Origin of the sequence: Pseudomonas sp. GW456-L13 (genome assembly GCF_017350115.1) — a bacterium.
In the GTDB taxonomy this organism is placed as follows: Bacteria; Pseudomonadota; Gammaproteobacteria; order Pseudomonadales; family Pseudomonadaceae; genus Aquipseudomonas; species Aquipseudomonas jessenii.
In genome coordinates, this window is sequence record NZ_JACNAS010000001.1 from 1,031,055 (window position 1) to 1,085,183 (window position 54,129).

Annotated in this window: 63 protein-coding genes (2 of these 63 running past the window's edge); 22 read left to right on the forward strand and 41 right to left on the reverse strand. The window is 60.7% G+C overall.

Annotated features, from left to right (window positions below; all coding sequences use genetic code 11):
- Positions 1-283, forward strand: the end of a protein-coding gene (gene pcsA, locus J4D25_RS04525; RefSeq protein ID WP_057715439.1) for a phosphatidylcholine synthase. 440 nt of this gene lie to the left of the window's left edge; 283 of the gene's 723 nt are visible here — the last part of the coding sequence; its start codon lies beyond the left edge, outside the window; it ends in the stop codon at positions 281-283.
- Positions 284-285: 2 nt separating this feature from the next.
- Positions 286-672 carry a DUF488 domain-containing protein gene (locus J4D25_RS04530; protein ID WP_057715440.1) on the forward strand — a complete coding sequence of 129 codons (387 nt, stop codon included), beginning with the start codon at positions 286-288 and terminating at the stop codon, positions 670-672.
- A gap of 133 nt (positions 673-805) precedes the next feature.
- On the opposite strand, the gene J4D25_RS04535 is transcribed toward J4D25_RS04530, so the two are convergent.
- Positions 806-1,618 (reverse strand): class I SAM-dependent methyltransferase, encoded by an 813-nt coding sequence (locus tag J4D25_RS04535; protein ID WP_057715441.1) that lies wholly within the window; start codon positions 1,616-1,618, stop codon positions 806-808.
- A gap of 45 nt (positions 1,619-1,663) precedes the next feature.
- Positions 1,664-1,933 carry a DUF4242 domain-containing protein gene (locus J4D25_RS04540; RefSeq protein WP_057715442.1) on the reverse strand — a complete coding sequence of 90 codons (270 nt, stop codon included), beginning with the start codon at positions 1,931-1,933 and terminating at the stop codon, positions 1,664-1,666.
- A gap of 177 nt (positions 1,934-2,110) precedes the next feature.
- On the opposite strand from J4D25_RS04540, the gene J4D25_RS04545 reads away from it, so the two are divergent.
- Entirely contained in the window at positions 2,111-3,103 is a 993-nt protein-coding gene (locus J4D25_RS04545) for an AraC family transcriptional regulator (RefSeq protein WP_057715443.1), read from the forward strand.
- Positions 3,104-3,112: 9 nt separating this feature from the next.
- Here J4D25_RS04545 and J4D25_RS04550 read toward each other — a convergent pair whose 3' ends face one another.
- The 3 genes from J4D25_RS04550 to J4D25_RS04560 form a co-directional block, all read right to left on the reverse strand.
- A complete protein-coding gene (locus J4D25_RS04550; protein ID WP_057715444.1) occupies positions 3,113-4,330 on the reverse strand; it encodes a cytochrome c biogenesis protein DipZ in 1,218 nt (405 codons plus the stop codon).
- 145 nt (positions 4,331-4,475) lie between these two features.
- A complete protein-coding gene (locus tag J4D25_RS04555) occupies positions 4,476-4,730 on the reverse strand; it encodes a hypothetical protein (protein WP_057715445.1) in 255 nt (84 codons plus the stop codon).
- A gap of 48 nt (positions 4,731-4,778) precedes the next feature.
- A complete protein-coding gene (locus J4D25_RS04560; RefSeq protein WP_057715446.1) occupies positions 4,779-5,042 on the reverse strand; it encodes a DUF2790 domain-containing protein in 264 nt (87 codons plus the stop codon).
- A gap of 306 nt (positions 5,043-5,348) precedes the next feature.
- Here J4D25_RS04560 and J4D25_RS04565 point away from each other — a divergent pair, with 306 nt between their 5' ends.
- Together J4D25_RS04565 and J4D25_RS04570 are read left to right on the forward strand one after the other, a co-directional pair.
- Complete coding sequence (locus tag J4D25_RS04565) at positions 5,349-6,089, forward strand: response regulator (RefSeq protein WP_008023822.1); 741 nt, start codon at positions 5,349-5,351, stop codon at positions 6,087-6,089.
- On the forward strand, positions 6,086-7,417 hold the full coding sequence (locus J4D25_RS04570; protein ID WP_057715447.1) for an ATP-binding protein: 1,332 nt from the start codon (positions 6,086-6,088) through the stop codon (positions 7,415-7,417). Before J4D25_RS04565 ends, J4D25_RS04570 begins: the two co-directional genes overlap by 4 nt.
- Positions 7,418-7,498: 81 nt before the next feature.
- Here J4D25_RS04570 and J4D25_RS04575 read toward each other — a convergent pair whose 3' ends face one another.
- Positions 7,499-8,824, reverse strand: a complete 1,326-nt coding sequence (locus J4D25_RS04575; RefSeq protein WP_057715448.1) for an OprD family porin — start codon at positions 8,822-8,824, stop codon at positions 7,499-7,501.
- Between the two features lie 328 nt (positions 8,825-9,152).
- On the opposite strand from J4D25_RS04575, the gene J4D25_RS04580 reads away from it, so the two are divergent.
- The gene (locus tag J4D25_RS04580) at positions 9,153-9,773 is read left to right on the forward strand and encodes a glutathione S-transferase family protein (RefSeq protein WP_057715449.1); all 621 of its coding nucleotides are present in this window, start codon (positions 9,153-9,155) and stop codon (positions 9,771-9,773) included.
- Between the two features lie 71 nt (positions 9,774-9,844).
- Here the strand turns inward: J4D25_RS04580 and J4D25_RS04585 are convergent, their stop codons facing one another.
- Complete coding sequence (locus tag J4D25_RS04585; protein ID WP_057715450.1) at positions 9,845-11,251, reverse strand: cytosine permease; 1,407 nt, start codon at positions 11,249-11,251, stop codon at positions 9,845-9,847.
- 323 nt (positions 11,252-11,574) lie between these two features.
- On the opposite strand from J4D25_RS04585, the gene J4D25_RS04590 reads away from it, so the two are divergent.
- The 5 genes from J4D25_RS04590 to J4D25_RS04610 all read left to right on the forward strand — a co-directional run bounded on the left by J4D25_RS04590 (position 11,575) and on the right by J4D25_RS04610 (position 15,768).
- Positions 11,575-12,060, forward strand: a complete 486-nt coding sequence (locus tag J4D25_RS04590) for a flavin reductase family protein (protein ID WP_057715451.1) — start codon at positions 11,575-11,577, stop codon at positions 12,058-12,060.
- A gap of 210 nt (positions 12,061-12,270) precedes the next feature.
- Positions 12,271-13,314, forward strand: coding sequence for an LLM class flavin-dependent oxidoreductase (locus tag J4D25_RS04595; protein WP_057715452.1), 1,044 nt, complete (start codon positions 12,271-12,273; stop codon positions 13,312-13,314).
- A gap of 166 nt (positions 13,315-13,480) precedes the next feature.
- Entirely contained in the window at positions 13,481-13,630 is a 150-nt protein-coding gene (locus tag J4D25_RS04600; RefSeq protein WP_162130443.1) for a hypothetical protein, read from the forward strand.
- Between the two features lie 90 nt (positions 13,631-13,720).
- Positions 13,721-14,398, forward strand: a complete 678-nt coding sequence (locus J4D25_RS04605; RefSeq protein ID WP_057715453.1) for an isochorismatase family cysteine hydrolase — start codon at positions 13,721-13,723, stop codon at positions 14,396-14,398.
- 5 nt (positions 14,399-14,403) lie between these two features.
- Positions 14,404-15,768, forward strand: a complete 1,365-nt coding sequence (locus J4D25_RS04610; protein ID WP_057715454.1) for a cytosine permease — start codon at positions 14,404-14,406, stop codon at positions 15,766-15,768.
- A 183-nt stretch (positions 15,769-15,951) separates the two neighbouring features.
- Here the strand turns inward: J4D25_RS04610 and J4D25_RS04615 are convergent, their stop codons facing one another.
- The 4 genes from J4D25_RS04615 to J4D25_RS04630 form a co-directional block, all read right to left on the reverse strand.
- Positions 15,952-17,298 (reverse strand): glutamine synthetase family protein, encoded by a 1,347-nt coding sequence (locus tag J4D25_RS04615; protein ID WP_057715455.1) that lies wholly within the window; start codon positions 17,296-17,298, stop codon positions 15,952-15,954.
- A gap of 20 nt (positions 17,299-17,318) precedes the next feature.
- Entirely contained in the window at positions 17,319-17,873 is a 555-nt protein-coding gene (locus J4D25_RS04620; RefSeq protein ID WP_008000492.1) for a helix-turn-helix domain-containing protein, read from the reverse strand.
- A 25-nt stretch (positions 17,874-17,898) separates the two neighbouring features.
- On the reverse strand, positions 17,899-19,188 hold the full coding sequence (locus J4D25_RS04625; RefSeq protein WP_057715456.1) for an FAD-binding oxidoreductase: 1,290 nt from the start codon (positions 19,186-19,188) through the stop codon (positions 17,899-17,901).
- A 138-nt stretch (positions 19,189-19,326) separates the two neighbouring features.
- Entirely contained in the window at positions 19,327-20,529 is a 1,203-nt protein-coding gene (locus J4D25_RS04630; RefSeq protein WP_057715457.1) for an NAD(P)/FAD-dependent oxidoreductase, read from the reverse strand.
- Between the two features lie 314 nt (positions 20,530-20,843).
- Here J4D25_RS04630 and J4D25_RS04635 point away from each other — a divergent pair, with 314 nt between their 5' ends.
- On the forward strand, positions 20,844-21,404 hold the full coding sequence (locus J4D25_RS04635) for an Rrf2 family transcriptional regulator (protein WP_057715458.1): 561 nt from the start codon (positions 20,844-20,846) through the stop codon (positions 21,402-21,404).
- 95 nt (positions 21,405-21,499) lie between these two features.
- Here J4D25_RS04635 and J4D25_RS04640 read toward each other — a convergent pair whose 3' ends face one another.
- Together J4D25_RS04640 and J4D25_RS04645 are read right to left on the reverse strand one after the other, a co-directional pair.
- On the reverse strand, positions 21,500-21,835 hold the full coding sequence (locus tag J4D25_RS04640) for a hypothetical protein (RefSeq protein WP_057715459.1): 336 nt from the start codon (positions 21,833-21,835) through the stop codon (positions 21,500-21,502).
- A 99-nt stretch (positions 21,836-21,934) separates the two neighbouring features.
- Entirely contained in the window at positions 21,935-22,120 is a 186-nt protein-coding gene (locus tag J4D25_RS04645) for a hypothetical protein (RefSeq protein ID WP_057715460.1), read from the reverse strand.
- 165 nt (positions 22,121-22,285) lie between these two features.
- On the opposite strand from J4D25_RS04645, the gene J4D25_RS04650 reads away from it, so the two are divergent.
- Both J4D25_RS04650 and osmE read left to right on the forward strand, forming a co-directional pair.
- Entirely contained in the window at positions 22,286-22,525 is a 240-nt protein-coding gene (locus J4D25_RS04650) for a hypothetical protein (protein ID WP_057715461.1), read from the forward strand.
- 13 nt (positions 22,526-22,538) lie between these two features.
- Complete coding sequence (osmE, locus tag J4D25_RS04655; RefSeq protein ID WP_057715462.1) at positions 22,539-22,889, forward strand: osmotically-inducible lipoprotein OsmE; 351 nt, start codon at positions 22,539-22,541, stop codon at positions 22,887-22,889.
- A 130-nt stretch (positions 22,890-23,019) separates the two neighbouring features.
- Here the strand turns inward: osmE and J4D25_RS04660 are convergent, their stop codons facing one another.
- Entirely contained in the window at positions 23,020-23,208 is a 189-nt protein-coding gene (locus J4D25_RS04660; protein ID WP_057715463.1) for an SPOR domain-containing protein, read from the reverse strand.
- Positions 23,209-23,425: 217 nt separating this feature from the next.
- Here J4D25_RS04660 and J4D25_RS04665 point away from each other — a divergent pair, with 217 nt between their 5' ends.
- Positions 23,426-23,788, forward strand: a complete 363-nt coding sequence (locus tag J4D25_RS04665) for an NUDIX hydrolase (protein WP_057715464.1) — start codon at positions 23,426-23,428, stop codon at positions 23,786-23,788.
- Between the two features lie 3 nt (positions 23,789-23,791).
- On the opposite strand, the gene J4D25_RS04670 is transcribed toward J4D25_RS04665, so the two are convergent.
- The 9 genes from J4D25_RS04670 to J4D25_RS04710 form a co-directional block, all read right to left on the reverse strand.
- Positions 23,792-24,490: an alpha/beta hydrolase gene (locus J4D25_RS04670; protein WP_057715465.1), complete on the reverse strand. Its 699-nt coding sequence runs from the start codon at positions 24,488-24,490 to the stop codon at positions 23,792-23,794.
- 42 nt (positions 24,491-24,532) lie between these two features.
- Entirely contained in the window at positions 24,533-25,306 is a 774-nt protein-coding gene (locus J4D25_RS04675) for a 1,6-dihydroxycyclohexa-2,4-diene-1-carboxylate dehydrogenase (protein ID WP_057715466.1), read from the reverse strand.
- A gap of 157 nt (positions 25,307-25,463) precedes the next feature.
- Positions 25,464-26,477 carry a benzoate 1,2-dioxygenase electron transfer component BenC gene (gene benC, locus J4D25_RS04680; protein WP_057715467.1) on the reverse strand — a complete coding sequence of 338 codons (1,014 nt, stop codon included), beginning with the start codon at positions 26,475-26,477 and terminating at the stop codon, positions 25,464-25,466.
- 10 nt (positions 26,478-26,487) lie between these two features.
- A complete protein-coding gene (gene benB / locus J4D25_RS04685) occupies positions 26,488-26,976 on the reverse strand; it encodes a benzoate 1,2-dioxygenase small subunit (protein ID WP_057715468.1) in 489 nt (162 codons plus the stop codon).
- The gene (benA, locus tag J4D25_RS04690; protein ID WP_057715469.1) at positions 26,973-28,337 is read right to left on the reverse strand and encodes a benzoate 1,2-dioxygenase large subunit; all 1,365 of its coding nucleotides are present in this window, start codon (positions 28,335-28,337) and stop codon (positions 26,973-26,975) included. Before benA ends, benB begins: the two co-directional genes overlap by 4 nt.
- Positions 28,338-28,605: 268 nt before the next feature.
- A complete protein-coding gene (locus J4D25_RS04695) occupies positions 28,606-29,565 on the reverse strand; it encodes an AraC family transcriptional regulator (protein WP_057715470.1) in 960 nt (319 codons plus the stop codon).
- Between the two features lie 211 nt (positions 29,566-29,776).
- A complete protein-coding gene (catA, locus tag J4D25_RS04700; protein ID WP_057715471.1) occupies positions 29,777-30,706 on the reverse strand; it encodes a catechol 1,2-dioxygenase in 930 nt (309 codons plus the stop codon).
- Positions 30,707-30,761: 55 nt separating this feature from the next.
- Entirely contained in the window at positions 30,762-31,052 is a 291-nt protein-coding gene (gene catC, locus J4D25_RS04705; RefSeq protein WP_057715472.1) for a muconolactone Delta-isomerase, read from the reverse strand.
- A gap of 10 nt (positions 31,053-31,062) precedes the next feature.
- The gene (locus J4D25_RS04710) at positions 31,063-32,211 is read right to left on the reverse strand and encodes a muconate cycloisomerase family protein (protein WP_191629309.1); all 1,149 of its coding nucleotides are present in this window, start codon (positions 32,209-32,211) and stop codon (positions 31,063-31,065) included.
- A gap of 124 nt (positions 32,212-32,335) precedes the next feature.
- Here J4D25_RS04710 and J4D25_RS04715 point away from each other — a divergent pair, with 124 nt between their 5' ends.
- Entirely contained in the window at positions 32,336-33,223 is an 888-nt protein-coding gene (locus J4D25_RS04715) for a LysR family transcriptional regulator (RefSeq protein WP_057715474.1), read from the forward strand.
- 232 nt (positions 33,224-33,455) lie between these two features.
- Here the strand turns inward: J4D25_RS04715 and J4D25_RS04720 are convergent, their stop codons facing one another.
- Positions 33,456-34,355, reverse strand: a complete 900-nt coding sequence (locus J4D25_RS04720) for a polysaccharide deacetylase family protein (protein WP_057715475.1) — start codon at positions 34,353-34,355, stop codon at positions 33,456-33,458.
- A gap of 207 nt (positions 34,356-34,562) precedes the next feature.
- Here J4D25_RS04720 and J4D25_RS04725 point away from each other — a divergent pair, with 207 nt between their 5' ends.
- Positions 34,563-35,243 (forward strand): SOS response-associated peptidase family protein, encoded by a 681-nt coding sequence (locus J4D25_RS04725; protein ID WP_057715476.1) that lies wholly within the window; start codon positions 34,563-34,565, stop codon positions 35,241-35,243.
- 159 nt (positions 35,244-35,402) lie between these two features.
- On the opposite strand, the gene J4D25_RS04730 is transcribed toward J4D25_RS04725, so the two are convergent.
- The 3 genes from J4D25_RS04730 to J4D25_RS04740 all read right to left on the reverse strand — a co-directional run bounded on the left by J4D25_RS04730 (position 35,403) and on the right by J4D25_RS04740 (position 36,623).
- Entirely contained in the window at positions 35,403-35,549 is a 147-nt protein-coding gene (locus J4D25_RS04730) for a hypothetical protein (RefSeq protein ID WP_167362858.1), read from the reverse strand.
- Positions 35,550-35,613: 64 nt separating this feature from the next.
- Positions 35,614-35,925 carry an AzlD domain-containing protein gene (locus J4D25_RS04735; RefSeq protein ID WP_167362889.1) on the reverse strand — a complete coding sequence of 104 codons (312 nt, stop codon included), beginning with the start codon at positions 35,923-35,925 and terminating at the stop codon, positions 35,614-35,616.
- Positions 35,925-36,623: an AzlC family ABC transporter permease gene (locus J4D25_RS04740; protein WP_007978998.1), complete on the reverse strand. Its 699-nt coding sequence runs from the start codon at positions 36,621-36,623 to the stop codon at positions 35,925-35,927. Before J4D25_RS04740 ends, J4D25_RS04735 begins: the two co-directional genes overlap by 1 nt.
- A gap of 167 nt (positions 36,624-36,790) precedes the next feature.
- Here J4D25_RS04740 and J4D25_RS04745 point away from each other — a divergent pair, with 167 nt between their 5' ends.
- The 3 genes from J4D25_RS04745 to J4D25_RS04755 all read left to right on the forward strand — a co-directional run bounded on the left by J4D25_RS04745 (position 36,791) and on the right by J4D25_RS04755 (position 39,310).
- Entirely contained in the window at positions 36,791-37,726 is a 936-nt protein-coding gene (locus J4D25_RS04745) for a sensor domain-containing diguanylate cyclase (protein WP_057715478.1), read from the forward strand.
- A gap of 285 nt (positions 37,727-38,011) precedes the next feature.
- On the forward strand, positions 38,012-38,887 hold the full coding sequence (dapA, locus tag J4D25_RS04750; protein ID WP_057715479.1) for a 4-hydroxy-tetrahydrodipicolinate synthase: 876 nt from the start codon (positions 38,012-38,014) through the stop codon (positions 38,885-38,887).
- A 60-nt stretch (positions 38,888-38,947) separates the two neighbouring features.
- Entirely contained in the window at positions 38,948-39,310 is a 363-nt protein-coding gene (locus tag J4D25_RS04755) for a DUF2784 domain-containing protein (RefSeq protein ID WP_057715480.1), read from the forward strand.
- Positions 39,311-39,329: 19 nt separating this feature from the next.
- Here the strand turns inward: J4D25_RS04755 and J4D25_RS04760 are convergent, their stop codons facing one another.
- Positions 39,330-40,874 carry a sensor domain-containing diguanylate cyclase gene (locus J4D25_RS04760; protein WP_057715481.1) on the reverse strand — a complete coding sequence of 515 codons (1,545 nt, stop codon included), beginning with the start codon at positions 40,872-40,874 and terminating at the stop codon, positions 39,330-39,332.
- A gap of 84 nt (positions 40,875-40,958) precedes the next feature.
- Positions 40,959-41,486, reverse strand: coding sequence for a DUF3087 family protein (locus J4D25_RS04765; RefSeq protein WP_241781143.1), 528 nt, complete (start codon positions 41,484-41,486; stop codon positions 40,959-40,961).
- Between the two features lie 233 nt (positions 41,487-41,719).
- Between J4D25_RS04765 and ppnN the strand changes: the two genes are divergently transcribed.
- Both ppnN and J4D25_RS04775 read left to right on the forward strand, forming a co-directional pair.
- Complete coding sequence (ppnN, locus tag J4D25_RS04770) at positions 41,720-43,093, forward strand: nucleotide 5'-monophosphate nucleosidase PpnN (RefSeq protein ID WP_057715483.1); 1,374 nt, start codon at positions 41,720-41,722, stop codon at positions 43,091-43,093.
- An 89-nt stretch (positions 43,094-43,182) separates the two neighbouring features.
- Positions 43,183-43,623 carry an NUDIX hydrolase gene (locus J4D25_RS04775; RefSeq protein WP_057715484.1) on the forward strand — a complete coding sequence of 147 codons (441 nt, stop codon included), beginning with the start codon at positions 43,183-43,185 and terminating at the stop codon, positions 43,621-43,623.
- 168 nt (positions 43,624-43,791) lie between these two features.
- Here J4D25_RS04775 and J4D25_RS04780 read toward each other — a convergent pair whose 3' ends face one another.
- The 12 genes from J4D25_RS04780 to J4D25_RS04835 all read right to left on the reverse strand — a co-directional run.
- Positions 43,792-44,115, reverse strand: a complete 324-nt coding sequence (locus tag J4D25_RS04780) for a DUF6124 family protein (protein ID WP_057715485.1) — start codon at positions 44,113-44,115, stop codon at positions 43,792-43,794.
- 857 nt (positions 44,116-44,972) lie between these two features.
- Positions 44,973-45,512, reverse strand: coding sequence for a hypothetical protein (locus J4D25_RS04785; protein WP_057715486.1), 540 nt, complete (start codon positions 45,510-45,512; stop codon positions 44,973-44,975).
- Positions 45,487-45,861, reverse strand: a complete 375-nt coding sequence (locus J4D25_RS04790) for a type II secretion system protein (RefSeq protein ID WP_057715487.1) — start codon at positions 45,859-45,861, stop codon at positions 45,487-45,489. Before J4D25_RS04790 ends, J4D25_RS04785 begins: the two co-directional genes overlap by 26 nt.
- Before the next feature lie 4 nt (positions 45,862-45,865).
- A complete protein-coding gene (locus tag J4D25_RS04795; protein WP_057715488.1) occupies positions 45,866-46,339 on the reverse strand; it encodes a type II secretion system protein in 474 nt (157 codons plus the stop codon).
- Positions 46,340-46,341: 2 nt separating this feature from the next.
- Positions 46,342-48,168 (reverse strand): secretin N-terminal domain-containing protein, encoded by a 1,827-nt coding sequence (locus tag J4D25_RS04800; RefSeq protein WP_057715489.1) that lies wholly within the window; start codon positions 48,166-48,168, stop codon positions 46,342-46,344.
- Entirely contained in the window at positions 48,165-48,683 is a 519-nt protein-coding gene (locus J4D25_RS04805; RefSeq protein ID WP_057715490.1) for a hypothetical protein, read from the reverse strand. Before J4D25_RS04805 ends, J4D25_RS04800 begins: the two co-directional genes overlap by 4 nt.
- Positions 48,683-49,231, reverse strand: coding sequence for a GspMb/PilO family protein (locus tag J4D25_RS04810; protein ID WP_057715491.1), 549 nt, complete (start codon positions 49,229-49,231; stop codon positions 48,683-48,685). The genes J4D25_RS04805 and J4D25_RS04810 overlap by 1 nt, the downstream gene beginning before the upstream one ends.
- Positions 49,218-49,763 carry a PilN domain-containing protein gene (locus J4D25_RS04815; protein ID WP_057715492.1) on the reverse strand — a complete coding sequence of 182 codons (546 nt, stop codon included), beginning with the start codon at positions 49,761-49,763 and terminating at the stop codon, positions 49,218-49,220. The genes J4D25_RS04810 and J4D25_RS04815 overlap by 14 nt, the downstream gene beginning before the upstream one ends.
- Before the next feature lies 1 nt (position 49,764).
- The gene (locus J4D25_RS04820) at positions 49,765-50,568 is read right to left on the reverse strand and encodes a hypothetical protein (protein ID WP_057715493.1); all 804 of its coding nucleotides are present in this window, start codon (positions 50,566-50,568) and stop codon (positions 49,765-49,767) included.
- On the reverse strand, positions 50,549-52,255 hold the full coding sequence (locus J4D25_RS04825; protein ID WP_057715494.1) for a GspE/PulE family protein: 1,707 nt from the start codon (positions 52,253-52,255) through the stop codon (positions 50,549-50,551). The genes J4D25_RS04820 and J4D25_RS04825 overlap by 20 nt, the downstream gene beginning before the upstream one ends.
- Before the next feature lie 83 nt (positions 52,256-52,338).
- Positions 52,339-52,872, reverse strand: a complete 534-nt coding sequence (locus tag J4D25_RS04830; RefSeq protein WP_057715495.1) for a response regulator — start codon at positions 52,870-52,872, stop codon at positions 52,339-52,341.
- 364 nt (positions 52,873-53,236) lie between these two features.
- On the reverse strand, positions 53,237-54,129 hold the 3' portion of the coding sequence (locus tag J4D25_RS04835; RefSeq protein ID WP_057715496.1) for an ABC transporter substrate-binding protein. Its footprint extends 658 nt past the window's final position; 893 of the gene's 1,551 nt are visible here — the last part of the coding sequence; its start codon lies off the right edge, out of view; it ends in the stop codon at positions 53,237-53,239.

A 54,129-nucleotide genomic window follows, 5' to 3' on the forward strand; every position in this document is an offset into this window, starting at 1 on the left:
CATTGCCCCGTCGCCGTGGATCACCTTCATTACAGTCATTGGCCTGGCCCTGCTGACCGTGACCCGAATGAAATTCCTGCACCCGTTTCGCGTGCGCCGGTTCATGCCGATCAACATTGCGGTGACGGCCATCTGGTTGCTGTGCAGCCTGTCACTGGTGCTCAACCATCCGCTGATCAACCCGTGGGTGATGGGGCTGTGGCTGCTGATGTCGGCGTACTTCCTGGGCATCTGCCTGTGGCGCACGGCGCTGGAGTGGTTCGACGAATCGAGGCTCAAGTAGCCATGGCGGTCCATATCGTTCAACTCGGCTCACCCCGTCGACCCGATGAAGGATTGCGCCTGGGCACGGTACGCCGCCCTCCCCGTGGCGTACCGAAAGCCGAATTCGCCCGTCGGGACTTTTATGATGTCTGGCAGCCGCTGCTGTCGCCCAGTGCGCAGTTGGTGGCCGAGGCCAAGGCTGCGCAAGATGCCAATGCCTGGGAGGTGTTCCGGCGCAAGTTCAAGACCGAGATGAGCCAGCCCGCTGCCAGTCAGTTACTGGATCTGCTGGCCGCGTTGTCCCATCAGACGTCCCTGGCCGTGGGCTGTTATTGCGAGGATGAAGCGCATTGCCATCGGTCGGTGTTGCGCGAGTTGCTGGAGGCGCGTGGGGCCGTAGTGATTTAGATGCCATGACCACCACACAACCCCTGTGGGAGCGGGCTTGCTCGCGAAGGCGGTGGGTCAGCCACAGCATCTGTGACTGGAAGACCGCTATCGCGAGCAAGCTCGCTCCCACAGTTTTTTACAGGGTTGTCATTCAACGCCGCGTGATCACCACCTCCAGGTATTCACTCGGCACTACCAGCGACTTGTTGCCCGCCCGGTTCAACCGGTTGATCAGCTCGGTCAAGTCGGTCTCCAGGGCCTTGGCGCCATCCTCGGGCAGCGCGGCGAAGGCCTTGTGCACCGGCCCGTACCACTGGCGGAAGGTGTCGATGAAATGCGCCGCCGAGCGATAGCGGAAATTGAACGTGCGACGCGTCACCTGGAGCAGGAATTCACGTTCGTCGAAATGCTCGTGCAGCCAGGCTTCGGTGCCCCAGCGTGAGGGTGGATTGGCACCCGGAGGGGGTGGCAGGTGCTGGCCAAGGGTCTTGAACATCTGGCCGACGAAACCTTCCGGCGTCCAGTTGGCCAAGCCAATCCGCCCGCCCGGGCGACAAACCCGTGCCAGTTCCGCGGCGGCTTTGGGCTGGTCCGGCGTGAACATCACACCGAAGGTCGACAGCACGGCATCAAAGCTGCCGTCGGCAAAGGGCAAGGCTTCGGCATCGGCGACCTGGAAGGAGACATTCAGCCGTTCTGCCCGGGCCCGTTCTTCGCCGCGTTCGAGCAAGGCGGCGACATAGTCGGTGGACGTCACCTGGCAGCCACGGCGCGCAGCCGCGAGGGTTGCGTTGCCGTTACCGGCGGCAACGTCGAGCACGCGCTCATCGCACAACAGGTCACAGGCTTCGGCCAGTTGCTCGCCGACGATCTGCAGGGTGGTGCCGATCACGGCGTAGTCGCCGCTGGCCCAGGAGGCCATCTGGCGGTTTTTCAAGGCAGTCAGATCAATAGGTGTACTCATGGAGAAGGTCTCTGGGTTGAAACACGAGTCGGGCCTGGCGGGCATTCACTCCGCCGTTGTCGGATCGATGATGTTCATGACCTGGGAAATGCGATTGGCGGGAAACCCGCTCACCCGAGCGTGCTCCCTGATCTGCTCTTCGTTCGGCGAGATGTACACGCAGTAGAGCTTGTCACCGGTGACATAGCTCTGCAGCCACTGCACCTCAGGCAACTCACGCAACGCCCGGCAGGACTTTTGCGAAGCGGCTTTCAAATCCCTATCCGATAATGCTCCGGCGCCCTGGATCTCACGTTCAATGACGAACTTAGGCATGGCAACCTCTCTTTATTGTTCTTGATGGCAGGGCGGCACTCACCCTGTGATCAAACTATCGCCCTGACGGGCGCTGGCGTCCTGTCCGATCGTCGCCCAACCCTGCCCGATCGTCCGGAGATTCCACGTTGCGCGCCGAGGCGCTCACAATCAGGAATCCTTCCACGGGAAACCCCAATGGACGCTCTGTCGCAGACCCTGCGCGTCGTGCATCTGGTCGGCGCGATCTTTATCAACGCCCGGTTCACCGCGCCCTGGTGCTACCAGTCGCCCAGCGCCGACACCGCCGCGCCGTTTCTGGAGCCCGATGCGGAACGGGTAGTGATCTTTCACCTGATAACCGAAGGTGAGTGCTACGTTGAACTGGGCGATGACCCGCCGCTGCAGCTGAGTGCGGGCGACGTGGTGATCTTCCCCCAGGGCGACGCCCATCGCATGTGCTCACGTCCCGGATTGCCCCCGGCCACGGGTGCGCGACTGGATGCCGTGCTGGCGCGCCGGCCCCGGCAGTTGAGTTATGGCGGGGGTGGCGCGGTCACCCGGTTGGTGTGCGGTTATCTGGCGTGCGACACGCGCCTGGCGGGCATGTTGCTCAAGGGCTTGCCAGCGGTGGTGCGGGTCAATGTGCGCGGTTCGGATGCCGGTATCTGGCTGGAATCCTCCGTGCGCTATGCCCTCGCCGAAGCCCGCTCGCCCCGCCCTGGCGGCGAAGGGGTATTGGCCAAACTGGCCGAAGTGCTGTTCATCGAAGTGTTGCGCCTGTACATGAACGAACAAGGCGAAGGCCGCACCGGCTGGCTGGCCGGTGTGCGCGACCGCATCGTCGGCGCCGCCCTCAACGCCTTGCACAAAAAACCTTGCCACGCCTGGACGCTGGACGAACTGGCGCGCACTGCCAGCACCTCAAGATCGGTGTTGGCCGAACGCTTCCAGCAACTGGTGGGGGTGTCGCCGATGCAGTACCTGACGCAATGGCGCATGTTGCTCGCCGCCAACCTGTTACGCAGCAGCAACAGCTCATTGACGCGCATCGCCGAAGAAGTCGGTTACCAGACCGATACCGCCTTCAGCCGGGCCTTCCGTCGCGAGTTCGGTGCACCGCCGGCAGCGTGGCGGCGCGGACAGGAGAAAAAAACCATGGCCCACGGGGCAAGACCCATGAGCCATTGATCGAGCAAGTTACGCCGCTGGCGCGCCGGCCTTGGCCTCCTCCAGCAACTGCTGAATCATTTTTTCCTGAGTGTCGTAACTACCTTCGCCGAAGTGGGTGTAACGCACCTGCCCCTTGGCATCGATCAGGTAGTGCGCCGGCCAGTACTGGTTGTCGAAGTTGCGCCAGATCGCGTAGTTGTTGTCGATCGCCACCGGGTAGGTGATGCCGTATTCCTTCACCTTGGCCCTGACGTTGTCGATGATGCGCTCAAAGCCGTATTCAGGCGTGTGCACGCCGATCACCACCAGCCCGTCCTTTTCGTATTTCTTCGCCCACTGCTTCACGTATGGCAGGGTGTGCTTGCAGTTGATGCAGTCGAAGGTCCAGAAGTCCACCAGCACAACCTTGCCTTTCAGGGCCTCGTTGCTCAGGGCCGGCGAGTTGAGCCATTCCACCGCGCCGGACAGCGAGGGCATGGCGCCTTGGGCATCGCCCATGGTGCTGTCTGCCTTGACCTTGCTGACCAGGTAATCGACGACTTTCGGCACGGCTTCCAGCACGCCTTTCTCCACACTGTTGACACCTTCCGATGAGGTGTTGGCCAGCAACAGGTCATTGGCCCCCGTTGCAATCACCGCCGCACCGGCGAGCACCGCAACCCCGGCGCCACGGCGCAACCAGCCGGTGACCGGAATCGACGGTTTCAAGCGATTGACCAGGCCGCGCCCGGCAAAGATCAAGGTGCCCAGGGACAGCGCACTGCCCGCGCCATAGGCCACCAGCAACAGACTGGTGCCGGCGTTCGCACCTTGCAACATGGCGCTGGTGAGAATCACCCCGAGGATCGGCCCCGCGCAGGGTGCCCAGAGCAGCCCGGTGGCGACACCGATCATGATCGAAGCCAGCGGCCCGGACATCTTGCGCGAGTCTGGGTCGATGCGATTGCCCAGCAGCACGAAGGGACGGGCCAGCCAGTCACCGACCCGGGCGGAGATCAGCGACAGGGCGAACAGCACCATCACCGCCAGCGCTACGTGGCGGCCGGTGTTGCTGGCCTGTATCACCCACTCGCTGCTGACCACGGCCAGGCTGGAGACCAGGGCAAAGGTCAGGACCATGCCACCGAGGGTCAGCAGGATCGAGGAGCGTGTACGGTCGGCCCCGGCAAACAGGAATGGCACGACCGGCAGGATGCACGGGCTGAGGACGGTCAATATGCCGCCTAGGAAAGCGATGAGTAACATGGGATCACCTAATGCAAATTAGAGGGCAACACATCACCACTGTAGGAGCGAGCCTGCTCGCGATGGCGTCCGGTCAGGCGACACATCGTTGACTGAACCATCGCTATCGCGAGCAAGCTCGCTCCCACAGTGGATCGGGGTGTTCTCAAGCCGTCTGCTCATCCAGCAACTGCCCCTGAGGCGTGCGGCTGGAACCGTTCTCGGCGAGCATCTGCCCCTGCGGCGTGCGGCTGGAACCGTCTTGCGCCAGGAAGCCCTGGGTGCCCTTCTCTGCCACAGGCGTGAGCTGGAAGCAGGTGTTGCTGGCGCAGGCGCTTTGCTCGACAGCGGCGTTGGCATGGGCCGCCGCACCGGCGACGGAAAAGACGATGGCGGTCAGGTAGCGGGAAACGTTGTTCATGATGTCCTTCCTGTTGCAAATGGATTTGGCGGGGGTTGATCGCGACACTCAGTTTTCCGAGTTGCAGTTGTCGGCGAATTTGCTGTAATCCAGCACCTGGGTTTTTGACTGGGAGTCGAGGTACGTCAGCCGCGCATTCACCACGCCACAGGAAGGCGTAGTGTCCTCGGTCAGCGACACCACTTTCCTGATATCCAGTTGGGTGCCATAGGTGTAGGTTCTGGGAGCGACATCGGCTTCGGCACGGGCCGACAAGGTGCAGATGTTCAGTGCGGCAAACAGGCAGGCTGCGTAGATGGCTTTGGTGTTCATGGCGGACTCCTCAAGGTTTCAACAGGTCAACTGTTCGTTGGGCCGAGGCGCTCTGGTTTGCCTCGATGGAACCTATTAAAAGCCTGCGAGGTATCTCGTCTGTGTCGGGAATCGGCGAGAATCAATCGCTGCGTATCAGAACGGTGCCTGGATACAAAGCAATACAAAACCGCTGGAAATCGGCTTTTTTGCCTTCGTGTGTATCCGCAGGCAAGCCGGATACACTGCAATACAAAGGGCGGCAGGCGAGCCCGCCCAGGCTCGATAGACTGTGTGGCATTCCCCATTCACCAGAGGTTTGGCCCAATGGATCACGTTGATCACATCCTCATCGTTGACGATGACCGCGAAATCCGCGAACTGGTTGGCAACTACCTGAAGAAGAACGGCCTGCGCACCACGGTCGTGGCGGATGGACGGCAAATGCGCGCCTTTCTGGAAACCACCCCGGTGGACCTGATCGTGCTGGACATCATGATGCCGGGTGACGATGGCCTGCTGCTCTGCCGCGAACTGCGCGCCGGCAAGCACAAGGCCACGCCAGTGCTGATGCTCACCGCCCGCAACGATGAAACCGATCGCATCCTCGGCCTGGAAATGGGTGCCGACGACTATCTGGTCAAGCCATTCGCTGCCCGTGAACTGCTGGCGCGGATCAACGCGGTGCTGCGACGCACCCGCATGCTGCCACCGAACCTGGTGGTGACCGAAGCCAGCCGCCTGTTGGCCTTTGGGCGCTGGCGCCTGGACACCTCGGCCCGTCACCTGCTCGATGCAGACGGCACCATGGTGGCCCTGAGCGGTGCTGAATATCGATTGCTGCGGGTGTTTCTCGACCATCCACAACGGGTGCTCAACCGCGATCAATTGCTCAATCTGACCCAGGGCCGCGACGCCGACCTGTTCGACCGTTCCATCGATCTTTTGGTCAGTCGTCTGCGCCAGCGCTTGCTCGACGACGCTCGCGAACCGGCCTACATCAAGACCGTGCGCAGCGAAGGCTATGTGTTTTCCCTGCCGGTGGAAATCCTGGGCGATCAATCATGACCCTGGCGCTGCATTGGCCGCGGACCCTGGCCTCGCGGCTGTCGCTGATATTCCTGATCGGCCTGATCCTCGCCCAGGCGCTGTCCTTCGGCGCGCAGTACTACGAACGCTACGAGTCCTCGAAAAACACCATGCTCGGCAACCTGGAAACCGACGTTTCCACGTCCGTTGCCATCCTCGACCGCTTGCCCGCCGATGAGCGAGCCGCCTGGCTCAAACAACTGGAGCGGCGCAATTACAGTTACATGCTCAATGAGGGGTCGCCGGGCACGCCCATCCGCACCGACATGCCCGATGCGCCCATTGCCATTGCCTCGATCAAAGACGCCATCGGCCACGATTACCCGATGACCTTTACCGACATCCCCGGGCCGAAAAAACATTTCCAGGTGCACTTGAACCTGGCCGATGGCAGCCCGCTGACCATCGACGTCCGCCCGGCGATGGTGCCGTTGTCGCCCTGGCTGCCCATCGTGTTGCTCGGGCAACTGGCGCTGATGCTGGCCTGCTCCTGGCTGGCGGTCAGAATCGCCATCCGCCCCCTCGCCCGCCTCGCCGGTGCCGTCGAAACCCTGGACCCCAACGCCCATCCCGTACTCCTGGACGAAAAAGGCCCGACCGAAGTCGCCCACGCCGCCAAGGCCTTCAACGCGATGCAGGCACGCATCGCGGCGTACCTGAAGGAACGCATGCAATTGCTCGCGGCAATCTCCCACGATCTGCAAACCCCGATCACCCGCATGAAACTGCGCGCCGAGTTCATGGACGACTCCAGCGAAAAAGACAAACTGTGGAACGACCTGGGCGAAATGGAACACCTGGTGCGCGAAGGCGTGGCCTACGCCCGCAGTATCCACGGCGCCACCGAAGAAAGCCGCCGCACCGACCTCGACTCGTTTCTCGACAGCCTGGTGTTCGACTATCAGGACGTGGGCAAGGATGTTCAGCTCAGCGGCAAGAGTGCCGCCGTCATCGACACCCGCCCCCACGCCTTGCGCCGGGTGCTGGTCAACCTGACGGACAACGCATTGAAGTTTGCCGGTGCCGCCGAGTTGCGGGTGCAAAAGCAGGCCGATGGCAACCTCTCGATCAAGATCCTCGACCGTGGTCCGGGGATCGCCGAGGAAGAACTCAAGCAAGTGATGGAACCGTTCTACCGCGTTGAGAATTCCCGCAACCGCAGCACCGGCGGCACCGGGCTGGGGCTGGCGATCGCCCAGCAACTGGCGGTCGCGATTGGAGGCTCCTTGACCTTGAGCAATCGCGAAGGGGGCGGGTTGTGTGCGGAGTTGCGATTGCCGGGGCAAAAGGGTTTGGCTCAGGGGTGAGAATGCCGGACCAACCGTAGAAAATGGTCGGCTGTCAGGCCGCCTTCGCGGGCAAGCCCGCACACAGGGGGTGCGCCGTGATTACAACAACGACAAGGTGTAATTGATGATGAACCGGTTCTGATCCACGTTGCGCCCGGCATCGGTATTGGACCTGGCGTTACGCAGTGTGAACCCCACCCCCTTGAACGTACCCGATTGCAACACGTAGTCCAGGGTCATGTCGCGCTCCCACTCGGACTGGTCACTGGCGTTTTGCGCCTTGATGTCCGTGCCCTTCAGATACACGATCGAGGCTTTCAGGCCCGGCACGCCCAAGGGCGCGAAGTCGTAGGTGTATTGGCCGAAATTCGTCTGCTCGCCGGCCCGGGCAAAGTTCTGGATCATCTTGTCGGTGGGCAGGTAGACACTGCCGCCGCCCGCCCCCTTGTCCACCAGGCTGCCCTGGTTGGGCTGGACGAAGTTGCTGCCATCGCCCACACGTTGATGCCCCACCGACACTGCGTGACCGCTGTGGCTGTAGGTGACCATCGCGGCCCAGGTGCTGTTGTCGATTTCACCATCGTTGTCATCGGTGTAGCCCGATACCCGATAGCCTTGCGCGCGGCCGGAGGCAGAGCTGTTGGCACCGCTCGACGTGGTACGGAAGTAACGCAGATCGGTGGTGAGCGAGCTGGCGCTGTCGATGAACAGGATGTGCGTCAGGCCGAGGAAGTTCTGGTTGTAGAAGTCTTCCAGCTGCGCGAAGTAATACTGGGTCTTCAGGTTCCTGGCGAGGTTGTAGTCACCGCCCGCGTAGTAGAACTTGTTGCTGTCCTGCGTGCTGCCGGCGACCGACAAACCTGTGCGGTCCGTCGAGGCGCGCCCTACCGCGTGCTCCAGCACCCCGCCGGTCAACGTCAGGCCATCGATGTCGTTCGAGGTGACCTGCGCGCCGGTAAACGATTGCGGCAACACACGGGCATCGTTCGCCAGAAGGATCGGCAATTTCGGCAGCAAGGTGCCGTAGCGAAATTCAGTCTTGGCCACGCGCATTTTCGCCGTAGGGCCGAAGCTGCTCCAGGCATCGGCCGCGCCGTCGCCATCAGAGGGAATCATGCCGCTACCGACGTGGCGCCCCGCTCCGCTGTCCAGCGTGATGCCGAGCAACGCCTGGGCATCGAGCCCGAACCCCACCGCGCCCTGCGTAAACCCGGACTCATAGCGCAACACGAAACCCTGGGCCGCCTCTTCGGTTTTCGAGGGGGCAGCGCTGCCATCGCGATTGTCGCTGTTGAAGTACAGGGTGCGCATCGACAGGTTGGCCTTGCTGTCTTCCAGAAAACCATGGCCTGCGGTATCGGCAGCCTGTGCGCACACCGAACTGGTGACCAGCAGGACTGCGGTGGGAATCGCTCGTTTGAACATAGGGGCTCCTGGGTGTTTCTTATCGTTATTTGAAGGTTTCACCGCCAGACAGGACCCGATTACCGCCCACGCAACAGCGCTCGATGAGTGACATGAGTCATCGGACGTTCGAGGTGAGGGTTGACTGACTGGCTTGTGAAACTCTTAAAACACTTCGAGAGGCTATTATCAAACGCGGTGAAAGTAGTTTTCGTACAGGGATAAGCCTTGTCGCACAGGGGTATGGACGATCACTGTTTTTGAATATCGGTGCGGCGGATTTTCATCATACTGACTTCATCGGCAGCGATCGGTGACTGCTGGTATGTCACTACAAGAGCAATGCCCCATGAACGATCAAATCGAACTTTACGGCGCGAACACCGGCAACAGCCTGAGGGCCGCGATCGCCCTGGAAGAGTCGGGCATCGCCTATACGGCACGCAGGCTCGACCTGTATGCACAGGAACACCGTGGCCCGGCCTTCCTGGCGCTTAACCCGGCCGGGAAAGTACCGACCCTGATCGATCACGGGACAACTCCGGTGCTGGTCATCAACCAGTCCAACGCCATCATCCAGTACGCCGATTCCATTGCGCCCGGAAAGCTGGCACCGGCGCAGCCAGGACCTGATCGCACCCGGGTGATCGACCGCTATTTCTTTTTCGTGACCGATGTCATCGCCCCCAGCCACGCCGCCTTTTTTCTGCACCAGGCGGGGCAGACCAAGGCGGCGGCGATCATCGATCTGCGGGTGATTGAACAGCTCACCTACTCGGAAAGCTTTCTGACGGACGACTTCATGGCCGGAGCGCAGTTCTCCATGGCCGACATTTCGGCCTTCACCATTGCCACGGCGTTCCGTGATCGGCTGGACTGGAAGCAACTGCCTCAGCTATCACGCTGGTTCGACACAGTCGAAGCCAGGCCAGCGGTACAACGCGGCCTGAATGTGTTCAAGCAGTGCTGAGCGGTCACCGATAACAAAAAAGCCCGGCACATGTGCCGGGCTTTTTCTGACGAACACGAAACGACTTTGCCTCAGTCGGTGTAGCCGAACTTCGCCGAACGGCTTTCCTGCGACTGGCTTCGCGTAGCTAGGCAGTAATACAACGGGCACGTCACCACCAGCCCCACCAGCCACGACAGGTCCGCGCCCTCCACCAGATTGGCATACGGTCCGACGTACAGTGAAGTATTGGCGAATGGCAGTTGCACGATGATGCCGATGAAGTAGGCAATGATCGCATGCAGGTTGAAGCGACCGTAGATGCCGCCGTCGGCCCGGAAGATCGAGGCGATGTCATAGCGACGACGCTTGATCAGGTAAAAGTCGATCAGGTTGATCGAGGCCCACGGCACCAGCACCAGCAACAGCGCCAGAATCAGGCCAATGAATTGCGAAATGAAATTCGCCGAGGCACCCAGCGCCACCACGCAGCAACCCGCCAGCACGATGCCCGACAACACCACGCGCACCTTGATGCTGGGCGTCCATTGGCTGGCGAAGGTCTGGATCGAGGTGATGATCGACAGCACTGCGCCATACAGATTCAAGGCGTTGTGGCTGATGATGTTGAGCAGGAACAACACCATGAGGATCGGCCCCAGCCAACCGGTGGACTGCTTGACCGCCGCCATCGCCTCGGTGCCTTCCGGGGTTGCCAGTACCGCCACGGCGCCGAAGGTGAACGACAGGATCGTGCCCAGGGTCGCTCCCAGGTAGGTGGCGAAGAACGGACGGGTGATACCGATATCCGCCGGCAGGTAACGCGAGTAGTCCGACACATACGGCGAGAAGCTGATCTGCCAGATGATGCCCAGCGACACCGTGGCCAGCCAGCCGGACAGGTTGAACCCGCCGCGAGTGAAGAAGTCCGCCGGCAGATCATGGGCGAAGATATAGAGGAAACCGGCGAGCAAGGCACCGCCCATCACCCAGGTGCCGATGCGGTTCAGGGTATGGATGAAGCGATAACCGATCACCCCGATGGCCGTGGCGCTTAAGGCGCCGATGAGAATGCTGGCCGGCACCGGAACCGACGGCGCAATGCCGACAATCGATTTACCTGCCAGCACGATGTTGGAAATGAAGAAACCGATGTAGATCAATGCCGCGAAGAACACGATCAGCAGCGCGCCATAGCGGCCGAACTGACCACGGCTCTGCACCATCTGCGGGATGCCCATGCACGGTCCCTGGGCCGACGCCAGCGCAATCACTACGCCGCCGACCATGTGCCCGAGGGCTATCGCCAGCAACCCCCAGAACAGGTTGAGGTGGAACACCTGGACCACCATGGCGCCGGTGACGATGGGCAGTGGCGCGATGTTGGTGCTGAACCACAGGGTGAAGAGATCGCGGGCCTTCCCGTGGCGCTCTGCGAGTGGAACGTAGTCGACCGTGTGGTTCTCGATCAACGGGTCTTGCCGGGACATCTGGGACATGTGCATGAACTCGAGTTTGTCTGTTCTTATCTTTGTATGAAGCCAAACCGGGGGGACTCTCTGGCCGCCCCTCAGATGCGGACCATATTATGGTATTCCAAACTTTAAACAAGACTGATCCGGTCTTTGAACATGCATCTGAGCCGGCATCCTGCCCGATCTACGCCAGCGTTGGCTAGCTTAAAGCCCAGCAATCATTGGGCTTCCGACGAAAGCCTTACGTTTATCGGTTCACCTAAAAAGACCTTGCAATCGATGTATTACGGTATACCATCAGACCTATAAACACATAAAAACGCGTCACACCACCCGAGGACCGTCCAATGATCGATGCCGCCATCTACAAACAAGTCATGGGTTCGTTCCCGTCCGGAGTGACCGTGATCACCACCCTGGATGACGACGGGCAAATCGTCGGCCTGACCGCCAGCGCCTTCAGTTCGTTGTCGATGGACCCGGCTCTGGTGCTGTTCTGCCCCAATTACAGCTCCGACTCCTACCCGGTCCTGATCAAGAACAAACGTTTTGCCATCCACGTGCTTTCCGGCGGCCAGCAAAGCGAAGCCTATGCCTTCGCGCGCAAAGGCAAGGACAAGGCCCAGGGGATCGAGTGGACGTTGAGCGAGCTGGGCAACCCGATTCTGGCCAATGCCACGGCGGTCATCGAATGTGAGCTGTGGCGCGAATATGAAGGCGGTGACCACGCCATCATGGTCGGCGCGGTGAAAAACCTGATCGTGCCCCGCCAGAGCAGCGGGCCACTGGTGTATTGCCACGGCAAGATGGGCGCCCTGCCCGTTCTGGCCTGATCTCCGCCTTGTGGGAGCGAGCCTGCTCGCGAAGACGGTTTGTCAGTCACATCCACATGGCTCGGCAGACCGCTTTCGCGAGCAAGCTCGCTCCCACAGGTTGCTCACTGACCAGTGAGAAACATTTGCACAGATCTCGTATTATGGTATACCAATAATCAACAGGCCCGCGATCGACAGGCCGACAACAATAGATCCGAGGTAAGCGTCATGAAGTTTTCCCTGTTCGTACACATGGAACGTTGGGACGAGAGCGTCAGCCACCGCCAGTTGTTCGAAGACCTGACCGAACTGACGCTGATGGCCGAGGCCGGTGGTTTCAGCACCGTGTGGATCGGTGAACACCACTCCATGGAATACACCATCTCGCCAAGCCCGATGCCGCTGCTGGCTTACCTGGCGGGCAAAACCACCACCATTCACTTGGGCGCCGGCACCATCATCGCGCCGTTCTGGCATCCGCTGCGGGTGGCCGGTGAATGCGCGTTGCTCGATGTGATCAGCAACGGACGCATGGAAGTCGGCCTGGCCCGTGGCGCCTACCAGATCGAGTTCGACCGTATGGCCGGCGGCATGCCGGCCTCCTCCGGCGGCCAGGCGTTGCGGGAAATGGTTCCGGTGGTGCGGGCATTGTGGAACGGTGACTACGCCCATGACGGCGACATCTGGAAATTCCCGACCTCCACCAGCGTACCCAAGCCGATCCAGCAGCCGAACCCGCCGATGTGGATCGCCGCCCGCGACCCGGACTCGCACAACTTCGCCGTGGCCAACGGTTGCAACGTCATGGTCACGCCGTTGATGAAAGGCGACGAGGAAGTCCTCGACCTGAAGAACAAATTCCAGGCCGCGCTCGACAACAACCCCGGCGTGCCGCGACCGCAACTGATGGTACTGCGTCACACCCACGTGCACACCGCCGACGATCCTCAAGGCTGGGAAGTCGGGGCCAAGGCTATCTCCAGGTTCTATCGCACCTTCGATGCCTGGTTCGGCAACAAGACCACCCCGGTCAACGGCTTCCTCGCGCCGAGCCCGGAAGAGAAATTCGCCGGTCGCCCTGAGTTCGAACTGGAAAGCCTGCACAAGACCGCCATGATCGGTACCCCGGAAGAAATCATTCCGCGCATCAAGTACTACCAGAAACTGGGGGTCGACGAATTCAGCTTCTGGTGCGATAACAGCCTGCCCCACGCGGAAAAGAAAAAATCCCTGGAGCTGTTCATCAAGCATGTGGTGCCAGCGTTCCGCTGAATGCGCCGCCCTGCTCCCCGGACGCGAAGCCGGGGGTCAGCACACCTCAACTGTGGGAGCGAGCTTGCTCGCGATGGACGCCAACGATAACGCGGGCCATCTGAATGACCGCGTTGTCCAGAGTTTTTCGCGAGCAGGCTCGCTCCTACGAGGGTCGATTCCAATGATGACTGGTCGCCTCCCATCACTCGCCCTTCCCTCCGGCGCCGCGCGGGCTTACCTGCGCGGTGAATGGACCGCTTCGCACCTGCATTTCAAGCGCCTGCGCGCCAGCGTTTCGGCCAAGCAGAACGGCTTCTGGCAAATAGTTCACTGAGCCCACCCGAACAGCCAATCACGCACCCCGCGTCTCGCCATTGCATGGCGCGTACGGTGCATCGTGTTTCGTCTTGATCAGGTTTGCCCAATGAACAATAACAACGCGCTGTTGATCATCGACATGCAGCAGGAGGACGGCTTCGTCCTGGAAAACTTCGACTCAGTGGCTACCAATACCGCCACCCTGCTCGATACCGCCCGCCATCAGCGGATGCCTGTCATCTATACCCGCCACATCAATCAGGCCGACGGCAGTGACCTGCCCCACGGCGAACCTCTGGCCACCGACGGTGGCCCCGGCAGTTACCGCGCCGGTACCCGCCAAGTGGAAATCATCGAGTCACTGACGCCTCAGCCCGGTGAGTTGATCATCGACAAGGGCCGTTACAGTGCCTTCCACCGCACCGACCTCGATGCCCGACTCAAGGCAATGGAGGTCGACACGCTGATCGTCTGCGGCGTGTTGACCGACGTCTGCGTGCTGACCAGCGTGTTCGATGCCTTCGCCCTGGGTTATCGCGTGCGCCTGGTCAGCGATGCCTGCACCACGACCACCGAGGCCGGGCATTACTCGGCCCTGCTGATCATGGCCAACTGGGTCTACGCGCTGGAAATCCTCACCACGACCGAGTGCCAGCGCGCCCTGCAACAGCTCGATCACATCAGCCTGATCCCCGAGCAGCCGGACCTGTTTGCCCACCAGCCCCATGAGCTGCAAAGCACCATCGCCCGTCTGCAATCCCACCTCGTCCGGACTCAGGAGTGATCGCCATGCAAGTCGAAAAAAGAAGCATCGATTTCATCCCCGAAACCGAACGTCACGGCAAACCGGGGTCGCTGTTCTACATCTGGTTCGGCGCCAACATGAACATCACCACCATTGCATCCGGCGTGTTGCCGGTGGTGATGGGACTCAACCTGTTCTGGAGTGCGCTGGCGATCATCATCGGCTCGTTGCTGGGGGCGATTTTCATGGCCTCCCACTCGGCCCAAGGACCGAAGCTGGGCATTCCGCAAATGATCCAGAGCCGGGCACAATTCGGCGTGTTGGGGGCGGTGTTGCCGCTGCTGTTCGTGATGCTGATCTACCTGGGTTTCTTCGTCAGCAACACCTTGCTCGCGGCCCAGGCGCTGGAGTCCGTCAGCCCACTGCCGATGTCCGGCAATATCTACCTGATCGGCGCGTTGTGCTTCGTCGTCGCGCTCTATGGCTATCGGTTGATTCACCGCTTGCAGAAGCTGCTGTCGATTCTGTCGCTGGTGGTGTTCGTGGCCGCCACGGTGCTCGCCTTGCAGTTGCCGATCCCGGCCGAACAATGGCTGCCAACAGGCTTCTCCCTGTCGAAGTTCCTGGTGGCGGTGAGCATTGCCGTGACCTGGCAACTGTCCTATGCACCTTATGTCGCCGACTATTCGCGCTACCTGCCGAGCAACACGCCCACCGCCCAGGTGTTCTGGTACAGCTACGCCGGCACGGTCAGCGGCGGCGCGTGGATGATGATTCTCGGGGCAATCCTGAGCGTCGGCATCGGCGACTTTTCCAGCAACGTCGGCGGGCATGTCGCCGGTCTGTTCGGCGCTGGCGCGGTGCTGCTGTTCGCCTTCATCGTCTACGGCCAGGTGTCGATCAACGTGTTCAACCTGTACGGCGCGTTCATGTCGACCATCACCGTGATCGAACCTTTCGCCCGGCTCAAGGTGACCCCGCGGGTACGCGGTGTGTTCATGCTGCTGATCAGCCTGGTGGCCACGGCCCTGTGCACCATCAGTCAGGACGACTTCATCAGCTTCTTCCTCAACTTCATCTTCTTCATGAGCTACTTCCTGATCCCGTGGACGGCGATCAATCTGGTGGACTACTACTGCCTGCGCAAAGGCCAGTACCGGATTGACGACATCTTCGACTTGAACGGGATCTACGGGCGGGTCAACCGGATTGCCTGCGGCAGTTTCCTGCTGGCGATTGCCCTGGAAATTCCGTTCATGAACACCACGCTGTATGTCGGCCCGGTGGCCACGGCGCTGGATGGGGTGGACCTGGCATGGATCGTCGGGTTGCTGGTGCCGGCGTTGAGTTATTACTGGCTGATGAAGCTCGGCAAGCGAGCGCCGATGATGGAGTCAGCGGCCGACTAAATTTCAGGCAAAAAAAATCCCAGGCAGCTGATGGACGCCTGGGATTTAAAAATGCATAAACCGTGGTGGTGAACGCGGCGCGGATATTACGGAATATTTCGGCCTGTAACAAGATATTTTTATTCACTATCCAGTTACTAAACGCTCTAACCCATTAAATATCCACATATTTTCTAAGGGCGACTAGAGAAACCAGCGATACTCCCGCGCGCTGATGTCATGCAGAAATGCCAGATGATCCTGACGTTTGTTCTCGCAATAGACGTCCACAAACTCTGCCCCCAAGCCTTCGCGCAGCACTGCATGATGTTGCATGGACTGCACCGCTTCGAGCATTTCCAGCGGAAAATCAATGCCACTGCCGCGGTCTTCATTGAGCGGTGCAATCGGCTCGCGCTCCCCTTCCAGGCCTTGCTCCAACCCCACCAGAATCGCCGCCAACGCCAGATAAGGGTTGGCATCGGCCCCGGCCAGACGATGTTCAATGCGCAGGTTCTTGATGTCCGACTCCGGAATACGCAAACACGCATCGCGATCCTCGAAGCCCCAACTGGCGCGGGACGCGACGTTCACCGTGCCGCTCAGGCGGCGCATGGCATTGTGGTTCGGGGCAAAAATCGGCATGCAGTGCGGCAACACATCCAGGCAACCGGCCACCGCATGGCGCAGCGCCCGCTGGCCGTTCGCCGCCAGCAGGTTGTTGCCGGCATGGTCATACAGGCTGACATGCACGTGCATGCCGCTGCCGGGGTGTTGCAAGTAAGGTTTGGCCATGAAGCTGGCGCGCAGGTTGTGCTTGAGCGCCACGCCCCGGGTGCTGCGGCAGAACAGGGCCGCCCAGTCGGCGGCGCGCAGGCCGTCATCGCAATGGCCGAAGTTGATTTCGAACTGGCCCGGGCCGAGTTCGGCGGTGATCACCGTGGCATCGACGCCCTGGGCTCGTGCCGTCTCGACCATTTCATCGAGCACCGGGGCGAAGCGCGACAAGCGTTCGATGTGCATGTTCGGCTGATCGTCGGCATCGCCGGTCAACTCATCACGGGGAAATTGCGGCAAGCCGTCCTTCAAGCGGCTGTCGAACAGGTAAAACTCCAGCTCGAAGGCCACCACCGGGAAAATGCCTTTGCGGTGCAGACGGTCCAGCACCCGCGCCAGCACTTCACGGGGTTCGAATTCGATGGGCTTTTCGGTGCCGTCGGAGGTGATCAGCATCTGGCCCAAGGGCTGCTTTTCCCAGCTCACCAGTTTCAGCGTGCCGGGCACCAAACGGCGCAGCGCGTCCGGATCACCATCGTTGAAGCAGTAATCGCCGATTTTGAACAGCCCACCCTGGGTGCCGAGCAGCACGCAGTTCTGCGGCAGCTTCAATGCACTGCCGGCAGCGACTTTTTCCAGCATCTCGATCGGGTAGCGCTTGCCGTAGAAATGCCCCGGAATGTCCAGGGAGATCAGGTCGACGTAACGCACTTCGGGGTTGCAGTGGCGGAAGTTGCGAACCTCGGCCAGCAGTTCAGAGCACACAGCATCCATCGTTTTGTTCCTTGTTGTTATCAGGTGTAAACCCAAAGCACGCGGGTCAGTTGGTCGGACAGGTTGCCGTAGCGGCAGTGCGCATGGCTGGCCAGTTGAAAGCTGTCGCCGGGATGCAGGGTCACCGGTTCGTTGTCGTCGAGCCACAGGGTCAGTTCCCCTTCCAGGACATAACCGCCCTGCTCGGAGCTGTCCTTCATGTGCCGGTCACCGCTGCTGGCACCGGGTTCGAGCTGGCTTTCGAGCATCGAGAACGACGCGCGCATTTTCGGCGAAACGAGGATGTCGGTGATGCCATCGGCGTAGTACAGCGTGCGGCGCTCGTCCGGGCGGGTAACCCAGGACAAGGCCATGGGTTTGGGCAGGCTGTAGAAATAGGTGGTCGGCACCCCCAGGGTTTCGCTGATGGCGGTCAGGTCCGCCACCGTCGGGCGCGACAGGCCGCGCTCGACCTGGGACAGAAAACCCACGGAGCGGCCGATTTTGTCCGCCAGTTCCTTCAGGGTGTACTTCTTGTGTTTGCGCAGGTCCTGGATCAGGATCGCCAGCGCCGAGATTTCTTCTTGCATGTCCATCTAGAGGCTTCCAGAAAGTGTCGCTTCAAATGCTGTCGCGCAGTCGATACCAGGCCTTGCCGATGGCTTCCAGCGGCGCGGCCAGGTATTTGCCGCCGGGAAAACTGCCGTTGTTCAGGCCTTGGTACAGGGACAACTCGTCGGGCTGACCGAGTACCGCGTCGGACACCGCCCTCGCCGCAGCCAGTGTCGGCAGCACGCCATGCCCGGAATACCCCTGCATCCAGTACAGATCGCCACGGCGGCCGATATCTGGTGTGCGCTTGAGGGTCAGGTCGATGTGGCCGCCCCAGGCAAACTCCAGGTCGACGCCGGTGAGTTGCGGGAACACGCGCTCCAGGAACGGCCGGGTCGCGGCGGCGATGTCCTTGGGCATGCCGCCAAGGTAAGTGCAACCGCCGCCGAACAGCAGGCGGTTATCCGGGGTGCGGCGGAAATAATCGAGCACGAACTGGTTGTCGGTCACGCACACATTGCTCGGCAACAGCGCGGTGGCTAACTCCTTCGTCAGCGGCGCGGTCGCGACCTGATAGGTCCCGACCGGCAACACGCAACTGGCCAGTTGCGGGTCGAGTCGATCGAGGTAAGCGTTGCATGCCAGCACCAGTACATCGGCGCGAATACGACCGCGCTCGGTGGTCACCACAAACCCGTCGCCCTCCTCGCCATAACTCAGCGCCTTGCTTTGCTCGTGGATGCGGCCACCGGCCCGCTCGATCGCATCCGCAAGGCCCAGGGCCAGTTTCAGCGGATTCAAATGCCCGCCCTCGGGATCAAACAGGCCGGCCTGATAACGCTCGCTGGCAACCCACTGCGGCAAATCGCTGCGCTCGATAAATTGCAGTTTGTCGTGGCCCCACTTGTGGCTGGCCTCGTGTTGCCATTCGGTCAGCAGGCCTACCCGACGGGGCATCACCGAGGTCCAGAGATGACCGGCGCGATAGTCGCAATCGAACTCATGGCGGCCGGGCAAGTCACGCAGCTCGCGCGCGGCCCAGCGCATGCCGTCCCACAAGCGCCGCGCCCGTTCGTAACCCAGCGCCGCTTCCAGCGGTGGCATGTCGCACGACCAGCCGAGAATCGCCTGGCCGCCATTACGCCCGGACGCGGCCCAAGCCACCCGGCTGGCTTCGAGCAAGGTCACGCGCTTGCCGGCCAGCGCCAGGCGCAAAGCCGTGTGCAATCCACTGAATCCGGCCCCGATGATCAGCACTTCGGTGTCTTGTTCACCTTCCAGTACGGCTCGATCGACCAGACGATCGGCGCAGGTATGGGCGTAGTAACTGGCGACATGCCGGGTGGATTGCTGAAACATACGGCCTCGTGAAATTTTGTATTTTTAATTTCATGAAAAAATACACGGTAAATTTCACACAAGCAATCAACGCGTAAAAAATCCCGCTCAGGCGAACCCGAGCGGGATGTTTTTATTCAGACGTGACGTTCGAATCAATCAGGCCACGGGAATCATCGGATCCGCCGAAGCCAGCGCCGAGGCGCGATCAGCCGCCGGTGGGTAGATCCACTGGGTGTTGATCTGAGTCTTCAATGCCTTGGCTTCGTGCTTGACCAACTTGACCTGACGATCCCAACCCTCGGTGTACACCGCGCCCCAAGCGCCCAGATCGAGGCAGGTCACGTATTTCGGCTGGCTGTACGGCGTCGGGTCGACACCGAGAAGCTGCGCGGCGACATTGTTGCCGGCATGGCGGCCCAGCGAAATAGCATGCTGACAGGTCATCAAGGCGTAGTTACCGATCTCGTCACTGGCCGCATAGGCGACGTCGCCGGTAGCGAAGATGTCGTTCTGGCCAATGACTTTCAGGTGCGCGTCAACATGCAGACGGCCCAGGTGATCACGTTCGGCGGGAATCTGCTCGGTCAGGGAGCTGGCGCGAACGCCGGTGGTCCAGACCACGGTTTTTGCATCGATGCGCGCCCCGTCGGACAGGGTGACACCGTCGGCATCGACCGACACAACCGAAGCTTTCAAGTGCCATTGCACGCCGGTCGCCAAGCTGGCCTCGACGATCGATTCGGCGATTTGCTCACCCATCGAGCCGCCCACTTTATCGCCGCGGTCCACGATGATCACATTGATGTCGGCACGGTCGCCGAGGATGGCCTGCAGGCGGGTCGGCATTTCAGTCGCCGTTTCGATCCCGGTGAAACCGCCACCGGCCACCACCACCGTGTTGCGCGCCTTGCTTTCGGGCTGGCTGGCCAGCGCCTTGAGGTGGTTTTCCAGGCGAACGGCCTGCTCGATCTGATCGACGTCGAAGGCATGTTCGGCCACGCCCGGAGTGCTCGACGAAGCCAGACGACTGCCGGTAGCCAGAACGAGTTTGTCGTAGCTGCAGACTTGTCGGGTCCCTGCGGCATCGACATAGCCGACCTGCTTTTGCTCGACGTTGATGGTCTGCGCCGCGCCCTTGATGAACCTGACCCCTACAGCATCAAACAGATCGCCAATCGGCGCGGCCAGTTGATGGGCATTCGGTTCGTAGAAGCGCGGACGCACACGGAGTTCGGCCTGAGGCGCCAGCACGGTCACTTCAACATCGTTGTGGCCGTGAATGTCGAACAGGCGCGTGGCACTCAATGCGGTCCACATGCCACCGAAACCTGCGCCGATCACCAGAATGTGCTGTTTCATTTTTTGACTCCTGGGGGGGAATGACCAAGTGTTGAAAATCGTTGAGCGGTTTAAGGACCGACGCGGGCTTGTACCCAGATAAGCGTCTGCCACTGCGACCGAGCAACTACGACTGTATTGATCCTAGTTAAATCCCGCAACAGGTTTTTATCGAGGGCTGCCACCGAAAAACGTGACCCATGACCTGAGCCCCCTGTATTCAGCGCATCACAGGAGTATTTTGCTGTCATGAAAAAAGATCCAACGAGAAGGGATTCGTTGCCTTGCTTGCTCTCGGCTGTTAGAATTTGCGACTAATTCAGTCGGAGATTTGCATGTCTCTTTACAGCGCGGGTGTCGAATACGGCATCCACTGCCTGCTTTTTCTGGTGGGTAATGGCGGCGACTCGCGCGAAGCGAGCGTGCGCGACCTTGCCGATCTGCAAGGCGTCCCTCAGGACTATCTGGCGAAAATCTTCACCAAGCTGGCCAAGTCCAAACTGGTGGTCGCCACCGAAGGCGTGCGCGGTGGCTTCAAGCTGGCCCGGCCCGCTGACGAAATCACCTTGCTGGATATCGTCAATGCCATCGACGGCCGCAAGTCGATTTTCGATTGTCGGGAGATCCGTGGTCGTTGCGCCGTGTTTGACGGTGCCCCGCCTGAATGGGCACTGGAGGGTCTGTGCGCGATCAATGGCGCGATGATGGTTGCGCAAAAACGCATGGAAGAGGCCCTCGCGCAACAAACCATCCTCGACATCGCCAGGAAATTCGGGCGCAAGGCCCCGCCAGAGTTCGGCGTCAAAGTGGAAAGCTGGATGAACGAGCGCCGGGAACGCAAAAGTGCCGCCCAGGCCAGTGAGCAAATCATTCCGACGACCAACCTTTCAGACTGATCCACACAAAAAAAAACCGGATGCGCGCCAGGCATCCGGTTTTTTTCTGGATTCAGGCGAACATCGGTCGCTGACCGATTTTCAGCCTCCCGCGCTTACAAACAGTCGCGCACGATTTTGCGCAGGTCGCCGGACTTGGCCCAAGGTGGCCCCTGATACAGCGAAACCCGGCTGCCTTCCTTGTACTTCACGATATCCAGCACTTCGTCGGCCGTGATCACGCTGGGCGCGGTGATGCGGAATCCGTTGGATATCGAAACCTGGGTCGTATTCGATACTTCCTTTTGCCAGGCAGGCAACACGCACGCCGCATACTCTTTTGGCGTCTTCTCGCTGTGCTTGCTGACATTCGGCTCACCCGGTACCAACGAAGCCGGCAACGAGCACCCGCCCAGCAATGCCAACACGACTCCCCCCATCAACATCCGCATGCTGTTTCCTTTAATTTGAAATAAGAAAATGTAGCTCGCCGTCGTCCCTACAGCCATCCCCAACGATTCAGCGACTGTCATTGATATCGCTTGCCCCGGTTAGTTCCTTGAATTCAGATAATCCATCCATCTTTCGCAGGCGTCATGCTGACGTTGTGTGACTTGCTCCCATTGCGGCCCGCTGAGTTGATGGGCCGATATCAGTTGCATCGTCTCGTTGGTTGCCGCCTCCAGGTCAGCGATCAATTTCTGGGCCATGGCCCTGAAATCATCGGTTGTGGTCATTTTACGTCGCCCCCGCAGGAACAATCAGCACTTGAGTAGGACAGCTTATTTTTTCGTTCACTGTAGTTTTCCCGACCAAAGGAGACCTCGCTGACTCAGACGAACACAACATACGGCGCGGTAAACAGGTCTAAAATTTTGGTGTGCAAAGTTCAGGAGGTCATCATGTGGCTTAACAAATCGGAACAGGAACTTCGGCGCGATCTGCAAGGGCTTGCGTCAGATTTGCGCTGGTCGGCCGTCGAGCTGTTGCGCATCGAGCAGCAATTGCGCCTGCTCGGGAGCGAAGTCGACGCGCAAGCCGTTCAAAGACTGTGTTCTTTATTTCAGGGCGATGAAGAAAAACTGTCCGGCTACGCCGAGGAAGTGAAGGCCAAGGTCATTAGCCGCAACAAGGCTCAATAGCGGGAGCGCTGCCATGAACAGACCTCTATTCACGCTGGTCGTCGTACTGACCGCGTTGGCAGGCTGCAGCACCAACTCGATCTACAAGGATCAGCCGCTGGTCGCGAAAGTCGACACCGGCATGACCCAGGAGCAAGTCCGGCAAATCGGCGGCCAGCCACTGGCGGTCAGCGATCGTAGCGTCGAACCCGGTACGTGCTTTGACTACAAACTGACTCATGCCGACCATCAGCAGCCGTACAACGTCAGTTTCGACGGCCGCGGCATGGTCGACCACAAGAGCTTCATGACCTGCGCGGAGTGGAGCCACACGCAGCAAAAGGCCCGGGAACCCTCCCGCCCCAGCGGAGGCGGCGGCTACTAGCGCCCTTGAGGATTTTGCAGGCTGTAGGAGCGAGCTTGCTCGCGATGGACTCAAGCGCGGCGGGTTTAGCCAAGAAACACGCGTTATCGTTAGCGACCATCGCGAGCAAGCTCGCTCCTACAGGGGGGCTTCATTTTCCCGCAGGCCTGGCAGCACGTGCCCTGTAGCCGGGCAGCGATGCGGCAAATGCCAGCGCTTCTTCCCGACTGGCAAACGAGCCAAGTCGGTCACCCTGGGTACATACCCGCCAGGGGCCGTTGTTCACGCTGAGTACGTCATAACCATTCATGTGCATCTTGTTCAACATCGGAACGCTCATAGTCACCTCCTCTCGGGCAGTGATCTCAGGTTGACTTGCCTACCTTACACCCACCCTTGTCCAAAATACCGACCAGACGTCGCCATGGAAATTCCCGAAATCGATTGCACTTTTCCTCGCATTGCCCCCTCGAATTACTCGTAAAGTGCTCAATCGGCCCTGGCCCGAATGCTGCATTTCAATGCCTGCACCATCTCAACCAGCCATTAGGTAATCAATGAAAGTACGCGCAACGATCATCTTCGAGCAGGAAAGGCATGTACTGCTGGTACGCAAGCGAGGAGGACGCTGGACGCTGCCCGGCGGCAAGCTTGAACAGGGTGAAAGCGCAGCCGATGCCGCCGTTCGCGAGCTTCTGGAGGAAACCGGCCTGCGGGTCGACGAGTTGATATACGTGCTGGAACTGGAATCGGGCGGCACCCGACACCACGTATTCGAGGTGTCGGTGCTGAATCTGGAGCAATTGCGGCCGCTGAACGAAATCACCGATTGCATCTGGCACCCGCTTGATGCGCTACACAACCTGAACATCAGCGACACCATGCGCAGTATTGCCAGCACCTTTGTACGCCGCTTGTAGGCCCTAGCCTTTGGCCAACGCCGTCGCAGCCCTGTCGATCAAAGCCGCCACTTCGGCGGGCATCGACGCCAATGACGCGTGGCTGGCATTCAAGGTCAGGATCTCCCGGGCGTTGAGTCGCGCGGCCATCCATTGCTGGTTCTGTGGCGCGATCATCCGGTCTGCGGTCGAAATCTGATACCACGATGGCTTTTTCTTCCAGGCCACCGTTCCAATAGTGTCACCGAAGGTACTCGCCAGCGGCGCTTTCTGGGTGATACCCATGACCAACCCTTCGGTCGCCGGCAGGTCCTGACAGAAGCTTTCGTGGTAGAGCTCAGGCTTGACCCACAAGTATCCGTCGCTGTCGGGAGCCAGGTTGGCCGCCGCCGCTGGTAGATGCCGTTGCGTGATGCCACCGGGGCTTTCACCGGCGTCCGGTGCGAACGCGGCGATGTACACCAGGCCCACCACATTCGGTAAATCACCCGCTTCGGTGATCACCGCGCCGCCATAGGAATGCCCCACCAGCAGCACCGGACCGGGCACCTGGGCGACCATCTTGCGCGTACGCTCGGCATCATCGGCCAGCGAAGTCAGCGGCAACTCGACGGCACGAATGCGCGTGTCACCACGGCTGACCAATTTAACGATGACCTTGTTCCAGTGGGCAGCGCCGCCCCAAAAACCATGGACCAGCACGATCGTGGGTTTATCACTCATCACCATGACTCCGTTTGCCGATGGGGTTGTCTGTCGTTCGCCTCAGCCCTGATCGCCGCCGCCCACGGGCATGACCATGCCGGTGATATAGGACGCGTCGTCGCTGGCCAGAAACAGAATAGCCCCCGCCTGCTCATCCAGGGTGCCATAGCGTTTCATCAAACTGCTGTCGAGGGTCTGGTCGACAATCTGCTGGTACCAGAGTTTTTCCTGCTCACTCTGCTCGGCACCATTGCGGGGTATGCGTCGCGGCGGTGCTTCGGTGCCACCAGGCGCCGTCGCATTGACTCGCACGCCGCGACCGGCGGTTTCGAATGCCAGACAAGCGGTCAAGGCATTGACCCCACCCTTTGCCGCACCGTAGGGCACGCGGTTGAGGCTGCGGGTGGCGATGGAGGAAACGTTGACGATCGCACCGCTGCCCTGCTGCAACATGAACGGCAGCGCGGCATGGCAACACCATAAGGTCGGGAACAGCGAACGGCGAACCTCGGCCTCGATCTGTGGCGCTTCATAGTGCTCGAACGGCTTGGCCCAGATCGTCCCGCCGACGTTATTGACCAGCACATCGAGGCGACTGAAGCGCTCGACGGCGGTTTGCATCACCCGACTGCATTCCTCGTATTGCTCAAGGTCGGCGGTCAGGGCCAGTACCTGGGTGGTTGGCGCCAACTGTTGCTGGACTTCGAACACCAGGTCGGAGCGATCCACCAGGATCAGCTTCGCCCCTTCGGCGGCCATACGCTCGGCCACCCGCCGCCCGATACCTTGGGCGGCACCGGTGATCAGGGCGACTTTTTCGTGAAATCTGTTCATGTGTACCTCATGAAGAAGGTTGCCGTTCAACTGTGGGAGCGAGCTTGCTCGCGAAGAGGTCCTTCCAGTCGACATATCTGGTGACTGCCAGACCGCTATCGCGAGCAAGCTCGCTCCCACAGGGGGTATTTACCAAGCAAGGGAAATCGCCTGCGACTCACGCCGCGCTGGCAGCAAATTTTTCGTAGTAGAAATTCGCCGGCTTGATGCCTTGCTCGCCAATGTATCGGCTGACGGCTTCGACCATCGGCGGCGGGCCGCACAGGTAGACGTCGACGTCGCCATCGTTCAAATGCCTGGGCTCGATGTGCTGGGTCACATAGCCCTTGAGCGGGTGTTGGCTCTCGGGGCTGGCGACGCAGGCGCTGAAGGTGAAGTTGGGGATGCGCGCGGCAAAGGCTTCGAGGCGGTCGAGTTCCACCAGGTCGAAATCGTGGGTCACGCCGTAGATCAGATGCAGCGGGTGATCGCTGCCCTGCTCGGCGATCTTCTCCAGCATCGCGGTGAACGGCGCCAGCCCGGTGCCACCGGCCAGCAGCAACAACGGCCGACGGATGTCGCGCAGGTAGAAGCTGCCCAAGGGACCGGCCAGGCTCATGCAGTCGCCGGCCTTGGCCATGCCGGTGAGGAAGCTGCTCATCAGGCCACCCGGCACGTTGCGGATCAGGAAACTGACCTCACCGTCGCGCTGCAACGAGCTGAACGAATAGGCACGGGTCTGCTCGCTGCCGGGAATCCCCAGGTTCACGTATTGCCCCGGCAGGAACGCCAGTTTGCTCAGGGATTCGCCCTTGATCGACAGCGCGATAGTGCTGTCGGACAGTTGGCGCACGGCACTGATGGTCGCGTCGTAGCTGGCCTGACGGGTGCGGCAAACCTCGGAGGACGTCGGCACCCGCACCACGCAATCGCTCTGGGCGCGCATCTGGCAGGTCAGGACAAAACCCTGCTCGGCCTCTTCAGGGCTGAGGGCGTCTTCGATGTACTCCTCGCCCAGATCGTAGGTGCCGGCTTCGGCAAAACACTTGCAGGTACCGCAAGCACCGTCGCGGCAGTCCAGCGGGATGTTGATGCCCTGGCGGTACGCGGCATCGGCCACGGTTTCGCCGACGTTGGCGTCGATGAACCGGGTGACGCCGTCTTCAAAATTGAACGCAATGGAATGGGTCATGACGGCAGTCTCACAAGTGGTAGACATCGATGACCTGGCGAACGTAATCGTTCTTCAGAATCACTTTCTTGGCCTTGATCAGCGGATTTTCACCGCGAACATCGAGGGTGTAGAAACTGCTGCCGAAATAGCTGTCGACGGTCTTGTAGCGAAAACTCAGGGTGTGCCAGTTGAAGCGCACCTTGCACAGTCCGTCGGCCTGTTCGAGCAGCTCGATGTTGCTGATGTTGTGGGAGGTGCGGGTGTCCGGCACGCTGGCGCTGGAGCGCTCGGTCTTGATGCGGAAGACGCGGTCTTCAAGGCCCGTGCGGTTGCCGTACCAGATCAGCGAGATTTCCCGCTGCGGGTCTTCGGTCAATTCGTCGTTGTCGTCCCAGGACGGCATCCAGAATGTCGCGTCGGGGGCGTACAGTTCCAGCCACTCGTCCCACTGGCGGTCGTCGAGGTAGCGCGCCTCGCGGTAGAGGAAATCGCGCACGGCATCGTAAGAAATGGTCATTGCACGTCCTCCACGGCGATCAGCTTCGACTGTTCGGCAGCCAATGCCTTGAGCATGGTCTGCTGCCAGTACTTGTGTTGCAGCACGAACAGGCCTTCGTCTTCGGTGCGCACGCCGCTGAGCAGCGGATGCAGGTCGATTTCTTTTGCAGCCTCGTCAGCACCTTCAATCCAGTGCTCGGCGCCACGGGACATGTCGTTCCAGGTGGTGACGCTGCCCTGGTAGCTGGTCTGGCAGGAGCGGAACTCTTCCAGATCGTCGGGCGTGGCCATGCCGCTGACGTTGAAGAAATCCTCGTACTGGCGAATCCGGCTCGAACGGGCGTGGTCGCTCTCGCCTTTGGGGGCGATGCAGTAGATGGTGATTTCCGTGCGGTTGACCGAGATCGGCCGGGCAATGCGGATCTGCGAGCTGAACTGGTCCATCAGGTACACGTTGGGGTACAGGCACAGGTTGCGCGAGTTCTCGATCATCCAGTCGGCGCGAGCCTTGCCGAAGTCTTGCGCCAGCTCATCGCGGCGCTCGTACAGTGGACGGTCCTCGGGGTTGGCCCAACGGGTCCAGAGCAGCATGTGGCCCTTGTCGAAGGAATAGAAACCACCGCCCTGCTTGGCCCAGCTGCCGGCGCTCATGGTCGGGTTGGTGTCGCCGGCTTCGCGCTGCTTGCGCTGGTTCTGGGTGGCCGCGTAGTTCCAGTGCACGGAGCTGACGTGGTAGCCATCGGCGCCGTTCTCGGCGGTGAGTTTCCAGTTGCCTTCGTAGATGTAGCTGGAGGAGCCACGCAGCACCTCCAGGCCATCGGCGGACTGGTCGACGATCATGTCGATGATCTTCGCCGACTCGCCCAGGTGTTCGACCAGTGGCAGCACATCAGCTTTCAGGCTGCCGAACAGGAAGCCGCGATAGGACTCGAACCGCGCAACCTTGGTCAGGTCGTGGGAGCCTTCGCAGTTGAAACTCGACGGGTATCCGGCGTTGGCCGGGTCCTTGACCTTGAGCAGCTTGCCGGAGTTGTTGAAAGTCCAGCCGTGGAACGGGCAGGTGTAGGAGCTCTTGTTGCCGGACTTGTGCCGGCACAGGGTCGCGCCGCGATGGCTGCAGGCGTTGATGAAGGCGTTGAGCACACCGTCCTTGTTGCGCGCGATGAAGATCGACTGGCGCCCCATGGTGGTGGTGTAGAAATCGTTGATGTTGGGGATCTGGCTTTCGTGGGCCAGATACAGCCAGTTGCCTTCGAAGATGTGTTCCATCTCCAGATCGAACAACCGGGGGTCGGTGAACATCTCGCGCTTGCAGCGATAGAGGCCTTGCTCGGGATCGTCTTCAAGCAGGGAATGCAAATATTCGGGTCGCAGGGTCATGGCCGCCGCCTCCATTGTTATTGTTCAGGCAGGGGTCATGCTAGGACGGGGGGTCAGGCTGGAATATCCGCGCAGTGCAGATCTTTATCCGTTTTGTGCAGTGTGTTTTTTGTAGGAGCGAGCTTGCTCGCGAAAAACCTGAGAGCACTGCGGGGTGTCAGGTTCCCCGCGTCATCGTTGACCTCCATCGCGAGCAGGCTCGCTCCTACAGTAGATCGGGTACATCCGCGAGCGACTGGTCGACTACAAGGCCGCCATTGCTGGCGCCTCAATGCCGGCGCTTGAGGGTATCGGACGGCAATTCGCCGAACTGCTTGCGGTAGCTGTCGGAGAACCGGCCCAGGTGCAGGAAGCCGTAATCCATTGCCACTTCGGTGACGTTGCGCACGTTGCAGGTCGGATCGCTGAGGCAGGCGTTGATGCGTTCCAGGCGTTTCTGGCGTAGATAGTTTTTCGGCGTGAGGCCGGCATTTCGCTCGAACAATCCGTACAACGAGCGCAGGCTCATGTGGGCCTGGCGCGCCAGTTCTTCGCTGTCGATGTCCTGCTTGAGGTTATTGGCGATGTAGTCGGCAATCGCCTCGAACGTGGCCGTCTGCGAGCCCAGTTCGAGGCGGCTGACGTTGGTCTTCATCAAGCTGAGCATCTTGCTGACGATGATCTGCGTGTAATGCTCCTGGACCCTGGGGATCTGCTCGGTGGATTCGGCCTCCTGGCAGATCATCGCCAACAGGTTGACGAAGCCTTCCAGTTCATCGAGCTGATAACGGTTTTCCAGAAACCGCACGCCCTGCCCCGGATAGCGCCAGCGCTGCTCATCGCAGACCGATTCAAACAAGCGGGTCGGGACTTTGAGGATGAATTTTTCGCAATCGGCGGAGTACGTCAGGTCCACCGGATCGTCAGGATTGATCAGCAGCAATTCGCCGGGAGCGAAGTAATGTTCCTGGCCGTGGCCACGCCACAGGCAATTGCCGCGCAGCAGCACTTGCAGGTGATAGATACTGTCCAGCGCACCGGACGTCACCCGCACACTGGCACCGTAGCTGATGCGGCACAGGTCGAGGCTGGCGAACTTGCGATGGTCGAGACTGGCCAGCGGGCTGCCGGCACGGGGCATGAGAATGCAGTGGTTACCGACGTGCTGATTGACGTAGCCCGACACCGCATAGGGGTCGGCATGGTCGAATACTCTGCTGCGCTGACTCAACAGTTGAGCTTGCATCATCGGGTCACTCTCGTTGTTGTTATAGGTTGCGTCGGGGCATTCTAGAACACTGCATCAGTCCCTTGAGATTTTCCAGACAGTTAGCCGAAACCCTTGTGGGAGCGAGCTTGCTCGCGATGACGGAGTGCCAGTCAACATGGATGTTGAATGTAAAACCGCTATCGCGAGCAAGCTCGCTCCCACAGAGTGGTGATCCCACAGGGTCGTGCTATCAGTCTTCCAGTGCGCGAACCCGCTCGTGGCGCTGCTGTTCTTCAGGCTGGGCCGAGGACTGCAGGGTGAAATCGAAGTCGATTTCGGCAAAGCGACCGCTCACACCATGGGCCGCCGCGCGCTGCTGATCGTCGCTGAAGGTGATTTTGGCGATCAGTTCGTCACGGGTGGCGTAGGCGAAATCGTCGTGCAGGTATTGATCGCCGTCGAGGTTGATCTGGGTGGTCAGGTGGCGATGATCCGGCGCGGAAATGAAGAAGTGCACGTGCGCCGGACGCTGGCCATGACGACCCAGTTGATCGAGCAGTTGCTGGGTCGGACCGTCCGGTGGGCAGCCATAGCCCGACGGCACGATGCTGCGGAAACGATAGCGGCCTTCGGCGTCGGTCACGATACGGCGACGCAGGTTGAATTCCGATTGCGTGGTGTCGAAGTACGAGTAGGTGCCACCGGTATTGGCGTGCCAGACATCCACCACGGCACCGGCCAGGGGTTCGCCAGCGGTGTTGAACACGCGGCCTTGCATGAACAGGGTCACACCCGGATCGACGCCGTCGTCCAGACGCGCTTCGCCTTGCGACAGCGGCGCACCCGCCACGTACAGCGGGCCTTCGATGGTGCGCGGGGTGCCACCGGACTTGCCGGCCTGCTCGTCTTCGGCGTCCATCAGCAGGTCGAGGTAGTGCTCCAGACCGAGACCGGCCACCACCAGCCCGGCTTCCTGGCGAGCGCCCAGCACGTTGAGGTAGTTGACGGCTTTCCAGAACTCTTCCGGGGTCACGGCCAGGTCTTCGATGATGTTCACCGAATCACGCAGGATGCGGTACACCAGCGCTTTGGTCCGTGGGTTGCCGGCGTCGTTGAGCAGGCCGCTGGCCTCTTCGAGAAATTTCTGGACTTCGGCAGTGTGGGAAATCTTGACGTTCATTTTGAAGGGTTCCTCATCTTGTAATTATTAGCGTAGCGCGCTGAACAGGCTGGGCTCAGCGGTCATCGTCACGGATGGAAGAAGGATGCCGGCACATCGCGTCGATTTCGATGGCCATGTACGGGAACAGCGGTAATTGCATCAGCAGGTCATGCAGTTCCTGAACGCTGTCGACATCGAACACGCTGTAGTTGGCGTAGTGCCCGGCGATGCGCCACAGGTGACGCCACTTGCCCTGCTCTTGCAGGCGCTGGGCCAGGGCTTTCTCGTCAGCCTTGAGTTTGGCTGCCACTTCGGGATTCATGTCGACCGGCAGATTCACGGTCATTTTTACGTGGAACAGCATAATGCTCTCCTCAGGCTTGATGAATGGCGGTGGATGTCTTGTCGCGGCGGAAGAACGCCAGGCGCTCTTCATCCAGGCTCAGGCCCAGGCCCGGGGTGTTCGGCACGTGCAGTTCAAAATCGCGATACACCAGCGGTTCGCTGAGAATGTCTTCGGTCAGCAGCAACGGGCCGAACAGTTCGGTGTCCCAGGCCAGCTTGTTCAGGGTGACGAAGGCATGGGCAGAGGCCATGGTGCCCAGGCCACCTTCAAGCATGGTGCCGCCGTACAGGGCAATACCGGCCGCTTCAGCGATCGAGGCGGTGCGCAATACAGCACGTGGGCCACCGTTTTTGGCGATCTTCAGAGCGAACACCGAAGCCGCGCCTTCGCGGGCCAGGTTGAACGCATCTTCCACGCATTCGATGGATTCGTCGGCCATGATCGGCGCCGGGCTCATCGCGTTGAGGCGAGCCATGCCGGCGCGGTTGTTGCGCGAGATCGGCTGTTCGATCAGGTCGATGCCGTTGGTGCCGAGGATCCGGCAGGCCCGCAGCGCCACCGCTTCGTCCCAGGCCTGATTGACGTCGACCCGCACGCTGGCGCGGTCACCCAGGGCCTTCTTGATGGCGATGACGTGGGCCAGGTCGCGGTTGACCTCCCCGGCGCCGATTTTCAGTTTGAAGATGCGATGGCGACGCAGGTCGAGCATTTTTTCCGCTTCGGCAATGTCCTTCTCGGTGTCGCCGCTGGCCAGGGTCCAGGCCACGGGCAGCGCATCGCGAACACGACCGCCAAGCAATTCGCTGACCGGCAGGCCGAGGCGTTTGCCCAAGGCATCGAGCAGTGCGGTTTCAATACCGGATTTGGCGAAGGTGTTGCCACGAATGCTGCGCTCCAGGCGCAACATGGCCGCGTTGACGTTGTTGCTGTCCTGGCCGATCAACAGTGGCGCGAAGTGCGTGTCGATGTTGGTCTTGATGCTGTCCGGGCTTTCATTGCCGTAAGCCAGACCACCGATGGTGGTGGATTCGCCGATGCCTTCGATGCCGTCGGCGCAACGCACGCGGATGATCACCAGGGTCTGGTTCTGCATGGTGTGCATCGCCAGCTTGTGCGGGCGGATGGTCGGCAGATCGACGATGATCGTCTCGATCGACTCAATGGCTGTTGCAAGCATTTCGATACCCGTCAGGTTCTTGAAGTTCTGGAATTGATTCTCGTACGGCTTTTTTCCTGAAGCCAATATAGAATTGGTCTGACTTGATACCTTAAAGGTATGCAACTGATTGACTGGAGGCCCCATGGAACTGCGGCACCTGCGTTACTTCCAGGTATTGGCTCAAACCCTCAACTTCACCCGCGCGGCCGAGTTGCTGCACATCGCCCAGCCGCCCTTGAGTCGGCAGATCCAGCAACTGGAGGACGAACTGGGGGTGATGCTGCTCGAGCGCGGCCGACCGCTGAAGTTGACCGACGCCGGGCGGTTTTTCCACGAGCACTCCACCGCCCTGCTCGAACAACTGAACAAGGTCTGCGACAACACCCGGCGCATCGGGTTGGGTGAGAAAACCTGGCTGGGTATCGGCTTTGCGCCGTCGACACTGTATGGCGTGCTGCCGGAACTGATCCGCCGGTTACGCAGTGGCGAGCCGCTGGAGCTGGAGCTGGGGCTTTCTGAAATGACCACCCTGCAACAGGTGCAGGCATTGAAGGCCGGGCGCATCGATATCGGTTTCGGTCGAATCCGTATCGACGACCCGGCCATCGTCCAGACCGTGCTCACCGAAGACCGCCTGGTCGCCGCCCTGCCCGCCGGGCATCCGTTGCTCGCAGGGCCCATCAGCTTGCGGGAACTGGCCAAGGAACCCTTTGTGCTGTACCCCGGCAATCCAAGGCCGAGTTACGCCGACCATGTGATTGCCCTGTTCGAGTCCTACGGCGTGAGCATCCACGTCGCGCAATGGACCAACGAGCTGCAAACGGCGATCGGGTTGGTGGGGGCGGGAATCGGCGTCACGCTGGTACCGGCCTCGGTGCAGTTGCTGCACCGCGACGACATCGGCTTCACCCCGCTGCTGGAAGACAACGCCACCTCGCCGATCATTCTCAGCCGACGGGTGGGCGATGTATCGCCGGGGTTGAACCATTGTTTGCGGATGATTGATGAGCTGCTGCCACCAGCAGCGTAAGGCAATAGAACAGGCGATAATCACCTGTGGCGAGGGGGCTTGTCGGATCGCCGCACCGCCCCGTTCGGCGGCGCAGCCGTCGCAAGCTGAGATGGTTTTAGGGCCGCTGCGCGCCCCAACGGGGGCAAGCCCCCTCGCCACAGGTCAGTGTTCACTGGGAACCTGGGTCAGCCCGCAACCCGCCCGGTGAAATTCGCAATGAGTGCGATCCAGTTCTCATTTCTGCAAGCGTCTAACGGGTGTTCCCGCCCCAGATCCAGTTCCAGAACCCCGGCAATTCGACTGGCTGCGAACCGTCACGCACGGTGCGCGCCATGGCCGCCCGCTGTAACGCAGCCTGATCGTCGTAAAACGGCTTGTCGGCGGTTTTCACTCCGGTCTCCCGGGCGCTGTCGAGCAGAATCTGCAGGTATTCGCGGGTATGCCGGGCGGTATAGCGGTTGAGGTCGTGGAAGGTCACCACCACCGGAATCACGCCATCGACCACCGGCAACTCGCCGCGGGCAATGCGTTCGCGAACTTCGGACATCGAGCGCAGCATGTGCGACCGGCGCCGGGGGCTGGCGTTGAAGCCCCAGATCTTGCCGTCATTGGCGCTCAAGTCGGTGAGCAGTACATGCAGGCCATGCCGCTGATAAGCGGCGAAGGTGCGTTTGTCGTAGTTCCAGAATGGCGGGCGCAACAGGGTTGGCGCAGCGCCGGTAATCGCAGCGATGTCGGCGCTGCCATCGGTGAGGGCCTGCTCCAACACGGGTGGGTCAAGGGAACGATGATTGGTGTGCCGGGGTGTTGCCGTGTGAAAGCCCAGGATATGACCTTCGGCATGTTCACGACGCATGATGTCCCGGCCCAATTCGCTGCCACCGGCTCGCGGAGCGCGGGTTTGCACGAAGAACACGGCCTTGATGTCCGATTGCAGCGGGTTTTGCGCCAGGCTCTCCAATACAGTGACGGTCGGATTCCACCAGCTCGAGGCACTGGGGCCGTCATCGAAGGTCAGCAGAAACCGGATGGGGGGTTGCGCCTGCAAACGCTGCTCGGTCCGCGGAGTCATTTCGATGGGTGCGGCGATACAGCCGAACAAACCCACTGCCAGGGCGCACACCGTTAAACACTTGAACAATCGTTTCATTTTTTGCCTTGGGCCAGACCATCACGGTCGATACTTCAATGGGCAAGGATCCTTCGCCCGCTCATCCGTCGTCGGCCCGCATCGAGACGACGGGCCGAGGTTGGATAGGGTATACAGGGTTTGGTTCCGGTGCTTGCCAGGCCCGTTTCGCCACGAGCAACTAAACTCAAAGCGTCGGTCGGAGCGTCTTAACCGGAGTGTCAGGCCATGTGCGGACGGCTGTCGCAATACCGTGGAATCCACGACTTCGTAGCGGTGCTGAGCATCCCCGACGCGCTGATCAATCGCGTCGGCAACGAACCCCTGGGGCACTATAACGCCGCCCCCACCACGCAACTCGCCCTGCTGCACCTGGAGAATGAGCGGCTGCACGCCGATGCCGTGCGTTGGGGTTGGCGACCGCACTGGGCGACGGATCGCGTGGAGCCGGTCAATGCCCGGGTCGAGAAAGTCGCCCACGGCCCGTACTTTCGGGCGATCTGGCCCCATCGCGCGATCTGCCCGATTGATAACTGGTTCGAATGGGTCGACACCGGCGAGGCCAACAAACAACCGTGGCTGATCCGGCGACGGGACCGCGCCCCGGTTTTCTGCGCGGCCATCGGCCAGTACCCCATCGGAGGAGCGCCCCACAGGGAGCACGACGGTTTCGTCATTCTGACGGCCGACAGCGCGGGCGGCATGCTTGACGTGCATGACCGCCGCCCAGTGGTGTTCTCACCCGAACTGGCGCGGGAATGGCTGGACCCGGCCACGCCCAAGGAGCGAGCCGAAGAAATGGCGTTATCCCAGGGCGAGGCCAGCGATGTATTCGAGTGGTACAAGGTCGACAGGGCCGTTGGCAATGTCAGGAACCAGGGCGCCGCGCTGATTAAAGAAGTTCCATGAACTGATCAACAGCTGTAGGAGCGAGCTTGCTCGCGATGGACTCAAGAACGCCGCGTTTAGCCAGTAAACACGCGTAATCGTTAACGACCATCGCGAGCAAGCTCGCTCCTACAGCAGCATTACGCTCAAGGGCGGGGCTTCGTTGTATTCCCGTGCTGCTCAGAACTTGCGGTCAGGCTCTGACAGTTCCTTACCGTCGTCAGGATGCTTCCAGTCCGGTACCGAACGTTTCTGCTGCTCAATCTCTTCTTCCGTGGGTTCGTCCTCATCTTCTTCCGGGTCCGGTTGCTTGGGTTCATTGGCCATGTTCACCTCTCTTCCTGAAGGGATCGGTCATCAACTTAAGCTTAGATCAGTTCCCCTGCCCCGCTCAGAGCCACCAGCGCAGCAAAAAGAAGAAGCCCATGCTCAACAGCATGCTGAGCAACGTATTGCGCGTGTAGAGCACCAGCCCGACCGCCACCAGCGAGCTGATCAGATAGGGATTGTCCCAGTGCAGATTCAGCTGTTTTTCCGGCATGAACACAATCGGCCCGCAGATGGCGGTCAACATGCCCGGTACGGCAAACCCGAGGAACTGCCGGGCATTGCTGCTCAAGCGTAGCGGCAGTCGCGGTTCCAGAAAAACATAGCGGTTGAGGAACACCAACACGCCCATTCCGATAATCACTGCCCAGACCATCATGTGCGTCCACCGTAGAATTTATTGCAGACAAACCCGGCGGTCATGCCCGCCAGCCCCGACAGCACCAGCGCCGAGCCCCATTGCCAGTAGCTGAACAGCACCGAGCAGAACAGCGACACCGCCACGCACACCACGGTCGGCACATTGCGCACCACCGGGGTGATCAGGGCGATGAAGGTCGCCGCGATGGAGAAATCCAGGCCCAGGTGTTCAAGACCGGGAATGCTGCTGCCGAGCACAATGCCCGCCAGGGTGAACAGGTTCCAGGCGATGTAGAACGTCAGGCCCACGCCCAGGGCGTACCAGCGGTTGAACTGCTGTTTGTCGTGCTGGCTGGTCAGGGCGAACAACTCATCGGTGAGCAAGAACCCCAGGCCCGCGCGCCAGCGCCCCGGCAATGGCGAAATCACCGAGCGCATGCTCATCCCGTAGAGCAAATGCTGGGAGGTCAGCAGCAGTGTGGTCAGCAAGATCGAAAAAATCCCGGCACCGCCCTTGAGCATGCCGATGGCCACCAGTTGCGCGGCACCGGCAAACACAATGCTCGACAGGCCCTGGCCTTGCAGGGGCGTGAGGTTGGCTTCGATGGCCATGGAACCGGCCAGCAAGCCCCAGGGCGCGGTGGCCAGGGACAACGGCATGATCGCCGCTGCGCCGCGCAAAAAGGCACTGCGCGGCATGATTGAGTTGGACATAACGTTCTACAGACAGGGATAGACCCCAGACTGTGCCAGCAGTCGCGGCCGAAGGCTTGAACAATCTTGCTCACTGATACGTGGCGTGCCATTCATCGGCTGCCCGCTTGATTCGCCAAAGTGCTAGCAACATGATGGCCCTGCATTTTCATCGAGGCAGGCCCTTCATGAGTTCAGTGGAAACCGACAGCGACGTTTATAAAACCCTGCTTGAATCGACCCGGGCGATTCCCTGGCGCATCGACTGGAAAACCATGACGTTCAGCTACATCGGGCCACAGATCGAAGAACTGCTGGGCTGGAAACAGCACAGCTGGGCGTCGGTCAATGACTGGGTCGAGCGCATGCATCCGGATGACCGCGACTACGTGATGGACTTCTGCGTCTCGCAATCGCGCGCCGGTATCGATCACGAGGCCGACTATCGCGCACTCACCGAAAGCGGCGAGTACGTCTGGATCCGCGATGTGGTGCATGTGGTGCGCAAGGACGGCGAAGTCGAGGCGCTGGTAGGTTTCATGTTCGATATCAGCGAGCGCAAGAAAACCGAAGAGCACCTGGTCCGCCTGCAAAAGCAGCTTGAAGAGTATTCCTTCCAGGACGGCCTGACCGGCATCGCCAACCGGCGCATGTTCGACACCGTGCTGGAGCGCGAGTGGAACAATGCCCAGCGCACCGGCTTGCCATTGTCGGTGATCGTGCTGGATATCGACTACTTCAAGCAGTACAACGACCATTACGGCCACATCAAGGGCGACGAATGCCTGCGCCGCGTTGCGCAAACCTTGTCCCTGGCGGCGAACCGGCCACGGGATTTCATTGCGCGGATCGGCGGTGAAGAGTTTGTCTGGCTGCTGCCGGAAACCGATGCCGAGTCAGCGCGTCTGGTGGCGCACAAGTGCCTGCACCTGATTCGCCAGCAGCAGATTCCCCATGAATTCTCGAACGTGTCGAAGCTGCTGAGTATCAGCCTCGGCGTCGGCACCACCCTGGCGTCGATGCACGCGACGGCCCTGGAATTCGTCGAACAGGTCGATCATCTGCTGTACAAGGCCAAGCACAATGGCCGAATGCGCGCCGAGTACGCCGATTTTCGTGATTGACAAACGGCGCGCCGGCTTTTAAAACTGAGCGCCTCACTCAGGGTGTAAGCAAGTATGTCCGCAACCTTCAATCTCGACTCTTCCGTCATTGGCTTGATTGCCAAGGCGCAAGGTTGCGTTGCGCACGCCCTCAAATCGAAGAAACAGTCGCTCATGTGACCGGGGCGCGCTGTCCCGTCAGATGAGCTGACAGGACATTGAGCGCGACGGACCACCCTCCCCTTGCTTACTCTCCTTCCATGCCCCTGACGGTGACGAATTCGGTCAACCATCAGGAGAAAGTGCATGTCAGCGTTTCAAGGTATCTGGGTTCCACTGGTCACACCATTCCACAACGGCGCCATCGATTTTGTCGGCTTGCACCGGCTGGTCAGCCATCTGCTGGAAAAAGGTGTCGACGGTCTCATCGTTTGCGGCACCACCGGCGAACCGGCGGCGATGGGCAAGCATGAGCAACTGGCGGTGCTTGATGCGGTGCTGGAACGGGTGCCGGCGCAACAGGTGGTCATGGGCCTGGCCGGTAACAACCTGACCGAGTTGTTGCAGTTCCAGAGCGAGATCCTCAAGCGCCCGGTGGCTGGCCTGCTGGTGCCGGCACCGTATTACATCCGCCCTTCCCAGGCCGGCCTCGAAGCGTTTTTCCGCACGGTCGCCGATGCCTCCAGCGTACCGCTGATTCTCTACGACATCCCATACCGTACCGGCGTGGCCTTCGAACAGGCGACCCTGCTCAACATCGTCGCCCACGAGCGGATCGTCGCCATCAAGGATTGCGGCGGTAATTTTTCCAACACCCTCGCCTTGCTCAACAGCGGCCTTGTCGACGTGCTGTGCGGCGAAGACAACCAGATCTTCAATGCCCTGTGCCTGGGCGCCAAAGGTGCGATTGCCGCGTCGGCGCATGTCCATCCCGAACTGTTCGTGCAGTTGCACCGGCAAATCCGCGACAACCAATTGGCCGAAGGCCGCGCCACGTTTTTCCGTTTGCTGCCACTGATCAACAGCCTGTTCCTGGAGCCCAACCCGGCCCCGGTGAAAACCGCGCTGGCCCTGCAAGGCTTGATCGGTGACGAACTGCGCGCGCCCATGCAACGCAGCAGTGAACCGATGACCGAGCGTTTGAAGGGTGTACTCAGCGCATTGGGCCGCGACAATCGATAGAGCAACGGCCAGCGGCCCGAGTAACATGGAGCGATTCGTTCAGCCTTCAGGGGCACCGACATGCTGTACCGAATCGCCGCCGACGGGCTGATGCTGTTTCACTTGCTGTTCATCGTGTTTGTGTTGTTCGGCGGGTTGCTGGTGCTCAAATGGCGCCACCTGATCTGGTGGCACCCGCCGGCCGCGCTGTGGGGTATAGCGGTGGAGTTCTTCCACCTGCCCTGCCCGCTGACCGACTGGGAAAACCGCATGCGCCATGAAGCCGGGCAAACCGGCTATGGCGGAGGATTCATCGAGCACTACATTTGGCCGGTGATTTACCCGGCGGGGCTGACGCCCGGCATTCAGTTGGGATTGGGCGCCGTGGTGTTGCTGATCAACGTGCTGATCTATCTTCGGTTGATCAAGCGATGGGCTGCCTGATCTTCAACCAGCCCGACGTTCAGTTGGCAATCACGCTCATGTTCCGCCCACTGGCCTTGGCCACGTACAGCGCCTTGTCTGCCGCACCAATCAGGTCTTCGGGGCGGACCTGGGACGCGGCATTGCTGGCACAGACGCCGACACTGACGGTCACGATGCCTTCCGGGCTGTCACTGTGGGCAATGTCGGCCTGCAGTACCGCACGGCGGATTTTCTCCGCCACCAGAAATGCCCCCACGTAGTCGCTGCCGGGCAGCACCACGGCAAACTCTTCGCCACCATAGCGGGCGGCCAGGTCACCGGGACGCTTGATGCTGTTCGTGATGATCGCACTGACCTTGCGCAAACACTCGTCACCGGCCAGGTGGCCGTAGCAGTCGTTGAACGGTTTGAAATGGTCGACATCAATCATCAACAGCGCCAATTCGGACTGGCTGCGTCGGGCACGGCCCATTTCGGCATCGATGAAAGCGTCGAGCTGACGGCGGTTGGCCAGTCCCGTCAGTGCGTCCTTGAGGGCCAGGCCTTCGAGGTTGCGATTGACCTCCAGGAGCTTGTCCTGGGTGTCCAGCAACTCGACCTGCACCAGGTTCTGCTGCCTCATCAGCTTGATAAGCCGAAACCCCAGTACCCCGAGAAAACCCAGCAACAGTGTGACGATGCCGGCGCTGAGCAGCGTCTCCTTGCGCCAGCTGCCGAGCACTTCATTCTTGTTCACCGCGGTAAAAACGATCAGCGGATAACCCTCAACCCGGCGATAGCCCGTCACCCGCTCGACACCGTCAACGATCGACCTGAGCGTGGCCGTACCTGCGTCGCCCTTGGGCAACAACTCGTTGAACAACGGGCTCTTGGCGAGGCTGGAACCGATCTCCGCTTCCTTGAAGGGCCTGCGAATGACAATGCGGGCATTGTCGCCGATCAGGTTGATCACGCCGTTACTGCCCATGTCGATGCTGTCGTAGAGCTGCAGGAAATGGCTGAGGTAAATCGTCGCCACCGCCACCCCGGCAAAGCTGCCGTCGGGATGATTGAACCGGCGCGAAACCGTCATGATCCATTCACCGCTCGAACGGCTCTTGATCGACGGCCCGATGTGCGGCCCACGACTGGGGTTATCGCGATGGAAGGTGAAGTATTCGCGGTCGGAATTGTTGACGCCGGTTTGGCCGGCGCCGTTGGAGTTGGCGATCCATTGCCCTTTTTCGTCGAAAACGAACACGCCATGGAGCTGACTCAACTCACTGCGCTGGGCATTGAGCAATGCCGGCAGCCGGGATTGATCCACACCCTCGTGCTCCAGCCGATCGACCAGGGTGAACAACAGTGTGTCGGCCTGCTTGATCGTTGCCTGCGCTTGCGATGCCAGGGTCTGCGCAAGGTTGGACATCGTCACTTCCTTGTCATGCAGGTAGTACTGGCGCGAGCTCCAGGCTTCCCAGATCACGATAGCCACCATCGACAGGCACACTGCGAGCAGCAGGATCACCGCCGAGCGAACCTTGAGCCGGGGCACCGCTGGCCGGAGCATTTCAATATGATCGTTGATCGATGGATGTACCATGCTGCTCCCTGATTGTCTGTGACAGGGCGACTCTTCCTGATCGCCTCTTTTGCTGACTATGCCTGATACAGGCTCGCAATGATGTTAGCGCGACGCCTGCTTTACCGCCTCCAGCCACGCCGGATCCAGCCGCGTCTGTTCGGTGTCGATGCCCAGCGCTTGCATTCGTTCCTTGTGCTGATCCATTTCGCGGAGCAACTGGCCGTGGTCGCTGGAGTTGCCATCGAGTTGATGCATCTGGTTCAACCCCAAATGGTAGAAACGCAACAGCTTCATCGCAACCGGATCGCCCTTTTCCACGGCCGCCGTTACATGATGCATGACATTGGTAACGCTCATCAGGCTGCGCTTGAGTTGCCAACTGTAGACCGCCGGCGCCATCCATTCCTGGCGCCAGAACACCTTGCGCATCAACGCTGTCATCGCCAGCACCGCAACGAATACGCCACCGGCATTGAAGCGCAGATTGTCGCCTCCCGGCGTGCCGAACAGAGCCACCGCCGCCGTGGACAGCACCATCGCCAGCGCCAGAAAGATCAGGGCAATGATGACCGTGCTGCGCCGTGTCTGTTGCCGGTAGGTCTGGGCGTTCATCGGCTGGATTTCGAACATTGCGTCGGGTTTCCTGAGCTTCAATGGTAAAAAGGGGTCTGAGGCAAAAAGACTGCGGGCCATTATCGCCTCTGCGCGGGATTTAGCTATGCTGGGGCTCCTTTTCATCTTTTCATCGTCAAGCGGGGACATGGCGAGACTGCGCAGTTCGTGCCATCTTCTTTCATGAATACACATTATTCGGATGCCATTCGTTGTTGTTGTGTGAATGACATCGTTTTAAGGATCATTGAATGACCCAACGCCAAGTTATCAACGCCTCCGTCAGTCCCAAAGGCAGCCTGGAAACACTCTCGCAACGGGAAGTCCAGCAATTGAGCGAAGCCGGTTCCGGCAGCACCTACACCCTCTTCCGCCAGTGCGCCCTGGCCATCCTCAACACCGGCGCCCATGTCGACAACGCCAAGACCATCCTTGAAGCCTACAAGGATTTTGAGATCCGCATTCACCAGCAGGACCGTGGCGTGCGCCTGGAACTGCTGAACGCCCCGGCCGACGCCTTCGTCGACGGTGAAATGATCGCCAGCACCCGGGAAATGCTGTTCAGCGCCCTGCGTGACATCGTCTACACCGAAAACGAACTCGACAGCCAACGCATCGACCTGAGCAGCTCCCAAGGCATCAGCGATTACGTCTTCCACCTGCTGCGCAACGCCCGCACCCTGCGCCCTGGCGTCGAGCCGAAGATCGTGGTGTGCTGGGGCGGGCACTCGATCAACACCGAAGAATACAAATACACCAAGAAAGTCGGCCACGAACTGGGCCTGCGCAGCCTGGACATCTGCACCGGTTGCGGCCCCGGCGTGATGAAAGGCCCGATGAAAGGCGCCACCATCGCCCACGCCAAGCAACGCATCCACGGCGGCCGCTACCTGGGCCTGACCGAACCCGGAATCATCGCCGCCGAGGCGCCGAACCCGATCGTCAACGAACTGGTGATCCTGCCGGACATCGAAAAACGCCTGGAAGCCTTCGTCCGCGTAGGCCACGGCATCATCATCTTCCCGGGCGGCGCCGGTACGGCCGAAGAGTTCCTGTACCTGCTGGGCATCCTGATGCACCCGGGCAATGAAGGCCTGCCCTTCCCGGTCATCCTCACCGGGCCGAAACACGCCGCGCCGTACCTGGAACAACTGGACGCATTCGTCGGTGCGACCCTGGGCGAAACCGCCAAGCAGCACTACCAGATCATCATCGATGACCCGGCCGAAGTGGCGCGGCAGATGACCCAGGGCCTCAAGGCGGTCAAGCAGTTCCGCCGCGAGCGCAACGACGCGTTCCACTTCAACTGGCTGCTGAAAATCGACGAAGGCTTCCAGCGCCCGTTCGACCCGACCCACGAAAACATGGCCAACCTGAAACTGAGCCTCGACCTGCCGTCCCACGAACTGGCAGCGAACCTGCGACGCGCGTTCTCCGGCATCGTCGCCGGCAACGTCAAGGACAAGGGCATCCGCCTGATCGAAGAACACGGGCCGTACCAGATCCGTGGCGACGCGGCGATCATGCAACCGCTGGACCTGCTGCTCAAAGCCTTCGTCGCCCAACACCGGATGAAACTGCCGGGCGGCGCGGCGTATGTGCCGTGTTATCGGGTGGTGGCATAACCCTTTCGGTGTAATAACGCCGACATGAGCTTTACCGTCGCGAGCCGCAGTGAAAGCTGCGGTTCGCGGCACTCTATGGAAAGAAAAAAATGCGCCAACGTAATTCCGCCAGACTGCTGGTGATCAATCCCTCGCAACAGGTTCTGCTGTTTCACTTCCAACACAAAAACGATGCCCTCGCTGGCCAAAGCCACTGGGCGACACCCGGTGGGGGGCTTGAGCAGGGTGAATCCTTTGAGGTTGCGGCGGTTCGTGAACTGTTTGAAGAGACGGGTTTACGCATCGACACGGTGGGGGCGAGCGTTGCAGAACGCAGTTTTCCGATGATGCTGCCAAGCGGCGAAACGGTGTTGTCCGTTGAGCGCTATTTCGTGGTTCATACCGACAGTGAACACCTGTCCCGGGAGGGATGGACGGCTAACGAAGTCCGGGTAATGGCTGACCATAAATGGTGGTCGGTGGCAGAGCTGCAAGAGACCCGAGAAACGGTGTGGCCGGAGCAGTTGATCACGATGCTGGAAAACGCCTGAAGCGTGCAAGCGAACACAACCCCTGTGGCGAGGGGGCTTGCCCCCGTTCGGCTGCGCAGCAGTCGCAAATCCATTCAGCGCGGTCAGCCTGAAAAACCGCATTGCCTGATTTTGGGGCCGCTACGCAGCCCAACGGGGGCAAGCCCCCTCGCCACAAAGGTTCTGTGGTTAGTCCAATGGGGCAACGTTATCCAGAGCGCGGTTGACTGCCAGGTCGGCCAGCATGATTACCTGCTGGATACCCAGCAGCATGCTGCGCTGGGGGCCGTCCAGAAACGTGGCGAAATCAGTCGCCATCACGCTTGCTGAAGCCAGCGATTCACAGGCGTGGGCCAACAGGGTTTCGGTGTCGATGTTCGGGGCGATGACGAACATCGTGCTGGGATTGTGGGGGGCGATGCTTTTGAGGATGGCAGGTTTCAGGTGGAGAGTTGATGCACGCTGACTGGTATCGGCTTTTGATTCGGGGGGATTTGGCGTGGGTTTGACCATGACGAAGCTCCTTGATTGATGGAGCCGCCACAATTCGCTGCGAAACGAAGAAGGTGGCGGCCATACGCGGGTTCGCAGACCGGGAATCAAGGAACCCGGCAGACCCGAAAGTCTCCCGCGCACAGTCGCCATAACGCAAAACAGTGGGCGAACAAAAGCGCCAACTGCAAGGAAACGGTGGCGCTGAGCGCCTTGATTAACCTGGGCTGCGAAACCCGATCGCTGAATTTGCAGCGACCCGGCAACGATAGAATCAGGGTCCAAGGCCCACAAGCCGGCGGATTCTGGCGTAGATGTAGGCAACGACGCAAGGCGGTGTAGCCTCACTCCTGGTCCTACAGCCGCCTCTGACATCCACAAATTCCTGTGGTGTGAGCCAAAGGATTATCGTTGGTTGTAAGACCGCCATCGCGAGCAAGCTCGCTCCCACAGAAGAGCAAAGGCAGAGCAGCGTACACCCGCTGCTTCTCACCAAACATCAGGCCGAGCGTTAGCTCGCCTGCAGCTCTTGATCTTGATCCACCCGCCCCCTCGGCAGGCTGAGTGGAGGTGTTCATCCGGGGATTGGCGCGCAGCGCCGTTCGACGCAGTCGAACACATCGCATGTAGGTGCCAGCGAAGCCAACCGGAGGGCGATGCCCCCGGATGAATGCCGGAGCGAAGGAACCCCGAGCCTTGGCGAGGGGCCGTACGTTCGGGGCGAGACTTTTTGGTTCCTTTTGTGTCGTTTGACAAAAGGGACTCGCCGTAAGGGCGAAACCGCCAGCCGCCGTTACCGCAGCAATGGATATGTACACGGTCAACAAAAGACAGGTCGGCTGTCAGGCCGCCTTCGCAAGCAATCCCGCTCCTGCGATTCAAGGCTGCAATGCCTGGGGCCCGGTGGACTGTTCTTTCGGCGGCCCGTCGGTACCTTCGAAGGAGACTTTCTCGGCCACAAACTGCCAATCCTTGTAGCTGGCCATGCCTTTGAAGTCCGACCACTGGCTGGGAAAATTCTCTTGCTTGAGCGGCTTCTGCTCGGACGGGCAGTACACGCCGCTGATCCGCCCGTCAAAATCACGCATCAGCTCCCATTCGCCCCCTGTCATCGGCTCCGGGTACAACTGCCGCAGATGATGCCTGGCCGACGGAAAACGCTCGTCCTGCAACAGGTCCTTGAGTTCTTTCGGATACTGGGCCATACCGGGCGAACTGCGGTAATAGCTGCGCAGCGCCTGGGCATATTGCGTACCGACCCAGAGCAACTGGTTTTCGCGATCGCGGCGCGCAGCGGTGGCCCACAACTCGCCGGCACTGGCCAGGCCCATGCCCAGCACGACGACCAGAAACAGCACACCCAGGTAGGTGAAGCCGTCCTGGTTCGAAGGTTTACCACTCGGAATACAGGCTGCCATCACGCGCCCTCCCGCTGGCCCCACTCTTGATATCGGCCACCCCGCCTGCCACGCCATCCGGTGGCGCGACAATGACCCAGGTGTCCTTGCGCTCGGCAATCGGGTCCAGCGGCTGGTTGCGCAGGTAGCGCAGTTCGACCAGCTGTTCGATGGAATCGGGATAACGCCCGGTGTCTCCATAGTAATGATCCAGCGCCTCGCGCATGGACGACAGGCTCTGATGCAAGGTGGTCTCTTTGGAAGCTTCCAGGCTGCTGAAGTAGCGTGGCAAGGCGATCGTCATCAGGGTCGCGATGATTGCCATGACCACCATCAGTTCAATCAGGGTAAAGCCCTTTTGCCGACGCATATGCTCACCACTCTCGGTAGGCGATGCCATTGAGGCCCTTGCCGCGGGCCTTGGAGTAAACGTCAAAGACGTCCTGGCCCTCGCGCGGGTTCTCAGCCGAACTGTTATAGGAACGCAGGCCCCAGCCGCCCTCGTCGTCACGCTTGACGGCTGCCAGCGGGTCACGGGGGATGCGCCGCAGGAAGTAGAACTTGGCGCCCTTTGCGCTGCGCGTGTCACGCACACCCTCGACCAGTACTTGCAGGTTCGGCGGGTAGCCGCTGCTGTCGAGCGACTTCTCGATGTAGCCCGCGTCGAAGGCTTGTTTGTAAGCGTCGATGGCATCGCGGATCTGGTACAGCGCGGTTCGCAGGTCCTGCTCTTTGCCCCGACGCACCACGGTCTCGGTCAGCGGTGCGGCCATGCCGGCCAGCAGGCCGACCAGGGCGAGCGTCACCACGACTTCGACCAGGGTAAAACCGCGTTGCGAGGCGTTCATGATCAAGGCTTCCCGACGGTAACGGTGGTGGCGATCGGGGCGATCATGGGGTTGGCCTGAACCGTGGTGCTCATCGAACGGTCCGGTGCCTGGATGTGCATGCTGGTTTCGGTACCGGTCGGGAATTCCATGTCCGACGGACTCTGGTACGGCAGATTGCGCACGATCCGCGGGGTGATCGACAGCACCAGTTCGGATTTGATGACGTCGTCCCTGTTGCTGCCGAACAGGCGACCCAGGCCGGGAATGTCGCCAAGGCCGGGAATCTTGTTGCCGGTGGCGCCGTGGTCGTCGCGCACCAGACCGGCGAGGATCTGGGTTTCGCCGTCATGCAGACGCAAGGTGGTCTGGGCGTTGCGGGTATCGACCTGGACCGGAATGGTGCCCTGAGCGGTCGGTGTCAGCGGCGTGGCGTTACTGACTTCCAGCGCGATCTTGATCGCCACTTCGTTGTTCAGGTGCACGATGGGCTGCACTTCGAGCTTCAGACCGACGTCGAGGTAGGTCACGCTTTCGGTGATCACAGGGCCCTGGGTCGAAGGCACCGAGGTGGCGCTGATGATCGGCACGCGCTGACCGATGTGGATGCGCGCCTGTTCGCGGTTGCTGACCCGAATCACGGGGCTGGCCAGGGTATTGATGTCCTTGTCCTGGGCATTGATCTTGGCCTGGGGCGATGGCGAAATCGTGATGCGGCCGGAGTTGATGCCCTTGAGCTGATCGAGAAGGGTCACCGCCGACCCATCGCTGTTGACCACGCCGAAGGTGTTGGGCCATTGCAAGCCAAGGTCGAGAATGCGCTGGCGGGCGACTTCCATCACTTCCACTTCCAGCACCACTTCCGGGTTGGACTGGTCCTGCGATTGCAGGAGTTTTTCCGCCATGCGCACCGCGTCACCGGTATCGCGCATGGTCAGGGTGTTGAGGCGCTCATCGACGAACACGTCGCGGGTCTTGAGCATGGTCTTGATCATGTTCAACGCCGTGTTGGCATCGATGCTGGTCAGGTAGAAGGTGCGCATCACCAGCTCCTGGTAATCCTTGAGTTTCTGCGGCGAGTCCGGGTAGATCAGCACGGTGTTTTCATTGACCACTTTCTGATGCAGCTGGTTCTGTTGCAGCAGCAGATCCACGGCATCTTCGATACGCACGTCACGTACGAAGATCGTGGCTTTCATGTCCGGGCGCAGGTCCTTGTCGAAGATGAAGTTCAGGCCGGCGACCTGGGACAGCACTTCAAAAATGGTCTTGAGGTTGGCATCGCGAAATTCCAGGGTCACCGGTCGGTCAAGGCGCGTGCGCAGTTGTGGGTACTGCACCACGTTGCGGCTCTGCACCAGGCGGATGCTGCCTTGCAGTTCCAGCGCGCCTTCGTTCTTCGGGTCCAGTTCGAGAATCTGTCTGACCTGGCGGTCGGCACCGTAGATGTCACCGCGACGCAGGTCGCCACGGGCCAGTTCGAGTTTCTCATCCATGCTGCGCAGGTAGTCGAGCTGGCGCAGGGAATCCTGGGCACGACGGTTGTTCGGTTCGATGTTCAAGACCCGGCTATAAGTCATGCGGGCCCCGGCGAAATTACGCTGGGTGCGGTCCATGTCGGCCTGGGTCAGCAGCGCCGTCACGGCGCGGGCCCGTCCGCTGTTGAGAGCCATGTGCAGTTCGGTATCGCGAGGGTTTTCCCGCAATCCTTCTTCGATGCGCGCCAGACCGGCTTCATATTGGCCCGATTCGATCAGGGCCGAAGCTTCATCCCTGGCAACCTGCGCCGAACTGCATGCGGCCAGCCCCGCGCAGAGACAAAGGCTCATCAGCAAACGGGATTTGTTCATTCCGTACTCCCCACAGACAAGGTCTGCGCCAAATGCAGAGGCAGGTAGACCAGGCTCAGTTCCTTATCGGAAATCCGCTCGATCCGCCAGGTTTCGTCGATGACATCCCCTTTGCGCACGACGTATATTTTTTCGCCGCTCTGCAAAAACACCTGCAGATCGGAACGGTCATCCAGCCTGCCGACAAACTGGAAGGGCAACGGTGGTGCAGTGGGGACTTGCACCACAGGAGTAACGACTACCGGTTGTTCAGTGACGGTGCCAAGGGCCGGCGCCGCTATCCAGCTGCGGGCGGCGAACAGGTCGCCTGCCGGGCTCAGGTCCTTGATCGGCGCCAGCGCAGCGGCGCTCGATGCAGCCGTCGATGCGCCAGGGGTCTTGCCCTTGGCTGGCGTAGCCACGGTGGCCACCGCAAGGTCGCTGTCGCCGGCCTGATTGAAGTATTCGGGGAGCCAGGCGAGCGCTGCCGCTACACCGAAGAACGCCACCCAACCCGACACTCGTTTGGTATTCATCATGACCTCGACAGGTAAAGGGTCATGCGGATCCGCCCGGTCAGGTCGGTATCGGCGATATTCTTGCGCTGTAGCTCCACATCCTCGAGCACCACCGCCGGCAACTGGCCGAGCAAGGCGTGCAGGAAACGCCGCAGTTGCGGGTAGCTGCCACGTACCGGCAGCAGAATCTGATAACGGGCCAGCTGGGTCTTGGGGTCCACGCCCAGGGAGTATTCACCCCGGGACAAGGTGATGCGTTCCTGGGCGGCCAGGGCGTAGATCTTGTCGATGGCCACGGTGGCCTGGGGCTGGGACGGCAACTTGCTGCGAAAATCGTCGAGCTGGCGCTGCGGCACCACCGGCGCGGCCACGCTGCCGTCTTCGACCTTGGCCAGGTACTCGGTGGCTTCGCGAGTTTGCTGGCTGAGGCTTTGCAGCGACTCCCAGTTCGGCAGCAACCCCACCAGGCCATAGCTCAGCGCCAGCACCAGCATGACCATCCCTGCCAGCCCCGGAACGCCCAGGCCTTGCAGGTATTCGTGGACGATCAATTTATGGATTTGCATCGCCGATCTCCCAGGTAGCCGACAGGTTGAACTGCACCGGGTGTTCCGGCACGTTGGCGACAATTTCGTGGCTCAGCAGCGATACGTCGGACAGCTCGTCGCTGGCTTCGAGACGGCGGTGGAAATCGAGCATGGCGTCCAGGTCCAGCGCCTCGGCGCTGATCCGCACCTGGCCCTTGCGGGCGTCCGGGGTCAGGGTCAGCAGGGCAATGTTGTCCCGCGGCATGGCTTCGAGGGTGGCGAACAGGCGTTCCCAAGGGCGGCGCAACTGCTGGGAGACCTTGCGCATTTCCGCCAGGTTATGCGCCTGCTCGCGAATTTGCGCCGGGGTCAGGCTGAGCTTGCTGCCGGTATCGCCGGTGAGCACTCGCTGTGTGATTTGCAGATGACCTTGCTGTTGTTCGGCCTCGTGGCTCAGGTGTTGTTGCACCAGCAGGCAGGTCAGTGTCAGCACCACGCCACCGGCCAGCAGGCTCCAGCCCAAGGGGCCTGCACGGCGGCGCGGCTGAAAGTCGAGCATCAGGGGGCGCATGTCAGGCCACCGCCCGAGACATGAGGTACAGGCAATCGCGTACGGCTGTCCGGTCTTCTTCGAGGGTGCGCAGATGCACACCAGGCACGTCAGGAGGCGAATCGATGCGCGCCGGTGCATGCAGGTAGACATTCAACGGCCGTTCGCTGCTGGAAGCCTGCAACTGGTGTTCACGACCGATCAACGCGGTCAGCGCCGCATCGCTGTCGCTGCTGCCCACCGATCGCACCGAGGTCCAGCGCCCTTCCCTGGCCAGCAGCAACACGCTGCGCACCGGTTCGGCGACCACGAACAGGAAATCCCCGGCCTCAAAGCTTTTATCGAAATGGTTGAACGCCGTCATCAGGTACGGCTGCACCGAACGCAAGCGCAAACCGCGAGCCCTGACCAGGGCGCGCAGGCGTTCGAGCAGGTCCTGTGGCAGCGCGGTGGCGATGCGGTCGTAACCGGCGGGTTCGGCCGAGAGTACCAGGCTCCAGGGTTGTGTCGGGGCACCGTAGAGGTCTTCGAAACACAGTTGGGCGAAGCCGAGCAATTCGGCCGGGCTACTGATCTGCTCACTCCAGGGCACCAAGCAATAGCGACTGAAGTGCCCGGAGATCACCACCGTCAGTTCCGCCCTGGCAACGGTGTGTTCGGCCAACAAACGGTCGAGGGTATCGAGGGCCACCGTCCAGGCCTGGAAGCCTTCGTCAATGTAGCCGACGCTGCCCAGCCAGTGGGTTGCAGCGCCTTGCCGCTGCCCCAGGCCAACACCGCTTGCGCCGAGCACGGCGACAAATTGCTCACGAGATAAAAGTGACACGATTGATCTCCTCGAGAGTCGTCCGGCCTTGTTCCACCATCTCCAGCGCCGACTCGCGCAACAGGCGCAAGCCACGTTTGCAGGCGTGCGCCTTGATTTTCGAAATGGGTTGGCGCTCGACGATCATTTGCCGCAATTCGTCGTCCAGGTGCAGCAACTCGGCAATTGCGCTACGCCCGCGATAACCGGTGCCCCGACAATGCCCGCAGCCCTTGCCGTGGACGAACCGGTAGTGAGAGACCTTTTGCGGATCAAGCCCCGAGACCTCCAGCTCTTCTTGCGTCGGGCTGTAGGGGCTGCTGCAACTGGTGCAGACCAGGCGGATCAAACGCTGGGCCAGTACGGCATTGAGTGCCGAGACCAGGCTGTAGGGATCGATTTCCATCTGGGTGAAACGGCCGATGACGTCGAACACGTTGTTGGCGTGAATGGTGGTGAACACAAGGTGACCGGTGAGCGCCGATTGCACGGCGATCTGTGCGGTGTCCGGGTCGCGGATTTCACCGACCATGATCTTGTCCGGGTCATGGCGCAGGATCGAGCGCAGGCCCCGGGCGAAGGTCAGGCCTTTCTTCTCGTTGACGGGGATTTGCAGCACGCCCGGCAGTTGATATTCCACCGGGTCTTCAATGGTGATGATCTTGTCCACGCCGTGGTTGATCTCGGTGATCATCGCGTACAGGGTAGTGGTCTTGCCGCTACCGGTCGGCCCGGTCACCAGCACCATGCCGTAGGGTTCGGCGGCCAGCCGGCGCAGCTGGCGCAAGGTTTCTTCTTCAAAGCCCAGGGCCTGCAACTGCACGCCACAGACCTTGTCCGCCAGGTCCTGTTTGTCGAGTACCCGCAGCACCGCGTCTTCGCCGAAAATGCTCGGCATGATCGACACCCGGAAGTCGATCTGTCGGCCGCTGATGCCGATCTTGAAGCGACCATCCTGGGGCACGCGTTTTTCGCCAATGTCCAGTTCGGCCATGACCTTGACCCGGGAAATCACTTGCTCGGCGAACTCGCTGCCCTGGATTTTGCTGATGTTGTTGAGCACGCCGTCGATCCGGTACTTGATCACCAGGCCGCTGCCGGTGGTGCCGAGGTGGATGTCGCTGGCGTGCATTTTCAGCGCGTCGTACAGGGTCGAGTTGACCAGTTTGACCACGACGCTGGAATCTTCGCTGATGCTGGTCAGGGACAGGCTTTGCAGGTTATCGGTTTCGGCGCCGGCGTCGCTCTGGGCGTTGAGCGACTCCACCGCATGGAAGCTTTCTTCGTGACGCGCCAGATAGGCCTTCAGGTCATCGGCATGCACCAGGTACAGCGGCGCGCCTTGCAGGCACTCATCGATCCAGGCCAGGCGCGCACTGTCGAAGGGGTCGGCGAACACACCGATGACCGCATCGTTGTGACGCAACAGGGTGAATTCGCGCTTGAGGCATTGGGCCAGGGTCACCCGGTCGAACACCGGCGTGGAATTGAACAGGCTGTCGGTGTCGAGCACCGGGTAGTGCAGGGTTACGCCGAGGCATTGAATGAAAGGCATGGGAGCCAGTGCGCACAGCCGCCCCAGGGCGTCCAGCATCCGCTCGCCGGAACTGGTGGCCAGGGCTCGGGCCTGGGCCAGTTGCTCACTGGTAAAACGAGTCGGTGAACATTCCGGTTGCGCCGGTTCTACGGCAAAGGATAGACGGTCCATGGCTTGCTCTCCTACGCCCGGGGCTTTGGGCCCTGTCGGCGCGGCGAGCCATTCGGCGGAGGCCGGAACGTCTTGTCGCGCCACTACTCCCCGGTGAGCAACTGTTCGTCGTCTGGCGCCTTGGAGGCCGATGTATTTTTTCGGCGATCTGCCAGCACCCAGCTACCGTCGTACAACTGCAGCGGGAAACTCTCGGTCCTGCTCTGGCGTCGTTCGACAAAGCCTTCGGAAGTGCTCACCCCCACTTTGGGTTCGCGTTGCCTGCCCAGAAGATCAAGCACGGCACGGGCCAATTCCGCCAATGGAAACGGTTTGAACAGGATATGGCTGACGCCCAGTTGCCGGGCCCGCTCGCAAACCTCTGCGGTTGGATGCCCTGTGATCAGCACGAAATGACACTTCCTGTTCTGGCGGACGGCATCGAGCACCTGAAAGCCTTCCATATCGGGCAAGCGGTAATCGAACACCATCACATCGGGCGCGAAATCATCGGCTTCAGCGATTCCTTTCGCACCGTCGTGGGCAATCCGGACTTCCAGTGCTTGCGCCTGCAGGTAACCCTGGAGGTTCTCCGCCAGCAACTGTTCGTCATCAACAACCAGTACTTTATTCAACAAGGTGGACTCCTTGAAACCGCAGGTCCGGATTTTGAACCTGACGGAGTGCGCGTCCTGACAGGACTAACGCACACTTCATGCCAGGCTGGACACCGGTAATTTGAGGACTTCATGTCCTTGAATTTAAAAAACAATGCCTTTTCGTAGCGCAGTTCCATCCCCCAAAAACGGGGAAAGCGACGTGATTGGCACTGGACTTTTCCCCCCACTGTTGGGGAAACCCCCTATTGATCGGCAATCCGTTCGATTCGATTGCGCGAGCGCAATGGCGCCGACGCCCTTATCCCGGTTAAGCGTAGCCCTGCGGTTTCGCCAGTGGAAGCGTCTGCACCGGGCGGTATCGAGTTTCATGATCGGCCTCCGGTCAGGGCGTGGCAGCAATGGGTTTATAGGGTGCGACCAAATAGAAACGCTGGTCCGGCAGATCCACCGTGACGATATGGGCACCGCTCAAGCCCAGGCGCCGGCCCGGACCAAAGCTGATCAGCGGTGTCAGCCCGGTATCGAAGTCACGCAAGCCTTCCAGGGCCCTGACCAGCTTCTCGCGACTGGCATTGCGCCCGGCCTGCTTCATGCCTTCGCTGAGCAGCATCATCGAACTGAACGCGCCCACTTGCAGCACCGCATGCTGGCCACCGAGGCCCTGGTGTTCGCGCAACTGGGTCAAGGCCAGGCGCCCAGCCTGAGTCCAGTCGCTGGGCACGAACGGATAGGCCAGGAACACCCGTCGGGAAAATCCGCTGGGCACCTGCATCAGATTGCCCGCCACCTGGTTCGAGGCGGCGAACAGGTAAGGCACCTGCCCCGCCGTTTGCAAGCGCTCGGCCAGACGACTGAAGCCGCTGCTGCTGCCCAGGTAAAACACCGAGCGCGACCCCAAGGGAAAATCATCCCCGGCCGGGTCATAGGCTTGCAGGCGCACCTTTTGCCAGGCGTGCCCCTGCAAGTACTTGCTGAGTTCCTGCGCCGCCAGGCGTTGGCCGGGTTCGTCCGGGTAGGCGATCAGCGTCGGCCCCTGAAGCACCCGCAGGCTCGCACTGGCGTAGTTGGCCAGGGCGATCAATTGGTCGCGAAGGCCCGGCAGTGGCTCGAATATCTGCGGGCTGGTGTGGAGCGTGCCCTGCAAGGACAGTGGCCCGATCAGGGGAATGCCGGCCTGTTCCAGACGCATGGCGAAGTTCAGGTCCAATGCCGGCGCCATCGGTGCGATCAGGGCAAACACCTGCTCTTCATTGATCAACCGGTCCAGCGCCTTTT

Bases quoted from the DNA above. Each gene is read 5' to 3' on its own strand.
- J4D25_RS04540 (WP_057715442.1), bottom strand. From the start codon at position 1,933: ATGCCTAAGTTCGTCATTGAACGTGAGATCCAGGGCGCCGGAGCATTA.
- ppnN (WP_057715483.1), top strand. From the start codon at position 41,720: ATGACCCAACGCCAAGTTATCAACGCCTCCGTCAGTCCCAAAGGCAGC.
- J4D25_RS04595 (WP_057715452.1), top strand. From the start codon at position 12,271: ATGAAGTTTTCCCTGTTCGTACACATGGAACGTTGGGACGAGAGCGTC.
- benB (WP_057715468.1), bottom strand. From the start codon at position 26,976: ATGACCATTTCTTACGATGCCGTGCGCGATTTCCTCTACCGCGAGGCG.
- J4D25_RS04665 (WP_057715464.1), top strand. From the start codon at position 23,426: ATGAAAGTACGCGCAACGATCATCTTCGAGCAGGAAAGGCATGTACTG.
- J4D25_RS04710 (WP_191629309.1), bottom strand. From the start codon at position 32,211: ATGCTTGCAACAGCCATTGAGTCGATCGAGACGATCATCGTCGATCTG.
- J4D25_RS04720 (WP_057715475.1), bottom strand. From the start codon at position 34,355: ATGAAACGATTGTTCAAGTGTTTAACGGTGTGCGCCCTGGCAGTGGGT.
- J4D25_RS04585 (WP_057715450.1), bottom strand. From the start codon at position 11,251: ATGTCCCAGATGTCCCGGCAAGACCCGTTGATCGAGAACCACACGGTC.
- J4D25_RS04670 (WP_057715465.1), bottom strand. From the start codon at position 24,490: ATGAGTGATAAACCCACGATCGTGCTGGTCCATGGTTTTTGGGGCGGC.
- J4D25_RS04605 (WP_057715453.1), top strand. From the start codon at position 13,721: ATGAACAATAACAACGCGCTGTTGATCATCGACATGCAGCAGGAGGAC.
- J4D25_RS04640 (WP_057715459.1), bottom strand. From the start codon at position 21,835: ATGCGGATGTTGATGGGGGGAGTCGTGTTGGCATTGCTGGGCGGGTGC.
- J4D25_RS04730 (WP_167362858.1), bottom strand. From the start codon at position 35,549: ATGGCCAATGAACCCAAGCAACCGGACCCGGAAGAAGATGAGGACGAA.
- J4D25_RS04785 (WP_057715486.1), bottom strand. From the start codon at position 45,512: ATGGCAGCCTGTATTCCGAGTGGTAAACCTTCGAACCAGGACGGCTTC.
- J4D25_RS04725 (WP_057715476.1), top strand. From the start codon at position 34,563: ATGTGCGGACGGCTGTCGCAATACCGTGGAATCCACGACTTCGTAGCG.
- osmE (WP_057715462.1), top strand. From the start codon at position 22,539: ATGAACAGACCTCTATTCACGCTGGTCGTCGTACTGACCGCGTTGGCA.
- J4D25_RS04625 (WP_057715456.1), bottom strand. From the start codon at position 19,188: ATGTTTCAGCAATCCACCCGGCATGTCGCCAGTTACTACGCCCATACC.
- J4D25_RS04560 (WP_057715446.1), bottom strand. From the start codon at position 5,042: ATGAACACCAAAGCCATCTACGCAGCCTGCCTGTTTGCCGCACTGAAC.
- J4D25_RS04620 (WP_008000492.1), bottom strand. From the start codon at position 17,873: ATGGACATGCAAGAAGAAATCTCGGCGCTGGCGATCCTGATCCAGGAC.
- J4D25_RS04530 (WP_057715440.1), top strand. From the start codon at position 286: ATGGCGGTCCATATCGTTCAACTCGGCTCACCCCGTCGACCCGATGAA.
- J4D25_RS04735 (WP_167362889.1), bottom strand. From the start codon at position 35,925: ATGGTCTGGGCAGTGATTATCGGAATGGGCGTGTTGGTGTTCCTCAAC.
- J4D25_RS04795 (WP_057715488.1), bottom strand. From the start codon at position 46,339: ATGAACGCCTCGCAACGCGGTTTTACCCTGGTCGAAGTCGTGGTGACG.
- J4D25_RS04675 (WP_057715466.1), bottom strand. From the start codon at position 25,306: ATGAACAGATTTCACGAAAAAGTCGCCCTGATCACCGGTGCCGCCCAA.
- J4D25_RS04775 (WP_057715484.1), top strand. From the start codon at position 43,183: ATGCGCCAACGTAATTCCGCCAGACTGCTGGTGATCAATCCCTCGCAA.
- J4D25_RS04815 (WP_057715492.1), bottom strand. From the start codon at position 49,763: ATGCGCCCCCTGATGCTCGACTTTCAGCCGCGCCGCCGTGCAGGCCCC.
- J4D25_RS04545 (WP_057715443.1), top strand. From the start codon at position 2,111: ATGGACGCTCTGTCGCAGACCCTGCGCGTCGTGCATCTGGTCGGCGCG.
- dapA (WP_057715479.1), top strand. From the start codon at position 38,012: ATGTCAGCGTTTCAAGGTATCTGGGTTCCACTGGTCACACCATTCCAC.
- J4D25_RS04555 (WP_057715445.1), bottom strand. From the start codon at position 4,730: ATGAACAACGTTTCCCGCTACCTGACCGCCATCGTCTTTTCCGTCGCC.
- J4D25_RS04810 (WP_057715491.1), bottom strand. From the start codon at position 49,231: ATGCAAATCCATAAATTGATCGTCCACGAATACCTGCAAGGCCTGGGC.
- J4D25_RS04615 (WP_057715455.1), bottom strand. From the start codon at position 17,298: ATGGATGCTGTGTGCTCTGAACTGCTGGCCGAGGTTCGCAACTTCCGC.
- J4D25_RS04745 (WP_057715478.1), top strand. From the start codon at position 36,791: ATGAGTTCAGTGGAAACCGACAGCGACGTTTATAAAACCCTGCTTGAA.
- J4D25_RS04590 (WP_057715451.1), top strand. From the start codon at position 11,575: ATGATCGATGCCGCCATCTACAAACAAGTCATGGGTTCGTTCCCGTCC.
- J4D25_RS04610 (WP_057715454.1), top strand. From the start codon at position 14,404: ATGCAAGTCGAAAAAAGAAGCATCGATTTCATCCCCGAAACCGAACGT.
- benC (WP_057715467.1), bottom strand. From the start codon at position 26,477: ATGACCCATTCCATTGCGTTCAATTTTGAAGACGGCGTCACCCGGTTC.
- J4D25_RS04780 (WP_057715485.1), bottom strand. From the start codon at position 44,115: ATGGTCAAACCCACGCCAAATCCCCCCGAATCAAAAGCCGATACCAGT.
- J4D25_RS04650 (WP_057715461.1), top strand. From the start codon at position 22,286: ATGTGGCTTAACAAATCGGAACAGGAACTTCGGCGCGATCTGCAAGGG.
- J4D25_RS04550 (WP_057715444.1), bottom strand. From the start codon at position 4,330: ATGTTACTCATCGCTTTCCTAGGCGGCATATTGACCGTCCTCAGCCCG.
- catC (WP_057715472.1), bottom strand. From the start codon at position 31,052: ATGCTGTTCCACGTAAAAATGACCGTGAATCTGCCGGTCGACATGAAT.
- J4D25_RS04765 (WP_241781143.1), bottom strand. From the start codon at position 41,486: ATGTTCGAAATCCAGCCGATGAACGCCCAGACCTACCGGCAACAGACA.
- J4D25_RS04790 (WP_057715487.1), bottom strand. From the start codon at position 45,861: ATGCGTCGGCAAAAGGGCTTTACCCTGATTGAACTGATGGTGGTCATG.
- J4D25_RS04715 (WP_057715474.1), top strand. From the start codon at position 32,336: ATGGAACTGCGGCACCTGCGTTACTTCCAGGTATTGGCTCAAACCCTC.
- J4D25_RS04570 (WP_057715447.1), top strand. From the start codon at position 6,086: ATGACCCTGGCGCTGCATTGGCCGCGGACCCTGGCCTCGCGGCTGTCG.
- J4D25_RS04580 (WP_057715449.1), top strand. From the start codon at position 9,153: ATGAACGATCAAATCGAACTTTACGGCGCGAACACCGGCAACAGCCTG.
- J4D25_RS04695 (WP_057715470.1), bottom strand. From the start codon at position 29,565: ATGATGCAAGCTCAACTGTTGAGTCAGCGCAGCAGAGTATTCGACCAT.
- J4D25_RS04635 (WP_057715458.1), top strand. From the start codon at position 20,844: ATGTCTCTTTACAGCGCGGGTGTCGAATACGGCATCCACTGCCTGCTT.
- J4D25_RS04800 (WP_057715489.1), bottom strand. From the start codon at position 48,168: ATGAACAAATCCCGTTTGCTGATGAGCCTTTGTCTCTGCGCGGGGCTG.
- J4D25_RS04825 (WP_057715494.1), bottom strand. From the start codon at position 52,255: ATGGACCGTCTATCCTTTGCCGTAGAACCGGCGCAACCGGAATGTTCA.
- J4D25_RS04760 (WP_057715481.1), bottom strand. From the start codon at position 40,874: ATGGTACATCCATCGATCAACGATCATATTGAAATGCTCCGGCCAGCG.
- J4D25_RS04645 (WP_057715460.1), bottom strand. From the start codon at position 22,120: ATGACCACAACCGATGATTTCAGGGCCATGGCCCAGAAATTGATCGCT.
- J4D25_RS04660 (WP_057715463.1), bottom strand. From the start codon at position 23,208: ATGAGCGTTCCGATGTTGAACAAGATGCACATGAATGGTTATGACGTA.
- J4D25_RS04535 (WP_057715441.1), bottom strand. From the start codon at position 1,618: ATGAGTACACCTATTGATCTGACTGCCTTGAAAAACCGCCAGATGGCC.
- J4D25_RS04755 (WP_057715480.1), top strand. From the start codon at position 38,948: ATGCTGTACCGAATCGCCGCCGACGGGCTGATGCTGTTTCACTTGCTG.
- benA (WP_057715469.1), bottom strand. From the start codon at position 28,337: ATGACCCTGCGACCCGAATATTTGCATTCCCTGCTTGAAGACGATCCC.
- J4D25_RS04630 (WP_057715457.1), bottom strand. From the start codon at position 20,529: ATGAAACAGCACATTCTGGTGATCGGCGCAGGTTTCGGTGGCATGTGG.
- J4D25_RS04575 (WP_057715448.1), bottom strand. From the start codon at position 8,824: ATGTTCAAACGAGCGATTCCCACCGCAGTCCTGCTGGTCACCAGTTCG.
- catA (WP_057715471.1), bottom strand. From the start codon at position 30,706: ATGAACGTCAAGATTTCCCACACTGCCGAAGTCCAGAAATTTCTCGAA.
- J4D25_RS04740 (WP_007978998.1), bottom strand. From the start codon at position 36,623: ATGTCCAACTCAATCATGCCGCGCAGTGCCTTTTTGCGCGGCGCAGCG.
- J4D25_RS04600 (WP_162130443.1), top strand. From the start codon at position 13,481: ATGACTGGTCGCCTCCCATCACTCGCCCTTCCCTCCGGCGCCGCGCGG.
- J4D25_RS04565 (WP_008023822.1), top strand. From the start codon at position 5,349: ATGGATCACGTTGATCACATCCTCATCGTTGACGATGACCGCGAAATC.
- J4D25_RS04805 (WP_057715490.1), bottom strand. From the start codon at position 48,683: ATGAATACCAAACGAGTGTCGGGTTGGGTGGCGTTCTTCGGTGTAGCG.